The sequence below is a fragment of the Segatella cerevisiae genome, assembly GCF_024054555.1.
GTDB classification, from domain to species: domain Bacteria; phylum Bacteroidota; class Bacteroidia; order Bacteroidales; family Bacteroidaceae; genus Prevotella; species Prevotella cerevisiae.
Genome location: NZ_JAMXLY010000007.1, coordinates 1 through 57,671, shown reverse-complemented (window position 1 = coordinate 57,671; position 57,671 = coordinate 1). Strand labels below are relative to the sequence as shown.

Annotated in this window: 49 protein-coding genes and 2 tRNA genes (1 of these 51 running past the window's edge); 22 read left to right on the top strand and 29 right to left on the bottom strand. The window is 43.2% G+C overall.

Going from position 1 to position 57,671, the window contains the following annotated elements; all coding sequences use genetic code 11:
* The 5 genes from NG821_RS03160 to NG821_RS03140 form a co-directional block, all read right to left on the bottom strand.
* Positions 1-749, bottom strand: partial view of a PTS galactitol transporter subunit IIC gene (locus tag NG821_RS03160; protein WP_252760215.1) — the 5' portion only. It extends 670 nt beyond the left edge of the window; the window shows 749 of its 1,419 coding nt (coding positions 1-749); its start codon is at positions 747-749; its stop codon lies off the left edge, out of view.
* 340 nt (positions 750-1,089) lie between these two features.
* Positions 1,090-3,564 carry a bifunctional UDP-N-acetylmuramoyl-tripeptide:D-alanyl-D-alanine ligase/alanine racemase gene (locus NG821_RS03155; protein WP_252760214.1) on the bottom strand — a complete coding sequence of 825 codons (2,475 nt, stop codon included), beginning with the start codon at positions 3,562-3,564 and terminating at the stop codon, positions 1,090-1,092.
* Between the two features lie 15 nt (positions 3,565-3,579).
* Positions 3,580-4,485 (bottom strand): GSCFA domain-containing protein, encoded by a 906-nt coding sequence (locus tag NG821_RS03150; RefSeq protein ID WP_252760213.1) that lies wholly within the window; start codon positions 4,483-4,485, stop codon positions 3,580-3,582.
* Between the two features lie 113 nt (positions 4,486-4,598).
* On the bottom strand, positions 4,599-5,048 hold the full coding sequence (locus tag NG821_RS03145; protein ID WP_252760212.1) for an NUDIX domain-containing protein: 450 nt from the start codon (positions 5,046-5,048) through the stop codon (positions 4,599-4,601).
* Entirely contained in the window at positions 5,048-7,573 is a 2,526-nt protein-coding gene (locus NG821_RS03140; RefSeq protein ID WP_252760211.1) for a YfhO family protein, read from the bottom strand. The genes NG821_RS03145 and NG821_RS03140 overlap by 1 nt, the downstream gene beginning before the upstream one ends.
* Positions 7,574-7,786: 213 nt before the next feature.
* Here NG821_RS03140 and NG821_RS03135 point away from each other — a divergent pair, with 213 nt between their 5' ends.
* Positions 7,787-8,491 carry a 5'-methylthioadenosine/adenosylhomocysteine nucleosidase gene (locus NG821_RS03135; protein ID WP_252760210.1) on the top strand — a complete coding sequence of 235 codons (705 nt, stop codon included), beginning with the start codon at positions 7,787-7,789 and terminating at the stop codon, positions 8,489-8,491.
* Between the two features lie 73 nt (positions 8,492-8,564).
* Positions 8,565-9,053: an S-ribosylhomocysteine lyase gene (locus NG821_RS03130; RefSeq protein ID WP_252760209.1), complete on the top strand. Its 489-nt coding sequence runs from the start codon at positions 8,565-8,567 to the stop codon at positions 9,051-9,053.
* Between the two features lie 179 nt (positions 9,054-9,232).
* Here the strand turns inward: NG821_RS03130 and NG821_RS03125 are convergent, their stop codons facing one another.
* Both NG821_RS03125 and typA read right to left on the bottom strand, forming a co-directional pair.
* Entirely contained in the window at positions 9,233-9,970 is a 738-nt protein-coding gene (locus NG821_RS03125; RefSeq protein ID WP_252760208.1) for a porin family protein, read from the bottom strand.
* 209 nt (positions 9,971-10,179) lie between these two features.
* Positions 10,180-11,991, bottom strand: coding sequence for a translational GTPase TypA (gene typA, locus NG821_RS03120; RefSeq protein ID WP_252760207.1), 1,812 nt, complete (start codon positions 11,989-11,991; stop codon positions 10,180-10,182).
* Between the two features lie 265 nt (positions 11,992-12,256).
* Here typA and rpsO point away from each other — a divergent pair, with 265 nt between their 5' ends.
* On the top strand, positions 12,257-12,526 hold the full coding sequence (gene rpsO / locus NG821_RS03115) for a 30S ribosomal protein S15 (protein ID WP_252760206.1): 270 nt from the start codon (positions 12,257-12,259) through the stop codon (positions 12,524-12,526).
* A gap of 90 nt (positions 12,527-12,616) precedes the next feature.
* Here the strand turns inward: rpsO and folK are convergent, their stop codons facing one another.
* The 6 genes from folK to NG821_RS03085 all read right to left on the bottom strand — a co-directional run bounded on the left by folK (position 12,617) and on the right by NG821_RS03085 (position 17,220).
* Positions 12,617-13,045 (bottom strand): 2-amino-4-hydroxy-6-hydroxymethyldihydropteridine diphosphokinase, encoded by a 429-nt coding sequence (folK, locus tag NG821_RS03110; protein ID WP_252760205.1) that lies wholly within the window; start codon positions 13,043-13,045, stop codon positions 12,617-12,619.
* A 138-nt stretch (positions 13,046-13,183) separates the two neighbouring features.
* Positions 13,184-14,350: an S-adenosylmethionine:tRNA ribosyltransferase-isomerase gene (locus NG821_RS03105; RefSeq protein WP_252760204.1), complete on the bottom strand. Its 1,167-nt coding sequence runs from the start codon at positions 14,348-14,350 to the stop codon at positions 13,184-13,186.
* Entirely contained in the window at positions 14,347-15,099 is a 753-nt protein-coding gene (truB, locus tag NG821_RS03100; RefSeq protein ID WP_252760239.1) for a tRNA pseudouridine(55) synthase TruB, read from the bottom strand. The genes NG821_RS03105 and truB overlap by 4 nt, the downstream gene beginning before the upstream one ends.
* Before the next feature lie 44 nt (positions 15,100-15,143).
* On the bottom strand, positions 15,144-15,974 hold the full coding sequence (locus tag NG821_RS03095; protein ID WP_252760203.1) for an undecaprenyl-diphosphate phosphatase: 831 nt from the start codon (positions 15,972-15,974) through the stop codon (positions 15,144-15,146).
* Between the two features lie 21 nt (positions 15,975-15,995).
* On the bottom strand, positions 15,996-16,292 hold the full coding sequence (locus NG821_RS03090) for a DUF3098 domain-containing protein (RefSeq protein ID WP_252760202.1): 297 nt from the start codon (positions 16,290-16,292) through the stop codon (positions 15,996-15,998).
* A 49-nt stretch (positions 16,293-16,341) separates the two neighbouring features.
* Entirely contained in the window at positions 16,342-17,220 is an 879-nt protein-coding gene (locus tag NG821_RS03085) for a cell division protein FtsX (protein ID WP_252760201.1), read from the bottom strand.
* 251 nt (positions 17,221-17,471) lie between these two features.
* On the opposite strand from NG821_RS03085, the gene NG821_RS03080 reads away from it, so the two are divergent.
* Positions 17,472-18,251 carry a radical SAM protein gene (locus NG821_RS03080; RefSeq protein WP_252760200.1) on the top strand — a complete coding sequence of 260 codons (780 nt, stop codon included), beginning with the start codon at positions 17,472-17,474 and terminating at the stop codon, positions 18,249-18,251.
* A gap of 89 nt (positions 18,252-18,340) precedes the next feature.
* On the opposite strand, the gene NG821_RS03075 is transcribed toward NG821_RS03080, so the two are convergent.
* The 6 genes from NG821_RS03075 to NG821_RS03050 all read right to left on the bottom strand — a co-directional run bounded on the left by NG821_RS03075 (position 18,341) and on the right by NG821_RS03050 (position 28,807).
* Positions 18,341-19,180 carry an acyl-ACP--UDP-N-acetylglucosamine O-acyltransferase gene (locus NG821_RS03075; RefSeq protein ID WP_252760199.1) on the bottom strand — a complete coding sequence of 280 codons (840 nt, stop codon included), beginning with the start codon at positions 19,178-19,180 and terminating at the stop codon, positions 18,341-18,343.
* A 13-nt stretch (positions 19,181-19,193) separates the two neighbouring features.
* Positions 19,194-20,672: an efflux transporter outer membrane subunit gene (locus NG821_RS03070; protein ID WP_252760198.1), complete on the bottom strand. Its 1,479-nt coding sequence runs from the start codon at positions 20,670-20,672 to the stop codon at positions 19,194-19,196.
* A gap of 13 nt (positions 20,673-20,685) precedes the next feature.
* Complete coding sequence (locus NG821_RS03065; protein WP_252760197.1) at positions 20,686-23,952, bottom strand: efflux RND transporter permease subunit; 3,267 nt, start codon at positions 23,950-23,952, stop codon at positions 20,686-20,688.
* Between the two features lie 25 nt (positions 23,953-23,977).
* The gene (locus NG821_RS03060; protein WP_252760196.1) at positions 23,978-25,177 is read right to left on the bottom strand and encodes an efflux RND transporter periplasmic adaptor subunit; all 1,200 of its coding nucleotides are present in this window, start codon (positions 25,175-25,177) and stop codon (positions 23,978-23,980) included.
* A gap of 879 nt (positions 25,178-26,056) precedes the next feature.
* Complete coding sequence (locus NG821_RS03055) at positions 26,057-26,974, bottom strand: AraC family transcriptional regulator (RefSeq protein ID WP_252760195.1); 918 nt, start codon at positions 26,972-26,974, stop codon at positions 26,057-26,059.
* A 318-nt stretch (positions 26,975-27,292) separates the two neighbouring features.
* Positions 27,293-28,807, bottom strand: a complete 1,515-nt coding sequence (locus NG821_RS03050) for a CCA tRNA nucleotidyltransferase (protein ID WP_252760194.1) — start codon at positions 28,805-28,807, stop codon at positions 27,293-27,295.
* 283 nt (positions 28,808-29,090) lie between these two features.
* Here NG821_RS03050 and NG821_RS03045 point away from each other — a divergent pair, with 283 nt between their 5' ends.
* The 6 genes from NG821_RS03045 (at position 29,091) to NG821_RS03020 (ending at position 35,091) form a co-directional block, all read left to right on the top strand.
* On the top strand, positions 29,091-29,648 hold the full coding sequence (locus NG821_RS03045; protein WP_252760193.1) for a DUF1599 domain-containing protein: 558 nt from the start codon (positions 29,091-29,093) through the stop codon (positions 29,646-29,648).
* A 28-nt stretch (positions 29,649-29,676) separates the two neighbouring features.
* Positions 29,677-31,752: a BT_3928 family protein gene (locus NG821_RS03040; protein WP_252760192.1), complete on the top strand. Its 2,076-nt coding sequence runs from the start codon at positions 29,677-29,679 to the stop codon at positions 31,750-31,752.
* An 82-nt stretch (positions 31,753-31,834) separates the two neighbouring features.
* Positions 31,835-32,569: an SPOR domain-containing protein gene (locus tag NG821_RS03035; RefSeq protein ID WP_252760191.1), complete on the top strand. Its 735-nt coding sequence runs from the start codon at positions 31,835-31,837 to the stop codon at positions 32,567-32,569.
* A 136-nt stretch (positions 32,570-32,705) separates the two neighbouring features.
* Positions 32,706-33,299, top strand: a complete 594-nt coding sequence (gene folE, locus NG821_RS03030; protein WP_252760190.1) for a GTP cyclohydrolase I FolE — start codon at positions 32,706-32,708, stop codon at positions 33,297-33,299.
* 215 nt (positions 33,300-33,514) lie between these two features.
* The gene (locus tag NG821_RS03025) at positions 33,515-34,231 is read left to right on the top strand and encodes a DUF4840 domain-containing protein (protein ID WP_252760189.1); all 717 of its coding nucleotides are present in this window, start codon (positions 33,515-33,517) and stop codon (positions 34,229-34,231) included.
* A 107-nt stretch (positions 34,232-34,338) separates the two neighbouring features.
* On the top strand, positions 34,339-35,091 hold the full coding sequence (locus NG821_RS03020) for an exodeoxyribonuclease III (protein WP_252760188.1): 753 nt from the start codon (positions 34,339-34,341) through the stop codon (positions 35,089-35,091).
* 504 nt (positions 35,092-35,595) lie between these two features.
* On the opposite strand, the gene NG821_RS03015 is transcribed toward NG821_RS03020, so the two are convergent.
* Together NG821_RS03015 and NG821_RS03010 are read right to left on the bottom strand one after the other, a co-directional pair.
* Positions 35,596-36,729, bottom strand: coding sequence for an energy transducer TonB (locus tag NG821_RS03015; protein WP_252760187.1), 1,134 nt, complete (start codon positions 36,727-36,729; stop codon positions 35,596-35,598).
* A gap of 7 nt (positions 36,730-36,736) precedes the next feature.
* A complete protein-coding gene (locus NG821_RS03010) occupies positions 36,737-37,237 on the bottom strand; it encodes a DUF4251 domain-containing protein (RefSeq protein ID WP_252760186.1) in 501 nt (166 codons plus the stop codon).
* 369 nt (positions 37,238-37,606) lie between these two features.
* Between NG821_RS03010 and NG821_RS03005 the strand changes: the two genes are divergently transcribed.
* The 4 genes from NG821_RS03005 to tsaE all read left to right on the top strand — a co-directional run bounded on the left by NG821_RS03005 (position 37,607) and on the right by tsaE (position 41,806).
* Positions 37,607-38,770 carry a zinc-dependent metalloproteinase lipoprotein gene (locus tag NG821_RS03005; RefSeq protein ID WP_252760185.1) on the top strand — a complete coding sequence of 388 codons (1,164 nt, stop codon included), beginning with the start codon at positions 37,607-37,609 and terminating at the stop codon, positions 38,768-38,770.
* Positions 38,771-38,811: 41 nt separating this feature from the next.
* Positions 38,812-40,077: a 3-phosphoshikimate 1-carboxyvinyltransferase gene (locus tag NG821_RS03000; RefSeq protein WP_252760184.1), complete on the top strand. Its 1,266-nt coding sequence runs from the start codon at positions 38,812-38,814 to the stop codon at positions 40,075-40,077.
* A 317-nt stretch (positions 40,078-40,394) separates the two neighbouring features.
* Positions 40,395-41,240 (top strand): metal ABC transporter permease, encoded by an 846-nt coding sequence (locus tag NG821_RS02995; protein WP_252760183.1) that lies wholly within the window; start codon positions 40,395-40,397, stop codon positions 41,238-41,240.
* A 155-nt stretch (positions 41,241-41,395) separates the two neighbouring features.
* Complete coding sequence (tsaE, locus tag NG821_RS02990) at positions 41,396-41,806, top strand: tRNA (adenosine(37)-N6)-threonylcarbamoyltransferase complex ATPase subunit type 1 TsaE (RefSeq protein ID WP_252760182.1); 411 nt, start codon at positions 41,396-41,398, stop codon at positions 41,804-41,806.
* A gap of 127 nt (positions 41,807-41,933) precedes the next feature.
* Here the strand turns inward: tsaE and trxA are convergent, their stop codons facing one another.
* Positions 41,934-42,248 (bottom strand): thioredoxin, encoded by a 315-nt coding sequence (gene trxA / locus NG821_RS02985; protein WP_252760181.1) that lies wholly within the window; start codon positions 42,246-42,248, stop codon positions 41,934-41,936.
* A 78-nt stretch (positions 42,249-42,326) separates the two neighbouring features.
* Positions 42,327-46,046, bottom strand: coding sequence for a DNA polymerase III subunit alpha (gene dnaE / locus NG821_RS02980; protein WP_252760180.1), 3,720 nt, complete (start codon positions 46,044-46,046; stop codon positions 42,327-42,329).
* Between the two features lie 380 nt (positions 46,047-46,426).
* Between dnaE and NG821_RS02975 the strand changes: the two genes are divergently transcribed.
* Both NG821_RS02975 and pssA read left to right on the top strand, forming a co-directional pair.
* The gene (locus tag NG821_RS02975) at positions 46,427-47,119 is read left to right on the top strand and encodes a phosphatidylserine decarboxylase family protein (protein ID WP_252760179.1); all 693 of its coding nucleotides are present in this window, start codon (positions 46,427-46,429) and stop codon (positions 47,117-47,119) included.
* A 1-nt stretch (position 47,120) separates the two neighbouring features.
* On the top strand, positions 47,121-47,852 hold the full coding sequence (pssA, locus tag NG821_RS02970; RefSeq protein ID WP_252760178.1) for a CDP-diacylglycerol--serine O-phosphatidyltransferase: 732 nt from the start codon (positions 47,121-47,123) through the stop codon (positions 47,850-47,852).
* Between the two features lie 108 nt (positions 47,853-47,960).
* Here pssA and pyrH read toward each other — a convergent pair whose 3' ends face one another.
* The 3 genes from pyrH to NG821_RS02955 all read right to left on the bottom strand — a co-directional run bounded on the left by pyrH (position 47,961) and on the right by NG821_RS02955 (position 49,887).
* Positions 47,961-48,671 (bottom strand): UMP kinase, encoded by a 711-nt coding sequence (gene pyrH / locus NG821_RS02965; protein WP_252760177.1) that lies wholly within the window; start codon positions 48,669-48,671, stop codon positions 47,961-47,963.
* A gap of 72 nt (positions 48,672-48,743) precedes the next feature.
* The gene (locus NG821_RS02960; protein WP_252760176.1) at positions 48,744-49,475 is read right to left on the bottom strand and encodes a biotin--[acetyl-CoA-carboxylase] ligase; all 732 of its coding nucleotides are present in this window, start codon (positions 49,473-49,475) and stop codon (positions 48,744-48,746) included.
* Between the two features lie 4 nt (positions 49,476-49,479).
* Positions 49,480-49,887: a YraN family protein gene (locus tag NG821_RS02955; RefSeq protein WP_252760175.1), complete on the bottom strand. Its 408-nt coding sequence runs from the start codon at positions 49,885-49,887 to the stop codon at positions 49,480-49,482.
* Positions 49,888-50,078: 191 nt separating this feature from the next.
* Here NG821_RS02955 and NG821_RS02950 point away from each other — a divergent pair, with 191 nt between their 5' ends.
* Positions 50,079-50,564, top strand: coding sequence for a nucleoside deaminase (locus tag NG821_RS02950; RefSeq protein WP_252760174.1), 486 nt, complete (start codon positions 50,079-50,081; stop codon positions 50,562-50,564).
* A gap of 186 nt (positions 50,565-50,750) precedes the next feature.
* On the opposite strand, the gene NG821_RS02945 is transcribed toward NG821_RS02950, so the two are convergent.
* Both NG821_RS02945 and rsmI read right to left on the bottom strand, forming a co-directional pair.
* On the bottom strand, positions 50,751-51,620 hold the full coding sequence (locus tag NG821_RS02945) for a Cbp1 family collagen-binding glycoprotein adhesin (protein WP_252760173.1): 870 nt from the start codon (positions 51,618-51,620) through the stop codon (positions 50,751-50,753).
* A 148-nt stretch (positions 51,621-51,768) separates the two neighbouring features.
* Positions 51,769-52,539: a 16S rRNA (cytidine(1402)-2'-O)-methyltransferase gene (gene rsmI / locus NG821_RS02940; protein WP_252760172.1), complete on the bottom strand. Its 771-nt coding sequence runs from the start codon at positions 52,537-52,539 to the stop codon at positions 51,769-51,771.
* Positions 52,540-52,804: 265 nt separating this feature from the next.
* Between rsmI and NG821_RS02935 the strand changes: the two genes are divergently transcribed.
* The 5 genes from NG821_RS02935 to NG821_RS02915 all read left to right on the top strand — a co-directional run bounded on the left by NG821_RS02935 (position 52,805) and on the right by NG821_RS02915 (position 56,773).
* Positions 52,805-53,425, top strand: coding sequence for a thymidine kinase (locus NG821_RS02935; RefSeq protein WP_252760171.1), 621 nt, complete (start codon positions 52,805-52,807; stop codon positions 53,423-53,425).
* 56 nt (positions 53,426-53,481) lie between these two features.
* On the top strand, positions 53,482-54,645 hold the full coding sequence (locus NG821_RS02930) for an AI-2E family transporter (RefSeq protein ID WP_252760170.1): 1,164 nt from the start codon (positions 53,482-53,484) through the stop codon (positions 54,643-54,645).
* 186 nt (positions 54,646-54,831) lie between these two features.
* Positions 54,832-54,904, top strand: a tRNA-Lys gene (locus NG821_RS02925).
* Between the two features lie 41 nt (positions 54,905-54,945).
* Positions 54,946-55,018 (top strand) — tRNA-Pro (locus NG821_RS02920).
* A gap of 453 nt (positions 55,019-55,471) precedes the next feature.
* Positions 55,472-56,773 (top strand): uracil-xanthine permease family protein, encoded by a 1,302-nt coding sequence (locus NG821_RS02915; protein ID WP_252760169.1) that lies wholly within the window; start codon positions 55,472-55,474, stop codon positions 56,771-56,773.
* Positions 56,774-56,875: 102 nt separating this feature from the next.
* Here the strand turns inward: NG821_RS02915 and NG821_RS02910 are convergent, their stop codons facing one another.
* The gene (locus NG821_RS02910) at positions 56,876-57,286 is read right to left on the bottom strand and encodes a hypothetical protein (protein WP_252760168.1); all 411 of its coding nucleotides are present in this window, start codon (positions 57,284-57,286) and stop codon (positions 56,876-56,878) included.
* Between the last annotated feature and the right edge of the window lie 385 nt (positions 57,287-57,671).

Genomic DNA, 57,671 nt, shown 5'->3' with positions numbered 1-57,671 from the left:
CCCAGGAAGAGGATCTTCTTGATATCCATACGAGCGACGATCCCTATGAGCGCCCCGACAATAACACCAAGTACGAGCGGTTCTCCAAGGACTCCGAACTTTTTCTTCATACCTTCCGCATCAATATCGAGTTTGTCAAATCCCGGAATCTTATCCAACAACCAGTCAATAGCCAATGTGAAAGGCAGAAAACTCTGACAAAATGGTTGAGGAATGGAAATCCCCTCCAAGTGATAGTATTTCTGGAACCGGTCAGCAGTCAGATCAGCCATGACCAAAGTGATCATATAGCAGACGATAGCGGCAAAATAGCCCCATGCCAGACTCTCGTGCATGCAGAAATAAGCCACAGAACCGATAAAGGCAAAATGCCAGTAATTCCAAAGATCAATATTGACCGTCCGAGTTGTTTTAGTTATCAACATCAGAAAATTTATACCCAAGCAGATCGGGATAATCAGTGCTCCGACAGCAGTACTGTAGGCGACCGAAGCGGCAGCAGGCCATCCCATATCGAACACTTTCAGTTTAAGGTGATAAATTTGAGACATCAAAGTCAGGGGATCGCTGAAATTTTTTGTCAGCAAAGCGGTCACGATACCCAGTCCGACGAATCCAACGCCGACATATAGACCGGACAACAACGCTTTACTGAATTTCATGCCGATACACAGTCCGATAATCGTAAAGATGATAGGCATCATTACGCTCGCACCAAGACCAATAATATAACTAAATACTTGTTCCATAAATACTGTTTAAGATATAGTTGCTAATTTAGCAGGTTTTTAAGGGTAGTACACTGTATGCAAAGATACACTTTTTCTTATAATTAATACGTTTCATGGCAAACTTTTACGCAAAAGGTTAATAAAAACCCCGATATATTTTCTGTTCGTTACAAAGGCTACGCCTAAGGTAGATAAGATGAAAGAAGAATCTTCTCTCCGTGAAATTCAGGTAATTCAACAAAAAAGCAGCAAGAGCCATCAAAATCGACTCCCACCGCTTAAAGGTTAATTTTCCAGACATCAATCCATGCCCAAATCCTATTTACGACTCGGAACCTCTCAAATCCCGAAAGCCGACTCAGTCATGGAAATAGACTCTTTTGACACGACTGCTGATGGTCGTCATGACCTCATAGGGAATAGTATCCAAAGCATCGCTCAAAACAGTCACAGGAAGATCATCACCGAAGATCTCGACGCTGTCACCTTCCTTGCAAGGGATACCTGTCACGTCAATCATAGCCACATCCATACAGATATTTCCTACATACAAAGCTTTTTGTCCATTGACGAGACAATAGCAATGACGGTTGCCCAAATGACGGTTCAAGCCATCTGCATAACCGATAGGGATGGCAGCGATGACGCTGTCCCGATCCAGGATCGTCCGCCGGCTATACCCTACACTGTCACCTTTCGGAACATTCCTCAACTGCAGGATCGTCGTCTTCAATGTCGAAACGTTGTGGATAGTCTTATTAGTACGGGGATCAATGCCATAAAGTCCGAGTCCAAGGCGGCACATATCCAACTGTCGCTCAGGGAAATGCTCAATGCCGGCAGAATTATCAATATGGCGGATGATCTTATGACTGAAAGCAGACTGCAATTTCTTGCTTGCCTGGTCGAAGAGGGAGAACTGACGGGCACTGAAGGCATCGAATTCATCACTGTCCGAGCCCACGAAATGAGAGAACACCGAACGAGGAATGATCGCATTCTGATGCTTCAACCTACTGATCAACTCATCCATATCTGTCTGCGGATTAAATCCGAGACGATGCATCCCCGTATCGATTTTGATATGCACAGGGAAACCTGTAATCCCTTCCTTTTCGGCAGCTTTCACCAAAGCCTCAAGCAGTCTGAAACAGTAAACTTCCGGTTCCAGGTCATAATCGAACATGGTCTTGAACGCAGACATCTCCGGATTCATGATCATAATATTCGAAGTAATACCGTTCTTCCGCAGGATTACACCCTCATCAGCCACTGCCACTGCGAGGTAATCCACACGATGATCCTCCAGTGTTTTGGCTATCTCCACAGCTCCGGCGCCATAGGCATCAGCCTTGATCATACAGACCAGTTTGGTCTCCGGTTTCATGAGTGAGCGGTAATAATTGAGGTTCTTGACGACAGCATCCAGATTGACTTCCAAAACAGTCTCATGCACTTTTTTAGCCAAGAGTTCCGTAAGTTGGTCGAATCCGAATTTTCTGGCGCCCTTTATCAGGATCACCTCGTTTTGAAGAGAGGAAAAGACGACACTATGAAGGAACTGTGGAACTGTGGTAAAGAAGAATTTCTCGGGTACCTGTATCTCATCTGCCTGTTTGCACAAATCCGGTCCGATTCCGATGAATTTCTGGACACCGCGCTTCACAGCCAAGTCTGACACCTCACGATAAAGATCTTCTGGTGACATGCCGCTCTGATAGATGTCGCTGAGGATCAACGTACGGCGACGTCCTTTCTGGTCAGGACGACGGCTCATGAAATCCAGTGCGATATCCAGAGAATTGATATCCGAGTTATAACTATCATTGATCAGGGTACAACCGCGCTGACCTTCGACAACTTCCATACGCATGGCAACCGGTTCCAGTTTCTCCATCCGATTTTGGATCTCCTCTATCTTCAATCCCAGTTTGGCAGCAACTGCTGCACAGATAATGGAATTTGTTATGGAAGCCCCATCGAGGAAAGGCAGGTCATACTGTATTTTCTTACCTTTGTAATAACAAACGACTGAAGCCGACTTGGCATTTTTCTTCACAGACTCGACATACATCGGCGCATTCTTGTCCTTTCTGGACCAGTACAACTTCTCCCCTTTGAAATCACCTGCCTGAACGGTTTTTCGGATGATCTCGTCGTCCTCATTATAGACAATGACAGAGGCATCGTGGAACAAGATCATCTTTTCCCGGCATTTCTCCTCCATCGAAGAGAAATTCTCCTGATGAGCCGCTCCCAGATTCGTTAATACTGCGATTGTCGGTTGGATGATGTCGCGGAGTGCCAACATCTCTCCCGGTTTACTGATACCGGCTTCAAACACCCCTAACTGGGTATCCTCATTCATCAGCCAGATAGAGAGAGGTACGCCTATCTGAGAATTATAACTTCTCGGGCTGCGGGTAACAAACAGATCCGGGGACATCAATTGATAAAGCCATTCTTTCACCATCGTCTTTCCGTTGGAGCCTGTAATCCCGACAATAGGAATATTGAACTCATCCCGATGGCGTTCTGCCAAGCGCTGCAAAGCCTCAAGAGGCGAAAGGACTTTCAGGAAATTAGCATCCGGGTATTTTTTCTTATAGTCTTCCGGTACATTGGCAACGACAAAGTTCAATACCCCTCTGCGATACAAATCAGGGATATAGCGATGCCCGTCATTCCTGCCGGATTTCAATGCGAAAAAAAGCGTCTCTTCCGGAAAGCATAAAGAACGGCTATCCGTAAGAATAAATCCTATATTGGTATCCTTTTCCCCATAACGGCGTGCGCCAATAAGAGTGGTAACTTTTTCAATAGTATATGTCATTGTAACAATCAATTATTATTCAAAGGTTTTACAATCGAGCGCAAAGTTAGGATATTTTTTTGAAAGTGCGTTTACTTTTAACCTTGTTTTGTGTAAGAAATCCTGATAAGCTTTCGATTCGGGATGAAAAGGACGGTGATTCAACGCCAATTTGACAGGTTTCCAGTCTGCTAAGAACTCGAGTGTCTTCTTTCCGAAATAGCAGTCACTGAATCTCTCCCACATATAGTCGACAGTCTGGTCTGAGGGATGTAGCATGTCACTGTCATAGAAACGGTAATCCCGCAGTTCATCATTGAGGATTTCATAAGCGGGGAAATAACTGACGGTATCAGGATAGGACTGTTGGAGTTTTTCAGCTGCCAATAGCAGGACGGCTTTAGACAGTGAACTTTTATGATAGCCATATTTGGCATACCTGATCGGACTCACCGTCACGATCACTTTGATGCCGGCATAGTCCTCTTTCAAGCGCCCAACGGCCTTGTTCAAATATTCTTCACACTGTTCAATGGTCAAGGCTTTCTCTTCAAACCAGTTCTGGGGGCGCTTCCGGCAATTATCAACGATTTCTCCAGTCTCCTTTAAGATATAGACATGATTCGTGCCGAGTGTAAACACAGCCACATGAGGGACGCCTGTAACAGTTTGGGAGGTTTTCTCATTCTCTTCCTCCAGGCCAACCTCATCCGGCTGACCTTCATGGCTACAACGTATATGGGCAGACCAGCGCTCGACTGTATGCAGGATACTTGCAGGATTATACATCACTCCAAAGGGGTTGACGACGGCACGGAACTTTTCCTCCTGAAAACGCTTGCCAAGACGATCAGCGAAACAAGAACCGACAAACAGCATTGCTTCACACGGCGGTATCTCAAAATCTGCCTTCCCGATTTCTACAATCGTTCTAAAATCCATTATCCATCATGTTTGATAAGACCTCTTATCTACAATAGTCGCAGAGCGGAAGAAGAATATCTTCGGTAAATCCGACTCCCGAACGGTCAAGAGTCCCTTCCTGAGTTTTAAACTCAGATACCGGAATGGTCCTCTTTTCTGCGCTGAAGGGCAACTTTCAGGATGGCAGCATGGTCAAAAGCCAAATCCGGCAGTTTTTTCAAACTGAACCATGCTGCTTTTCCGGCATCATCCCCTCCTCTGACTTTTCCTGAAACATTGAGGACTGTATAATAAGCAATCGTAATGACGCGTTCCCGCGGATCGCGGTCGACCTGACTGAAAGCTCCTACCTGATGCAGATCGCTTTCCCGGATCTGCAGCCCTGTCTCTTCCTGTAATTCGCGAGATGCAGCGGTCTCTGCCGTCTCGTTGATTTCCATAAATCCCCCAGGGAACGCCCAGCATCCTTTATAAGGCGGATTCTTCCTTTCTACGAGGAGGATTTTCTCATCACCTCCGTCTTCAGCAAATATCAGACAATCAGCTGTGACGGAAGGGTGAGGATAACGATACGTATACATTATTTCAAATTTTCTTGTGACTGAACAGCATCTGTATCACTGTCCTTTCTCTTCCGGTATTCCAAGAAACCTCCCAAGGCTATGAAAAGAATCAAAAGGACATATCCGGCATATGCGACCGACTCTGTCTTAGGAACAGAAGCAGGATGGAAATCCAATACGATCTGATGATGTCCTGCAGGTACATTCAGTGCCCTGAGGACATAGTCTACACGCCCCAGGTCAGCCGTTTTACCATCTATGGTAGCCGTCCAACCCGGATAATATATTTCAGAGAAGACCAAGACACCACCCTTGTCCGACTTGACATCATACATCAAGTGATTCGGCTCATAAGAAGCCAGTTTGGCAATGGAAAGCGTATCTTGCGCCTTACTATCCTTGAGTTGTAACTTGAACTGACTGTCTGCTACAGCCTGATGACGAAGATTGATCTGACCCAACTGACTGATCTCCTGATTGGCATTATCCACATAGCCTATGTGATCTACAAACCATGCATTTCCATAAGCATAAGGGTTCTGGACTGGAACAGTCTGATTGTTCTGCAACGGAAGGATGAAATATTTGGCATTCAGCATATTGAGAATAGGGAAGACAGAATCTCCCGAGACCTTAGTCATATCTCCGTTAGCTGCCGCAATCGCCTTCATGCTCTTCTGCATTTCCGGACCGATATAAGCATCTATCAGATCCTGATAACGCCGGAGTTTAGCAGCATGATAACCGCCAATGCTCATATGGTAATAAGAGGTCTCGTTCTCGTTGAACGTGTTGGAAGCGAAATTCAGGACTCTGTAGTCAAGACTTTTATCCTGCAGGATCTGTTTATCTGTGGTTGTCATCGGTTGAGGCATGTCACGCTGAGTTTTCTCCACGAACATATTATCGTTGAGATAACGCTTATTGACCAGCCACATCTCTCCCAGACACAACACGGCGATGGTACCGATCATGTAAGCGGGTTTGATCTTCTTGGCTCTGAACAGGAACAAGATGACCGTACCGATCACAATGATCCAGAAAGAGCGCCAGCAATCTGAAGTAAAGATCGATTTACGGATGTCTGTCAGGTTGCTCAGCAATGGTCCGAGGTACTGTTGGGGAATCTGCTGCAAGGACTGCATCTCTTGGCCAGAGACGAAATTGAAGAAGGTCCCCGGCAACAAGGCGAACAACAGACAGAAGCCTGCCGTCAGTCCAAAACTGGTATATACGAATTTAACTTTTGTCTTGAGTATTTCAGGATGATCTACAATCTCCTTCAAAGCCATCATTGCCAGTAGTGGGATCGTAAATTCTGCAATCACCAGAATAGACGCCACCGTCCTGAACTTCGAATACATCGGCACGTAATCGAGGAAGAAATTGGTAAACGGCATCAGATTGTGCCCCCATGCCAACAGGACAGACAGGACTGTCGCCGCGAACAATGCCCATTTCATAGGTCCCTTGACAATAAACAGACCCAGAATGAACAACATCAGGACAAAGGCACCTACGTATACCGGCCCTGATGTCCCCGGCTGGTCTCCCCAATACTGCCCCATCTGCTGGTATATCTGCATAAACTGAGGATCAGCCTTCTCCATTGCTTTCTTATTCTGAGCCAATGGTACAGAAGCCCCGCCCTTAGCATTCGGAATCAAGAGGGTCCAGGTTTCCCCGACACCATAACTCCACTGCGTGATATAATCACGATCCAGACCGCTCTTGGTTTGGTTGGCAGTGTTCTTTTTCACCAGTTCGCTCTTCCCCCTCATACTCAACTGCCCATACTGATAAGTGTGATAGAGATTAGGGAGATTAAGACAAACGGCTATCAGAGCCCCAATCACGCAGACTCCCGTCGCTTTCCAGAATTGCTTCAACTTCTTCTCCTTGATGGCTTTGGCCAAGAAAGCAACGATCATGAAGAAGATGACAAAAAGGTAGTAATACGTCATCTGCACGTGGTTCGCCTTGATTTCAAACGCCGCGAAGATCGCGGTCAGTATCAGACCCCACAAATATTTTCCCCTGTAAGAAAGTACGATGCCGGCAATCATCGGAGGGAGATAAGCCAAAGCCATGACCTTCCACAGATGTCCCGCCGCGATGATAATGAAGAAATAACTGGAGAATGCCCAGACGACTGAGCCTAAGACGGACAGAGACCTTCGGAAATCAAAAGCCCTCAGTAAGATATAGAAGCCCACAAGATAGGCGAAAACATACCAGACATTGTCCGGAAGCCACAAATGATACAGGCGCATGGTCTGATCCAGCACGTTGTCCGATTTATAGGATGGGGCCATCTGATAAGTCGGCATTCCGCTGAAAATCGAGTTGGTCCAGCGGGTCGTCTCCCCCGTTTTATTCCTATAATGATTAATCTCCATGCCTGCTCCCCGTCCTGCCTGCGAATCCTCTCGATAAAGGATACGGCCGTCAAGGTCTGCAGGCATAAAATAAACAAAGGAGATGAGGGCAAAAACGACAACTACCAGAATATCAGGTAGGCATCTCTTCAAATAAGCATTCATTTACAAACAGGTTTACGTTCTAATTTAAGGAGGACAAGCCCTTCACGGACGTCAGTCCCATTGTGCAAAGTTAATAAAAGTTTATCGTTTAATGTTTAAGGATTAGTGATTTTTTCGTAACTTTGCTTCAAATTTACATAAATATAGAATCAAAGCGCAATCAAGGAAGAACGGCCTTGCTTTGCACTTCTAAATTCGGATCATCCTCAGAAAATGAAAATAGGCATTATCGTCGCGATGGATAAGGAGTTTACCCAGTTAGAGGCTCTTTTGGAAAACAAAGAAGTCAAGCAATACAACCATAAAGATTTTGTTACGGGAACACTCGGCAACCAGGATGTCATTCTCCAGCAATGCGGCATAGGTAAAGTCAATTCCGCCATAGGGACTGTAGAGATGATCGGGCATTACCACCCGGACTTGATTCTTTCTACAGGATGCGCAGGAGGGGCCGACATCCGTCTGTCCCCCCTAGACATTGTCGTAGCCTCAGAATGTACTTATCATGATGCCTATTGTGGCAAGGAAGTGGAATACGGTCAGATTCTCGGGATGCCTGCCAAATATAAGGCTCCCGGCAGTCTCGTAGAGAAAGCACTAAGCCTGAACAACTGCTCCAGCGATGAAGGAAAGAAATTCCATGTCCGAGCAGGACTGACGGTAAGCGGGGAATGGTTTGTGGATACGAAAGAGAAGATGAGGTCCATCCTCAGAAAATTTCCTGAAGCTCTCGCCGTAGACATGGAGAGTTGCAGCATCGCGCAGACCTGCCATATCTATCAGGTCCCCTTCCTGTCATTCAGGATCATCAGTGATGTCCCACTGAAAGATGAAAAGGCTGCACAGTACTATGATTTCTGGAACCAGATGGCAAACGGAAGTTTCCAAGCGACAAAAGCCTTCCTGAGTTTACTCTGACCATTCAACCGATACAACGGTCTGCACGTTGAGGTATTCCAAAAAAGATTGATTCAAGATAAAAGCAATAAATATGAAAAAGATCCCAAGTTTTACAGTTAATCACATCAAACTCCTCAGAGGTATTTATATCAGCAGGAAAGATGAGATAGGAGACAATACGATAACAACCTTCGATATCCGGATGAAAGAGCCCAACCGTGAGCCTGTGCTCCATGCAGGTGCCAGTCACACGATAGAGCATCTTGGCGCCACCTTCCTCCGCAATGATGCGGAATGGAAAGACAGGGTACTCTACTGGGGACCGATGGGCTGTCTCACCGGCTTCTATTGCCTGTTGAAAGGTGATTTGGAAAGCAAGGATATTGTGGATTTGATGAGAAGGACATTCAGGTTCATCGCTGACTTTGAAGGCGAAATTCCCGGAGCACGGCCGGAAGACTGCGGCAACTACCTGCTCCATGACTTACCTATGGCAAAATGGGAATCACGGAAATTTCTGAAGGAAGTCCTTGAAAACATCAAACCTGAAAACATGAATTATCCGAGTAAAGATAAATAAGGTATAACTTGGCCTGAATTCGGTAAATATTCTACCTTATCATACAAAATAAAAAACAGTTTTTCAGGAGTATGGGTGACCGTCTCGGAACACCTCTATTGACTTCCTGAAAAACTGTTTTTTCGAATCCGACTATCCTTCAACTGACGGATTTAGAGAAGGACCTGACGGATTTTGCATTAAAGATTAAACTTATAGCCGGCTGAGAAAAGGAAGACCTCATTACGGCGATGCCCGTCAGATTTGAAGACATTGAGCAGACCTACATTATACCTGGCATCCAAAACGACATTCATAGACTCGTAAGATATACCTATAGGGATGGAAAAATCTGTAGACTTAAACTGATTCTTCACGTCTGTCGTATATTTATGATCCTTCAGGAGATTACCGTCTGCATCTTTCGCATATGAACGCTCGATTTTACCCGTTTGGTCATCTTTCTTCTCAGTATATTCCGTGTAGGTATAATGTGACTTGGCATTCACGCGGAACCCAACCTGAACTCCACTTTCAAGAGACAAACCTTGGTAGACATACCAATGAATCAGCAAAGGGACATTCACATAACCCAAGTTGATATGGTTATCATGGGCGCCACTGAAATAAGTTGTACCCTGATCCGTTTTCAGACTTTCTATATCCTTGAACTTAGTACCCTGAAGCGCATAAAAGGCACCGGCTGAAGTAGCCAAGTCTTTGGTGAACTGATACTGGAAATCAAGGCCTGCCATATAACCAGGGTTAAACTGTGCCTTCCGGGTATCATTTGAAAAATCAAATTTCATCGTGTAACCGCTCAAACTCGTAACGCTTACACCTACACGGGGAATAATGGAGAAAGTTCCCGCATCCGGTTGAGCTTTCATCAAACCTGTCATGGCAATAAATGCCAACATAAATAAAAGTCGTTTCATAAGTAATTGTGATTAAATGCTACCTACCTCCACAAAACGTGACGATAAAAACATGAATTCATCGAATGATGAACCAGACTGTCCGGTCTGCCTGTTATAAAAAATCTGTTATAAAAAAAGGGAGAATTTAAACCCACATCTACACTCACGACATAAAGATGATTTAAATTCTCCCGTTATCGAAGCTTCTTTCAAAGCATCCTATTCTATTATTCTTCAGAACTCTTGCCTGCCCGCTTACGATCCAGTTGATTCAAGAGAATCTTGCGCATACGCATGTTCTTCGGAGTAACCTCCACATATTCATCCCCCTTGATATACTCAAGGCTTTCCTCCAGACTCATGACCGTCTTCGGGATGACACGGGCTTTCTCATCAGAACCGCTGGCACGTACGTTAGTCAACTGTTTTGCCTTGGTCACATTGATGACGAGGTCCTTTTCATGAACATGCTCTCCAACGACCTGACCAGCATAGACCTCTTCGCCCGGATCGATAAAGAATTTACCGCGGTCACGGAGTTTATCCAGTGCATAAGCATAGGCAGTACCTGTCTCCATAGCGATCATAGAGCCATTCGTACGGCGGACGATCTCGCCCTTATAAGGTTGATATTCCTTATACCGGTGAGCCATGATCGCTTCACCTTGAGAAGCAGTCAGCACATTCGTACGAAGACCGATGATACCACGTGACGGAATATTAAAAGTGATATTGACACGATTCCCTTCTGTGTCCATACTTGTCAGTTCACCTTTCCGGCGAGTGACCATATCGACCATCTTAGAAGAATACTCCTGAGGAACGTTAATGGTCAATTCCTCAATAGGTTCACACTTCTTACCGTTAATGGTCTTGAAGATAACCTGAGGCTGGCCGACCTGCAGTTCATAGCCTTCACGACGCATGGTCTCTATCAGGACAGACAAGTGCAGCACACCACGGCCACTGACGATCCATTTATCCCGAGAGCCTTCCACATCATGTACACGCAAGGCAAGATTCCTTTCCAGTTCGTGATGCAGACGATCTCCGATCTGACGGGAAGTACAGAACTTACCCTCTCTACCGAAGAATGGAGAATCATTGATGGTGAAAAGCATACTCATCGTAGGCTCATCAATAGCAATAGGAGGAAGGGGTTCAGGATTTTCATAATCGGCAATCGTATCGCCAATCTCAAAATGAGGGATACCGATCACGGCACAGATATCGCCACTATGGACTTCGTCCGTACGTTTGTGGGAAATTCCTTCAAAAGTATGAAGCTCTCCGATCTTGCATTTCTCCTGAGTACCGTCTCTATGGCAGACGGTTACATTCATACCGTCTTTCAAGACGCCACGACGAACGCGGCCTACAGCGATACGGCCAGTATAAGTACTGTAATCAAGAGAAGTAATCAACAGTTGAGGTGTACCTTCCAGGCGCTTTGGAGCCGGGATAACCTTGACGATTTCATCCAAAAGATAATCGATGTTCCCAGTAGGCTTCTTCCAGTCCTGTCCCATCCATCCTTGTTTGGCAGAACCATAAACAACAGGGAATTCCAATTGGTCTTCCGTTGCGTTCAGGTCGCACATCAAGTCAAAGACCATCTCTGCCACTTTTTCAGGGCGGCAATTAGGTTTATCAACTTTATTCACGACGACTATCGGTTTCAATCCAAGTTTGAGGGCCTTCTGAAGGACGAAGCGCGTCTGCGGCATAGGGCCTTCAAAAGCATCTACCAGAAGAAGACAGCCATCAGCCATATTGAGCACACGCTCTACCTCACCACCGAAATCAGAGTGACCCGGTGTATCTAGTATGTTGATTTTTACACCTTTCCATTTCATTGAGACGTTCTTGGAGAGAATCGTTATCCCTCGTTCGCGCTCCAGATCATTGGAGTCCAACACTTCACCGCTTTCATCCTGGCCGTCACGGAACAGTTTACCAGCGAGCAACATCTTGTCAACCAAAGTTGTCTTTCCATGATCGACATGTGCAATAACAGCAACATTTCTAATGTCTTGCATTTCTTTACTATACCTTAAAATTTCGAATGCAAAAATACAAAAAAAGATTGACACTAAAGTCATTAGTGTATAATAATATCAATAAATACAATGTTAAAAACACCATTTATCCTTAAATTCCTGATTGAAGAACGCCCCAATTCAAAAATAATTTGTAACTTTGCACCCAATTCGGAATTACCGATGCATTTGACAGCGTACTGTTCGGATTAAGGCAGAGAGCGCTCGAAGGATGTAATAAATTTTAATCATTAATCCATTTGACATGTATTTACAAAAAGAAAAGAAGCAGGAGATTTTCAAGAAGTACGGCAAAAGTGAGAACGACACCGGTTCTTCAGAAGCTCAGATTGCATTGTTCACTTATCGAATCAACCATTTGACAGAGCACATCAAGAAAAATCACAAGGATTTTGTGACAACCCGTTCTCTGACCCAATTGGTAGGCAAGCGTCGGGCTTTGCTCAAGTACTTGCACAAGAATGACATCGAGCGTTACCGTTCTATCATCAAGGTTCTTGGTCTTCGTAAATAATACGATTGCATAGAAATAAAAAGGTCCGGCATAGAAATATGTCGGACCTTTTTGTTTAAGTCTATTCTTCAATATCTAGATATCTAGTCATTAGAAATCAAAGTGGTCATCTTCTGAAAGTATTTCCTTCAAAGGCTGCATCACGAAATCCCGCTCCCCCATCAGAGGATGCGGAATCTTCAAATCCGGTTCATCAATTGTCAAGTGATCAAAAAGCAGGATGTCGATGTCGATGATCCGATCATGATAAACGCCATTTTCAGTTTTCTCACTTCGCCCCAAATCTTTCTCAATCTTTTGGGTCGCTCTCAACACTCCGTCAGGAGTAAGGGACGTCTGCACTCCGATGCAACAATTCAGGAAATTATGAGTCGAATGAAACCCCCAGGGCTTAGTCTCAACCAAAGAAGAGCGACGGCCAACCCGCCCCACCTGTCTGTCGATGAGAACGATGGCCTCATGAATATTCTGCCTGCGATCTCCCATATTGGAACCCAATCCAAGATATATCTGATGCATTTGTCTATCCTATAAATGAAAAAGACAGTCTTCCCGTGACATGCTTCAGCAAATCTCAGGAAGACTGATATCGTTAGTCTGTGAAAACACTAGAATCCTTTACCGGCGATAATCCTGCCATTGGTATCAGAGGGGTCCTCAGTCATTGACAATAAGTAGGGCATCACCGAAGCAACCGAACTTATAACCGTTCTTGACAGCCAGTTCATAAGCTTCCATCACAAGGTCATAGCCGCCGAAAGCCGCAGTACTCATCAACAGAGGAGATTCAGGATGATAGAAATTGACGACCATACTGTCGGCCAATCCAAAGTTGTAAGGCGGGAAGATAAACTTATTCGTCCACCCGTTGTACTCTTTCAGAAGTCCGTCTGTACCTACCGCTGTCTCAGTAGCTTTTGCAACACTGGCGCCAACGATACAAACATGATGGCCACCCTTTTTAGACTGATTGACCGTCTCGCACGCCTCTTTTCCGATGAACATCTCTTCAGAGTCCATCTTGTGTTTCGTCAGGTCTTCCACTTCAATCTCATGGAAATTCCCAAGTCCGCAATGCAGAGTAACGTAGGCAGAATGAATACCTTTGATCTCCATCATCTTCATCAGTTCGCGGCTGAAGTGCAGTCCCGTGGCAGGCGCCGTCACAGCCCCCTCATTCTTGGCAAACACACACTGGAAATTAACCAGATCATCAGCTGTGGCATGATGATTCTCCCGTTTGTCAATAATATATTTGGGCAATGGAGCTTCTCCTAAAGCGAAAAGATTTCGCTTGAATTCCTCATGAGGACTGTCATAGAGGAACCGGAGTGTACGTCCGCGACTGGTTGTATTGTCGATGACTTCAGCCACCATTGTCCCTGTATCATCAAAGAAAAGTTTATTGCCGATTCGTATTTTTCGGGCAGGTTCTACGAGAACATCCCACAACCGCATTTCCTCATTCAGTTCCCTGAGGAGAAACACTTCGATTTTTGCGTCCGTCTTCTCTTTAGTCCCATAAAGACGAGCGGGAAACACTTTCGTATCATTAAAGACAAAGGCATCGCCTTCTCCAAAATAATCAACCACATTCCAAAAAGTGAGGAAATTTCCCTTGACAGGTTTTCCCTTGGCACTTTTCTTCAACATCTCTATCTTACCGGATTTTTTATGAGCCACCATTAGCCGGCACTCATCGGCGCGGGTTACCGTAAAGGTTTCCTTCGCCCCATCCTTTTTGGTGATTGTATGCTGCGACTGATGCGGATACAATGCCACCAGATCTTCCGGTAATTTGAATTTAAATTGAGATAATTTCATATCAATTCATGTTCTCCTTTCTTTTCACATAAGAGGTTATTCGATTCGTTATCCTCAGGTCCCATCACGTCCTCTAGCCAACTCTTAAGATTCTCGAAATCTATGCAATCGTCCAGAGTAAAGCCACTTGATCGCGTACGGCGAAGTGAAGTCAGAAAAGCTCCACTATCAAGTTTTCTACCCAAGTCACGAGCCAATGCCCGAATATAAGTTCCCTTTCCGCAAGCTACCCGAATAGTCAGTTGCATGACTGTCGGATTAAAATCCAAGAGTTCGATCTTTTCGATATGAACGAGTTTCGGTTTCAACTTCACTTCCTGTCCCGAACGTCTCAAGGAATAAGCGCGGTCACCATTGATTTTGACAGCGCTATAAGAAGGCGGCGTCTGCAAGATGTCTCCCTCGAAGGAGTGCAAAGCCTCCCTGATTCTGTCTTCTGAGATCTGTCTCGTCGGGAAAGTATGATCCACCGTCTGTTCACGATCATAACTCGGCGTCGTAGCGCCGAACTGAAGAGATGCTATATATTCTTTCGGACCTTGTTGCAGCCGTTCTATTTGCTTTGTCATTTTGCCGGTACAAAGCACCAACACACCTGTAGCCAAAGGATCCAATGTCCCTGCATGCCCGATCTTTACATGTTGGTGTAGCGTTTTCCTCAACAAATAACGCACATGTGCCAAAGCACCGAAACTCGATATTCTGTAAGGTTTGTCTATGGCAAAGATCTCACCCTTCAGAAAATCCATTTTCTTATCATTCGCTGTCTTCTTCTCCATCAAATCCACGGATATCAGCCTGCAATAACGAGAGAATGGCCTGTAGCCAGAAGGATCAAGATAATAGCGCCAACAATTATACGATACCAACCAAAAAACCTGAAGCCATGCTTCGTCAGATATCCCACGAACCACTTCATAGCAGCTATTGCCACAATAAAAGCTATGACACAACCCAGTATCAAAAGCATAGTGTTATAGGGTGTAGCCCACGTCGTCCCGGATTTCAGCATATCCATCAAATCCAATAGCGTCGCTCCTGCCATTGTCGGAACAGCGAGGAAAAAAGAAAACTCTGCCGCACGCTTACGGGTCAGTTTCTGTGCCATACCCCCTACTATTGTCGCCATACTCCGACTAACCCCTGGAATGACAGAAATACATTGGAAGAGGCCGATCATGACAGCCCGTTTAGGTGTCACCTTGTTCTGATCATATCCTTTATTGAAGATCCGGTCTACAAACAACATGAAGACACCGCCGATGACCAGCATCACAGCCACTACCCTCACGCTGTCAAGCAGGAAATCGAGCAATCCGCTCTTTTTCGCGCACAATCCAACGATGACGGCTGGAATGACACCAACTATCAGCAACCCATAAAACTTCAATTTCTCTTGGAGTTCTTTCTTGTTGCGTATCTGAAAGAAATGTTTCCAATACAGGCAGACAACAGAAAGAATCGCGCCAAACTGGATAATAAAAGTAAAGGCATGCACAAAAGGATCACCTTGCTGAACGCCCAAAAGATTCTGAGCGATAATCATGTGTCCCGTTGAAGATACCGGCAAGAATTCTGTCAAGCCCTCGATGACAGAGATAATAATGGTCTGGAATAAAGTCATGAGAAAAATTCCGATTTTGAATTAATGTTTGTCCTGAGAAGAAGACTCCACTTGTTCGTTCTCTCTCAATTCTGATTCTCCATCTGAATTTTTTGTGTCGCGAGGTCTTCTGGCAACAGCATAGATCATCGACAAGAACCCTACCAAGCACACTACCGGAGCCACTTTGATTCTCCTGGCGTCAAAGATAGAAGGTTCAAAATGCGTTTCATTAGAGCCAGCTCCTGACATCAGAATAAAACCGATGATCACAATCAACATGCCGACAGCCAATAAGATAAAATTGACTTTATCGAATGCGTAATTTTTTTTATCCATAAAATGTTTCAATAATTTCCCGTTAAATTAAAAAGAGGATGTCCGCGCTTCAAATCTTATACAGTTCACTGGCTTTCATCTTCAAGAATTTATTCACCGATATATTTGCACAAAAAGCCGTGATGATCATTCCGAAGAGGAATACGGATGCACCCGTTATCGCCATTTCCCGCCAAGACAAGACCGTCAGGATTCCAGGTTCATAACGATACAATGCATAAATACCACATCCTAACACCAGACAAGCCAACAACGCTGCTACGAGTCCTATCAGGACAGCATCAGCAATAAAAGGTTTTCTGATAAATCCCCAAGAAGCTCCCACCAATTTCATCGTGTGAATGGAGAATCTCCGGGAATAGATTCCGAGACGGACTGTATTGCTGATCAAAGAGAAGGAGACGAAAGTCAACAAGACGGCGATGACAAGCAAAACGACACTTAACCGTGCTATATTCTGATTGACATCATTGATCAAGTCTTTTTGATAATCTATTTCACTGACTTTGGGATAGGCCTTCAATTCTCTGGATATCCACTTGAGAGAATCATCGTTGGCATAATTACTCTTCATTGTAATCTCAATAGAAGAAAGGAAAGGGTTCATACCTGCGAACTCGCTGGGATCAGTCCCCAGCTCCTTAGTTCCTTCTCTCAAAGCCTCTTCCTTACTGATATAATGGAAACTGTTGACATAAGGACGCGTCTTCAACTTGTTACAAATCTGTTGAGCTTCAGGAGCGGTCATATCCTGATCAAGCATCATCTGGACTACAAAATTCTCCTTTACATACGTTGACAGATTCCGTGCCAACAATGTAGAACAGACAACTAATCCTAGCAAAACGAGTACCATAGCGGTACTTATACATAGAGTAACAACCTGTAATCCATGACGATTACGGGAGTTTTGGCGATTCTTTCCCATCCTTACCAAGGGTATTTTAGAAATATCTTCTGCATGTCACTCACTCTATCCTCCAATGAAAGACAACTTCAAAAAAGAGCAACATTTACCTATTTGATTTGCAAATATACTATAAAAGCTTTTAAAACGCAACCGTTTAACGAGTATTAACATGGAAATTCCCAATCAGGAAGTTCCGTTCAAATTAATTTTCTACCTTTGCAGAATTACAACACATATTGCCGGTGGCAATATTTAATTCCAAAACGACAATGAGTACAACAATTTATCCATCCCCCATATATGGTCCCGTACATAGTCGCAGACTTGGTCTTTCTCTCGGTATTAATCTGATGCCGGCAGATGGAAAGATATGCAATTTTGACTGTATTTACTGCGAATGCGGGTTTAACAAAGACCGCAGAACGACGACACGGCGTCCAACCCGAGAAGAAGTCACTAAGGCCCTGGAGTCAAAACTAAGAGAGATGCATCAAAACGATGAACACCCCGACGTTCTTACTTTTGCAGGTAATGGTGAACCCACCGGGCATCCGGATTTTGCAGGAATCATAGATGATACCATCACTTTACGTAATCAGTTTTGTCCAAAAGCGAAAATATCCGTACTGAGCAACGCCACCCGGATTTTTCGAGGAGACGTACACGGAGCCCTGATGAAAGTAGATAACAATATCCTGAAGTTGGATACTGTCAATCCGGAATACATTCAATTAGTCAATCGTCCTACAAGCGCCAACTATCATGTACAAAGGATAATAGAAGGACTAAAAAGTTTTCATGGACGCCTGATTATACAAACGATGTTTATGAAAGGCACCATCAACGGGAAAAGTGTTGATAACACCGGCGACGAATATGTCAAGCCCTGGATAAAGGCACTCATAGATATATCCCCCAAAGAAGTGATGATCTATACCATTGACCGTGAGACGCCAGACCTGGATCTCAGGAAAGCCACTCACGATGAGTTGAATACCATACGAGACATGGTAAAACTGGAAGGCTTGATTTGTACTGCTTCCTATTGACAAGACACCTATTTACGAATATTCCTCACATCTGTATGTAGCAGACATGAGGAATATAGAGAATTTTACTTAAACCAAAGAGATTCCGGTCACCATATTTTCCCGATGATACCCAGTTGGGAAGCATCGATAAAATTGACGATATTGCGAATCTCTGGTCCATCCGGCACCTGGTCTTTGATCTGAAGTACAGCATCAAGCACGCTATTCTGGCTATGGAACACCAGTCTATAAGCATTAGCAACATGATTCTGGATTTTCTTTTCTACGCCGAATGAGGTCATCATCACAGAATTGATCCCATTAAATTTCACAGGGTTGCCACCGGCAACGATGTAAGGAGGGACATCCTTTGAGAAAGTCGTTCCCGCCTGGATCATAGCCCCCACACCTACTCGAGTGCTGCTATTCTCAATCACACTGGATGAAAATATTGCCCGGTCTGCGATCTCACAACTACCAGCTATCTTGGTGCCATATCCAAATACACAATTATCACCTACTTTCGTATCATGAGAGATATGAGTGCCTTCCATCAGGAAGTTATTATTACCGATAACCGTCTGCCCACCTGTATGAGAAGCACGGTTTATCACCGTATTTTCACGGATAATATTCTGATTGCCAATAATCAACTCTGTTTCCTCGCCATGGAAACTAAAGTCTTGAGGAAGAGCCCCAAGCACAGTATTCTGGCATACCATATTATCATCCCCCAGTCGGGTACCGTTCATGATGCTTACATTGGGGAAAAGTGTACAGCGATTGCCAATAACTATTTTTCCAGATATACTCACATTAGGATAGATAGTCACATCATCACCTATGACCACATCTCCGAAAATGGAAACAAAAGGACCAATAGTTACATGATCACCAACCTTCACATCAGGTCCGATAACAGCTTTATCACTTATTTTATTTGCCATATTGAACTATTTCTTAACGTTTCACACTAGAAGAATGGACAGACTTTGCAGTTTTAGCTGCTGCTGCACTCTGAGCCTCAGCCTGTTCATTGGCAGCATACAGTCCATTGGATCCTCCGCCCAAAGCAGAATAGAGATTCACTACTGCCTGCATCTTATAGAAATCATCAGCCACCTTAGAAAGTTCTACATTGAGAAGACTAGACTGTGCCTGAATCACTTCAAGATATGTCGTATTCGACTGTCCCATCAGAGCCCTTGTATCCTCGACATTTTTCTTCAGCACATCAATTTGCTTCGTTTCGATAGCACTCTTTTCTGCAGAAGAATTATACAAGACCAGAGCATTGCTGACTTCACTCCCAGCTTTAAGGATAGAGTTCTGCCAATCGTTGTAAGCCACCTGATACTGATCCTTTGCAACTTTCAGTCCGGCTACCAGTTGTCCCTTCATAAAGATGGGTTGAGTCAAGGCCCCAACAGCAGAAAGCAGCAATTTTCCAGGATTCGTAATACCCAAGCCGCCATTATTGGTAAAAGCCCCACTGGCAGAAATGTTCAATGCAGGATAGAAACGACTCCGAGCCTCTTCTATATTATAGAAACATCCTGCAAGGGCCATCTCGTTTGCATGAACATCAGCACGATTACGCAGCAGCTGGATACCAACGCCCATAGAGAACTCAGATGGCAGGCTCTCCTGATCAAGTTTGCCACGAGGAATGGAGTGAGCAGGTTCACCGAGAAGAATAGACAGAGAATTCTCAGTTTCCCTAATCTGACGCAGCAAATCCGTCTTCTGAGTCAGTACGGAATAGTAGTTAGCTTCAGCACTCTCTACGCCAGTAGAACGGACACGTCCCAATTCCTTTTCAGACTTCATGATATCCCAGGTACTTTTAGTCAGTCCGGCCATATCATCGACCATCTTCACCTGCTTATCAAGCATCTCAAGGGTATAATACAGATTCGCAATATTCTCAATCAATTGAGTCTGTACGCCCACCTGATAATCTTTCCTCTGCAGAAGAGCCATCTGTGCACTACGTTTAGAAGCTGTAAGTGTTCCGAAGATATCAGCATCCCAACTTGCATTTACGGGCAAAGAATAAATCTTATTAGCTCTATTGCCATCCCAGGAAGAGATTGTACCTTTAGGAGTAAAAGAGAACCCCGGTAAAAAGGCCAACTTCGCAGACTTCAGTTGAGTTTCTGCTACCTGTACATTAATTGCAGCATTCAGTAAATTCGGATTATTTCTTAATCCTTTCTCTATCAGATCCTGCAACAGCGGATCGGTAAAGACAGAACGCCACGGTAGATTGCCAAAGTTAGAAGTATCCTTCACCGCTAGAGTATCGGCAACAGAGGCACTATCCCGAAAGAGGCTTTTTGTGTTCACGCCCGGGCGTTCATAAGTTCCGTAAAGGCTTTTGCAACCGGTAAGAGCCAGAGCTGCAAAGCCTATAACGATTATATTTGGTTTCTTCATAAATTTACCTTCCTTATTTAACTTCACCCTGAGTAGGGAAATTAGCATACTGTTTCAACTCCTGAGTTACTTCTTCAGAAACCTTCTCATCATCAAACCTTAACGGTTTGAATTTTTCCTGTAGCCATTCAAAGACAGCAAACAAAGCCGGAACAATGAAAATCTGGATTGAAGTACCAATCAACATACCACCTACGGCAGCAGCACCCAAAGTTTCATTACCGTTCTTACCTACTCCACTGGCAAACATCAATGGCAGCAAACCGATAATCATAGCCAGAGAAGTCATCAAGATCGGGCGTAGTCGAGCACCGGCACCCAGGATAGCACTATACTTAATAGCCATACCTGTCTTACGCCGTTCAAGAGCAAACTGCACAATCAAAATCGCATTCTTGGACAACAAACCAATCAGCATAATCAACGAGATCTGCATATAGATATCATTAGAATGCCCGAAGATATTGGTAAACAAGAATGCTCCCGCTAGACCGAACGGCACAGAAAGCACTACCGACAAAGGCAAGATATAACTCTCATATTGTGCACTCAGAATCAGATAGACAAAGACAATACAAAGGAGGAAGATGAGCCCCGTCGTATTAGAAGACTGAGCCTCTGACCGAGTCAATCCTGAATAGTCAATCGTATAACCTGCCGGCAAAGTCTGTTTAGCAACTTCCTGTACTGCTTTCAAAGCCTGACCTGAGGAATAACCTGTAGAAGGGCTAGCATTAATATCGATACTAGTAAACATATTGAAGCGGCCGATATTAGCAGGTCCGTATACCCGTTGTAACGTTATGAATGAACTGATAGGAGCCATTCCATTGGTTGTCCGGACATAAATCTTAGAGAGTCCGTCTGGACGCATTCTGCTTGCCACTTCTCCCTGAATCATCACACGATACAATTTACCATAGAGGTTGAAGTTAGACGCATACATTCCCCCATAATAACCCTGAAGAGTAGCCAGAACAGCAGCCGGTGAAGTACCACCTTCCTTACATTTTGCAACATCCACATTAACCATATATTGTGGATAATTAGGATTATAAGATGTCATGGCGTTGCTGATCTCCGGGCGACTATTCAACGTCTTTAAATATTGCTGAGTAATCGTAAAGAATTTATTCAAATCCCCACCCGTTCTGTCTTGAACGACAAAGGTCAATCCGTTGGAATTACCGAAGCCAGGTACCATAGGCGGAGCAAAGGCAAGTACTTGCGCACCTTTTATACTAGCCGTCTGCTTATAAATCATCCCCAATACGGAAGTATTGGACATCGGATTGACAAAGAAGCGCATCAGTCCATCACCATGCCAAAGTCCTTCAAGATTATAAAAGAAACCACTCGGACGATCTTTATATGGTTTTAGTTTAACCACGAAAGTTGCCTGATTAGAACCCTGGCCGGCTATAAAACTGTATCCCACGATTTTCTCTTGTGTTTCTATTGCCGGATTGTCAGCCAGCATATTGTCAATCTGACCACATACTTCTTTGGTACGTTCCATAGATGTACCTGGAGGTAAAGAAGTCGTAACATACAGAGTACCAGTATCCTCGTCAGGGACAAGTCCAGTCTTCGTAACAGACATCAGAACAACCAGAGCAACTATACCGACGATAACAATGATGCCAGTAATAACATGATGGTTGATCACACGTTCTACGCCCCTCTTATATTTCACCAGTACTTTATCATAGGTAGCATTGAACCCTGCATGAAAACGATCAATCCATGACATCTTCTTCTCTTTATCCCCATCCGCCTTAGGTTTCAGGAATATCGCACAAAGTGCAGGTGATAGCGTCAAGGCATTCAACGCAGAAATGACGATACTGATAGCCATCGTGATTCCGAACTCCTTATAGAAAGTTCCGGATATTCCACCGACAAATGACACCGGGATAAACACCGCAGCCATTACCAGGGTAATTGAGATAATAGCTCCAGAAATTTCATTCATGGCATCAATAGCCGCAGTCAAAGAACTCTTGTATCCCTGATCCAGTTTCGCATGGACCGCCTCAACCACCACAATGGCATCGTCAACCACAATAGCGATAGCAAGAAGCAACGCCGATAGCGTCAACAAGTTGAGGGAGAAACCGAACAAGAGCAGGAAGAAGAATGTACCTACCAGTGCTACAGGTACGGCAATCAATGGAATGAGCGTCGACCTGAAGTCCTGAAGAAAGATATACACCACAATAAATACCAGGAACAAAGTGATGAAAAGCGTCTTGACGACCTCATGAATAGAAGCATTCAAGTACTCCGTTACATCATACTCTATCTTGTAAGTCATCCCCGAAGGAAATGATTTAGCCTGATTTTTCAGTTCAGCCTTTACATTCTTGGCTATCTGAGTAGCATTAGACCCGGCTAACTGCTGTACCATACCCATAGAAGACGGCTGGCCGTTGTTCTGCATGGAAACAGAATACATCAAACTTCCGAGTTCTATGTTGGCTACATCACGCAGATGTAAGGTTTGTCCATTGGTATTGGATGAAATAATGATATTCCCATACTCCTCAGGAGTTTTCAGACGTCCTTTGTATCGCATGGTATATTCATAAGCCATATTACTATTTTCACCGAATGATCCCGGAGCAGCCTCAATATTTTGTTCGGACAGTGCATTTGTAATATCAGTAGGCATCAGTCCATATTGCTTCATCTTCTCCGGTTTCAACCAGATTCTTATAGAATAAGTCTTCATACCCATACCGGGGGTCTGGACATCTCCTACACCAGAGATACGCTTAATAGCCGGAATGACATTGATATAATTATAGTTAGTCAGGAATTGATCATCATATTTTCCTCCTTTACTAGTCAAAGTATACATGATGACCTGAGAAGTCTGACGTTTAATGACCTGGACGCCCATACGAGTAACCTCTGCAGGAAGCAAAGCCTGAGCCTGCTGAACACGGTTCTGGACATTTACAGCTGCCATATCAGGATTAGTCCCGTGCTTAAACAACACGGTTATAATAGCAGACCCCTGATTAGTAGCAGTAGATGTCATGTAGGTCATATTCTCCACTCCATTAATAGATTCCTCAAGTGGAGTAATCACAGAATTCATCACCGTCTCTGCATCAGCTCCCTGATAAGTGGTATAGACGACAATCGTAGGCGGAGCTATATCCGGATATTGTTCAACAGGCAAGCTGATGAGCCCAATAATTCCCAACAAAACCAAGGTAATAGAGATTACCGTTGATAATACCGGGCGTTTTATAAAGTTGGTAAATGACATATATGAAACTTAAAACTTTTAACGATTATTTACCACTCATGGCATTGATGAAACCTTTGGCAGAGTTCTGCTTAGCAGCCAATTTAGCTGCCTTGTCAAGGTTCACCTGATATTGTGCCTCAGTAATTGGTACAATCTCCATGCCATCAGTCAACGAAGAGATGCCCTTAGTTACGATACGATCTCCGACATGCAGACCATTGGTAACAATATAATTAACACCATCATTCTGAGAGTTTACTTTTATTTCTGTAAGCTTCACCTTATTATTTTGACCTAAGACATAAACAAATATCTTATCCTGAACCTGATTGCAGGCTTCCTGTGGAATAATGATGGCACGGTTATTATCATTCGGAATCACAATCTGTCCGGATCCACCACTTCTTAATAATCCTTGAGGGTTAGAAAAATGAGCAATCAGTGATACCGCACCCGTTGCCGGATCGATAATACCACTCATTTTAACGACCTTGCCAGGAAGATTATAGGTAGAACCATCAGAAAGCAATAGTTTCACAAGAGGGAAAGAAGCAAGGGCTGCCTGCAAACTTCCTGAAGACTGGCTCAATCTCATAATTTCACTTTCCGAGATAGAGAAGAATGCTTCAATCTTACTGATATCACTGACCGTAGTAAAAGGAACCTGAATAGAAGGTGAAATCAGTGTCCCTATTTTATAGGGCAGACTACCGATAACTCCTGACACAGGAGCCTTAACGGTGCAATAGCCCAGGTTTTGCCGGGCCGAAATCACGGCTGCACGGACCTGAGATACTTGAGCAGCAGAAGAACGGTAAGAATCATAGGCTGTCTGCAACTCATATTTACCAATGATATTCTTTGCAAAAAGTTTTTTACTATTCAGATAGGTAAGACGAGTCGTATTCATCTGTGCAATAGCAGTCCCTACAGCAGCACGAGCCTGAAGGACAGCAGCACGATAAGTTTGGCTGTCAATCGTGAAAAGCACTTGTCCTGCACGAACAGCCTGACCTTCATGAACAAATACACCCGTGATGAACCCTGATACCATCGGACGTATCTCCACATCCTTTATACCCTTGAAGGTAGCAGGATAGGTGGTTTGCAAAGAAGCGCTAGAGGCCTCTACCGTACGTACGGGATACTCGTTGTTGCCCAACTGCATACCTTTCTTCTTCCCACCACAGGCGGCAAGAGTGACTGCAAGAACTGCAACGAACAAACAATCTTTTATTTTCATACTTATTTAAACATTAAATTATTCACCTTAAATACACATATACCTCATACCACTTTTAAACCTAACAGTAGTATACAAAAACTTTTCGACGAGATTAAGTTTTCACACAGCAAAGGTATAGAATATTCCTTAACATTGTACCACATCAATTTCACTTTTAACAAATTTTATTTCTAAAACAAGTTCATCCGTGAACCGCAGGAGGGACACAGAACAATTACGACCTCAAATATTCGTAAAATGACCAATTTACCAATTAGTTAACCAGATAAAAAGGATGCAGTCACCTTGGAAATTATCAAGAACCGGTTCATTATTATGGCCATGTATCTGTTTTCATAATCATATAGTCATCGGATCAAAGCCAATCATCAGATTGATTAGTTTGCAGCAAATAATCTGACCGTGACCAAAATGCACCATTTTGGTCAGCCTGCCATACAGGCGTCACGATGAACTATGGTCCCAGAAGAGACCTCTCAAACCATTTTTTCTCATTTTATTTCATTCATTAATTAAGAAACAATCACAGTAAATCGAATCTGTGTTTTATAAGAACTGTACAAAGTTAGTAATTCAAAACCAACTTTACAACCCTATTTCGGTAAACCTACCTGTTATTATCGGTAAAGTGAAAACCAAGTAATTATGATTGTGACTTAATTCCGTAGTTCTTCTTCAATTAAAGAAGAGCCGACTCACTTGACAGATTTATTTTTCTCTTTCCGATTCCGCATACAGAAAGAAAACAATTAACATTCCAGTGTCTGATGTTTTACTCCTGTTGTGTCTATTCTCAGACTAGCCAGTGAAACATATCAAACTCCCAACAATAATCTTATGGGATTGCTACCATAAAGATCGCAATCCCAAGTATACTTATATAATAGGTATATGAATCTCTGTCAGAAGTTTGTCAGGAGGAGTACATTCCGGATCATTAGGATAGACCTCAAACAAAGGTCTCTCGTCTAACTTGTAATTTCCATCAGGAATATATTTACCGAAAATGGTATCATAGACCTTATCCAGTTGGTTATAGGATCCCTGATAATGGTATACCACATATCGGCCACCAGCAATTTCCTTAATGACTATCTCACCCTTCGCCTCAATCTTAAACGGCAAAACAAGACAGATATCGGCTCTTCTCTTGTCGCAGTCAGTCAACTTAGGATCATCATGATAAATCACAGCATGAGCAATTCTGCCATCCGCAAGCATCTGATGCACCTTATCTGAATCGACACCTTTTCCATTCCCCATCTCTTCAGAGAACTTACCAGACATACGGACATGGTTCCACAGTTTCTTCCATGCTAAACAATAATCCAGTTTCTTATAGTCACCTATCAGAGAGATATAAATTGCCTGTTGAGGTTCCAGATTGACAACATTGCTACATAACTCCATATTAGAATTGATTTTTAACGGTTTCATAATTGTGTACTTTTTATTATTTCTATACTCTGTTGGTGTGATATCATAAAACTGCTTGAAAACCTTAGACAAAGAAGAAGGCATATCATATCCTACCTTATAAGCAATATCACAGACAGGCATATCACTGTAACGCAGTAGTCGAGCTGCAGTCTCAACTCGCATCCGTGTGATGAAAGCCCCGATCGGTTCGCCTGTAAAAGCCTTAAAGATACGATGAAAATGATAAGGAGAAAAATTAGAGACAGAGGCTAGCACATCCAAGTCAATATCATTGGTCAAATTATTGTTTATATATTCGATAATAATATTTATTTTTCTCGAATAATCATCCCTGGTTGATTGTCTTTGTTGCATAGCTTTTTTGTTATATCACAACTGCAAAGGTAGCCTAAACAAATCTACCCTACTTTTCCAATCTTGCTAACTTTAACAGGATACGACAAAAGCAAGAAAGGAAGCAGGCAGAAGAGACATAGGATCACAAAGAAACACCTTATATATATAATAAAAAGAATAAAAGACAGTTACGTACTTAAAAGAAATACAGTAGCACCTGTTCAGAAAGACAAGAATACCTGATAAAGATCACCTGAAGAGTCATAAAGTAATCTCGTCCCAAAAGAGAAAATAATCAGAGGTGTCATTTTCTCTCCATCCATTCATCCATTCCGGCTAATCATCCAAGCCCATCTCATGAGCTTTGCTCTTGAGCAGCTCCATCAAAGGCTCCCGCTGATTAGGAACTTTATTGTCCAATACAGCATCCTTGAGCGTCTGTTTCAACGTACCAACCTCCCGACTTGGACGAAGATGAAACATTTCCATAATCTCATTTCCATCAATGCAAGGCTGGAGCAGCCGTTTATAATCACGTTCCTTCAGGTCCTTCAGTTTTTCACGAACGATATGGAAATTCTCAAGGAAATGTTTTTTACGTACCTGATTTTTACTGGTAATATCAGCTTCGCAAAGCATCATCAAATCATCAATATCCTCGCCGGCATCATTGATTAGACGGCGGACAGCACTATCTGTAACTTCATCATCGGCAATTGCTATCGGACGCATGTGAAGATAGACCAACTTCTGTACATATTTCATCTTTGCATCCATCGGCAACTTTAATCTGCGAAAGATCTGCGGAACCATCTTCGCACCCACAAGATTATGATTATGAAAACTCCATCCCTGTGTCGGATCCCAGCGTTTACACTTCGCCTTTCCTACATCATGCAGAAGAGCCGACCACCGAAGATATAAATGTCTGTCCTTCACGGTTAAAGATCTGTCAGAAGGAGTCTGATCATTTTCCGAACTCTCAGAAGAATCCGTTTCAGAATATTCCGCTGCATTTTGAGCTTTGCACAGATTTTCCAGAACCTCTAAAGTATGAAGATAATTATTCTTATGGGATTTTCCATTGCGTGTTTCCACTAGATCGAGGGAACAAAGTTCAGGTAAAATCAATTTCAGAAGTCCTGTATCATGCATATAATAGAAGCCGATACTAGGATGAGAGGCGAGCATGATCTTGTTCAACTCATCAGCCACACGCTCTCCACTGATAATTTTCAACCGATCAGCATTACGAGAAAGAGCCGCATAAGTTTTCTCCTCTATCTGAAAGTTTAACTGTGTAGCAAAGCGGACACAACGCATCATACGAAGAGGATCGTCCGAGAAAGTTATATCAGGATCAAGAGGTGTAGCCAGAACGCCATCACGCATATCATCCATTCCATCAAAAGGATCTATAAATTCACCGAATCTATGATAATTCAGGCAAACAGCTAAAGCATTAATGGTAAAATCACGCCGGTTCAAATCATCCTTGAGTGTACCATCTTCCACATGTGGTTTACGGGAATCATGATTATAACTTTCCTTGCGGGCTCCAACGAACTCCACCTCCAATCCATGATATTTTACCTGGGCAGTACCAAAATTACGAAATACCGACAAACAAGCCTTTTTCCCCAAACGGCTTTTCAAGGCTCGCGCTACATCTATTCCACTCCCCACGACTACAACATCAATATCGTTTGACGGCCTTTCCAGAAAAAGATCCCTGACATAGCCTCCTACGACATAACATTCCAGATGAAGAGAATCAGCGACCTCGGATATTTCATGAAAGATGTCTTTATTTAGTAACTGCACAAAATCAGATTCTGTGAGATTTCGCATAATTATAATCTATTAAATGCTCCTAATAATAACGGAATTTGTGTGCGCAAAGATACAAAAAACTTTTGAATCTTTCAAATTCATCCGACCATTCCAGGCTCAATGGCACGAGTATCAAAAAAGATGGAAGCAATAAACAGACTGTTCCTATACCATAAAACCAGCCAATCCTCTTTCTTACAGATTATAACAAAAAAATCCTTAGGCTCATTTTTTTTGGTCATTTCATTGGAATTGATTAAATTTGCAAATGAGATATGGTTTAAAATCATAGATAATCATTATGGGACAAGAATCATCAGATACAAAAGATACACAGCAGGAGTTTAAGGACGTAATGGAAGAAGCCCGTGATACTTTCGCAGATAAACTGAAAGACTATGGAGCATCCTGGAGAATTCTCAGACCGTCTTCACTCACTGACCAACTATTCATAAAAGCCAAACGCATCCGCTCTTTGGGAATCGCAAAGAAAAGTTGGGTAGGAGAAGGTATCCGACCTGAATTCTTGGCGCTGATCAACTACGGAATCATCGGAGTCATCCAGTTAGAGAAAGGATTCTCCGATACGGTAGATATCAGTGCAGAAAACGCTCTGAGCCTATATGACAAACACGCTCAGGAATGTCTGGAACTGATGCAACTAAAAAACCATGACTACGGAGAAGCATGGCGCTCAATGAGAATAAGCAGTTATACAGATTTTATCCTCACAAAAATAGAACGCATCAAGGAAATAGAGGACCACGACGGGACAGCAAAAGTCTCCGAAGGCATCGCATCCAACTATATGGATATTATCAACTATGCCGTATTCGGAGCAATACGATTGCAGAAATAAAGCTTCAAGTTTGAAAAGATGAAGAATTGTGGGAAAATCAAAGACTATACTGACTAACCTGTGTCGGTTGATACTTGGCATTACATTCATCTTTTCCGGATATGTAAAAGCCATTGACCCTCTTGGCACTCAGTATAAGATACAGGACTACCTCGAGGCAATAGGTCTACAAGGTATGTTTCCAGATTGGTCTACACTGACTGTTTCCGTACTGCTCTCTACGTTGGAATTCTGTCTGGGCTTCTTCATTCTACTGGCAATCCGAAGGAGATTATGCTCCAGGATCATCTTCATATTCATGATTGCCATGACCCTGATTACGCTCTGGCTGGTTGTCAAAGATCCCATACAAGACTGCGGATGCTTCGGTGATGCAATACATCTGACAAATGCACAGACTTTCGGGAAAAACATCGTACTCCTGGCATGTGCTGCAGTCCTCCTCAGATGGCCTTTGCGCATGGTCCGGTTCATCTCGAGAACGAATCAGTGGATCGCCATCAACTGGACCATTCTATTTATACTTTCCTCAAGTATTTTGAGTTTATGGTATCTGCCTATATTTGATTTCCGGCCCTATCACATAGGCGCAAACATCAAAGAGGGAATGTCAATTCCAAAAGGAGCACCTCAACCGAAGTTCAAGACAACTTTCATTCTGGAGAAAAACGGGCAACGCAAGGAATTTAACATCAACAACTATCCCGATTCTTCGTGGAAGTTCATTGACAGTAAAACTACACAAATCTCAGCAGGTTATATTCCTCCCATTCATGATTTCAGTATAGAAACGAGACTAACGGGAAAAAATATTACCCCACAGGTACTTGACCATAAAGGTTATACTTTCCTTCTGATTGCTCCCTATCTGGAACACGCTAATGATGAAGACTTCGGGCCGATCAATATACTCTATGAGTATGCACAGTCTCATGACTATCCTTTCTATTGTCTGACGGCAAGTAATGAAAAAGGGATAAAACGCTGGATAGATCTGACCGGAGCAGAATATCCGTTCTGTACGACTGATGGCACAACACTGAAAACCATCATCCGCAGCAATCCGGGACTGATCCTTCTCAAGAACGGTACTATCATCCGCAAATGGAGTCATAATGAACTTCCTAATGAAGGAGAATTGACACAACCACTTGAGCTATCAAAAATCGGCCAAACACCGGGAAACTCCATTGCGAAGAAAATCACAAAGATTCTTCTTTGGTTTTTAATTCCGCTTTTCCTGTTTGTACTTGCTGATCGTTTATGGGCCTGGGGCAAATGGGTAAGAAACAAAGAAAAAAAAGATACAGATAAGATAAATCAACTTTTTAAACAAAAAAGAAAAATGAGAAAGAAAATTGTAGCAGGTAACTGGAAAATGAACATGAACCTGCAAGACGGTATCACATTAGCAAAAGCCATCAACAGTGAACTGAAGGCAGACAAGCCTAACTGTGATGTTATCATCTGCACACCTTTCATTCACCTGGCTAGTATTGCACAATTCCTCGACCAGAACATTGTAGGACTTGGTGCCGAAAACTGCGCAGATAAGGAAAAGGGAGCCTTCACAGGTGAGGTAAGTGCAGAGATGGTGAAGAGCACAGGAGCACAATATGTCATCCTGGGTCACTCTGAACGCCGTCAGTATTACAAGGAAACTCCTGAAACCCTGAAGGACAAAGTTCAACTCGCATTGAAGAACGGACTGAAAGTGATCTTCTGCTGTGGAGAAACACTTACTGACCGTGAAGCCAACAAACAGGAAGACGTCGTAAAAGCAGAATTGGAAGGTTCTGTATTCAATCTTTCAGCAGATGAATGGAAGAACATCATTCTCGCTTACGAACCTATCTGGGCTATCGGTACAGGTAAGACCGCTACATCTGACCAGGCTGAAGAAATGCTGGCTTACATCCGCTCTACTGTTGCCAAGAAATATGGTAAACAAGCAGCAGAAGATACGACCATTCTCTATGGCGGCAGCTGCAAACCATCCAACGCACCTGAACTCTTCTCCAAGCCTGATATCGACGGAGGTCTGATTGGCGGTGCTTCTTTGAAAGCAGACAGTTTCAAAGGAATCATCGACGCGTGGAAATAATCTCCACCCTCTCTTATTCGGTAGTCGTACCTGACATTTCAGTGTAGGTACGACTACAATTTGATTTATAAATTCTTAAACAATGAAACAATTCGTCACATTCGTTTTCATAATCCTCTTCTCTTTCATTTCTGCAAATGCCCAGAGTTTCACAGACCACTTGCAGAAAAGTACACAGGGAAAGGGAGTTGTGACTGTTAACCAGAGCAAAGAAATAGACGAATTGGTTAACGGTAAGACTAATCAGACAGTGACCCGGTCTCCTCAAAATGAAAAGGACAAGAAGACCATAGAGAACCGTCTAAGCACTCCCAAAAAAGAAAAGGGCAATTCATCTGCCAGCGGAAACGGACGCCCTGTCATAAAAGATTCCAACAGAGAGCGTGAATTCAATCAGGACGCAGAAATCAGGCAACGGATACAAGAGAATAAAGAGACTCCTGAAAAGAGAGAAATCCGTCGCGAATCGCACAAGAGAGACACGACAGTAAATGCCGACGAGAACTTTGATATTCCGGTGATAGACATGCGGAAGAAGGTCATGCGTCACAGTTATAAAGTCACGGGATATCGTGTTCAGGCTTTTGCCGGAGGCAATTCCAGAAAAGACCGTATCACAGCTCAAAAAACCGGCAATGCCATCAAGATGAAGTATCCCGACCAACCTGTCTATGTCCATTTTTATTCTCCAAGATGGATCTGTAGAGTAGGCAATTTCAAAAGTTTAAACGAAGCCAACAAGATGTTACGGCAAATCCGGGCAATGGGATATCGTTCTGCCTGTCTGGTAAAAGGGAAAATTACCGTTCAAAAATAAAATAACTTCCGGCTTCCGATACAGATAAACCGGATTGTCCAAGTCATCAATTGTCCAAGTTATCATATATCAAGTAACCCCATCCCATATCTTGATTTCAAAATCACTATATCGAATTAAATTTTAGAGGAGAACTATGAATCCAGAAACAGATTTCAGACCAGGACTTCAAGAGTTAGCCGACCATTATAAAGCCATTTTACAACTTCTAGGAGAAGATTCTGAGAGGGAAGGGTTAGTAAAGACCCCTATGCGTGTGGCCAAAGCAATGCAGATTCTCACTCGTGGGTATTCACAAGATCCGCATAAAGTTTTAACAGATGCCCTTTTTGAAGAGAAGTACAACCAAATGGTCATCATCAAGGATATCGATTTCTTCTCATTGTGTGAACATCACATGCTGCCATTTTACGGTAAGGTACATGTCGCCTACATTCCCAACAAATACATTACGGGACTCAGTAAGATCGCACGTGTCGTAGATATTTTCAGTCATCGCCTACAGGTACAGGAGCGGCTCACTGAGCAAATCAAGGACTGCATTCAAGAAACCCTGCAACCTATGGGGACAATGGTTGTGATAGAGGCTCGGCACATGTGCATGCAGATGCGGGGAGTAGAGAAGCAGAACTCCATGACAGTAACCAGTGCCATCAGCGGCGCATTCAATCAAGCAAAGACCCGACAGGAATTTATGGATTTGATGCAAGGCGACTCTAAAAAGATCTAAAAATTATAGTCTATATGTTAAAGTAGCTGCTTTGAGCGTTAAATATTACAAGATTCCCCATCTCTCAATATTTATTAAGCAATTATAAAGACTGTCAATTACAGATTGTCGAAAACCCGAATAACTAAGGCTGCGAGACTGTGATTAGAAGATAAAATCTAAGATATTTCAGTATGTTCAAATAACAAAGCAATTACAATTAAAAAATGAATACAATGAAAAAGTTAAAAGCTACTTTATTCCTGATCTGCGGTCTCGGCACTGCAATGTTCTTATCCTCCTGCCTTGGAGACAACGACAATAGTTCTAACACTATCAACCTATCACAAGGACAAAGGACTGAATTATATTATCATATTGCCAAAGAATACTCCGGAAAACTTATTCGGCTTTATCAAGCGAACGAAATGGATCCCACAGATCCCACATCTAGAAACGACACTTTAGCCTCAATAAATTGGGTAGTCAAGGAGAATGAAAAGGATACAACAATTAATATTGATTTTCCAATTGCCAAATTAGCAAAATATATATCTGATTCTGGTGACAAACAAATTGTTGCCAGTACACCGAGTTTACCACTAGTAGTTCAATACCGAGCACCATATATTATCAATGAAGACTATTATAATAAAGGCTATTATGTTTTTGGCAGTTTCATTAAAGATAAAAAGGTCGATACAAAGAATGGTAACACTGATATCGAAATTAATTTTAGTGTCATGGACCAAACAGGTACGGATGAAGAGGGTGAAACAATTTATTTCTTCTCTTCAAATAACCCTGTTATCTGGTTTAATGAGCAATATGCTCAAGTTATCGATATAGAAAGTATAAAGGTGGGAGATAAGATCTATCCATTAAGGGATGATGTAACTAACGATAATGCTGCCCACTTTGAAATCATCTATAGTACAGGGGATAATAACTAAAGAATTATTGATTTATTTTGAATCCAGATGACAGTCTCTAATCAGATCTGTTTTCTGGATTCAAAGTTTTATATTAAAAATAAGGATTAAAAGGAAGGATACAAGCAATGAAATTTATTTCATGGAATGTTAATGGACTCAGAGCTTGTGTGAAGAAAGGATTCGAAGACAGCTTCAAGAAACTTGAGGCTGATTTTTTTTGTCTCCAGGAGACGAAACTTCAGGAGGGACAATTGGATCTGAAATTCGACGGTTATGAATCCTACTGGAACTATGCCGACAAGAAAGGTTATTCCGGTACCGCGATTTTCACCAAGCACACGCCGCTTCATGTAAGCTATGGGATGAACATCGATGAGTTCGATCACGAAGGGCGTGTTATCACGCTTGAATATGACAAGTTCTATCTTGTGACGGTATATACCCCCAATTCCCAACAAGAACTGCGCAGACTGGACTACAGGATGCTTTGGGAAGAACATTTTCTCGGCTACCTCAAAAGTCTGGATGCCAAGAAACCGGTGATCGTCTGTGGGGATATGAATGTCGCACATGAGGAAATAGATATCAAGAACCCCAAGACCAATCATAAGAATGCAGGATTCACTGATGAAGAACGTGAAAAGATGACTACCCTACTCTCAAATGGGTTCATTGACACCTTCAGATTCAAATACCCCGATAAAGTGACCTACTCTTGGTGGTCCTATCGCTTTCACGCAAGGGAGAAGAATGCTGGTTGGCGCATAGATTATTTCCTCATCTCTGACCGTTTGAAAGAGAAATTGGAAGATGCTGACATCCATACTGAAATCGAAGGCAGCGACCACTGCCCGGTAGAAGTGACATTAGATCTCTGATACCTTTTCTCTAACTAACAAGTATATAAAAAGGAAGAAGGATATTTCCTCACGGAGACATCCTTCTAATAAAATATAATGCTCAACAAAATTTGATATATAAGAGAGATTTAATTCTTCTAAAAGATTAATGGTAACACATCTATTATCTTTGTTTCTGATACAAATATAATGTATAAATTCGGAAGGTCCACTATTTTTTAACAATAATTTATCTAATATTTATACCGAAAAAATTCCTATAATTTAAACTCGGACTTTCAATTTAAAACAAAAGAAAAGTAGGCCTAAAACTTTCAGTTTGCTAACTCAGTATCTTTAAATGACCTGCATTAAGGCTTCAAACTTTCTTTTTGTCATTTTAAGCCTTTTTAATCGTCAATAACACAAAACTGCAATCTATATCATTCGATGCATCACTTTCATTTTGAAGGCAATTTTTCAATCCTGTGATAGGCTTCTATCACCTTCAAAATATTCAAAATTATGCTGAAGTAACAGACATCAACTGTTGGCCCTGATCGTAACAGGGATAAGGACCAAAGTCCTCACAGGTTTTCCATCCTTGATACCAGGTTTCCAACGTGGTAACTGCCGCAAGGCATTCACGATTTCCCGATCAAAAGAGGGTTCTCCTGGAGCTAACACGCGGATATTAGAAAGATTCCCTGATGGCTCGACGATGAAACGTACCAGAATCCGATGGCTCACCAGATTGTTCACAATATCGGGAGTCACTGTGATCCATTTTGTCAGGTCTTGAGTTATCGTCCCTTGCCCATGAACATAACGGGGCACAGAATCTACCGTTTCATAAACTGGACCGGAGCCCAAATAGGCTTCCGATCTCCCTACTTCAGGATTATTGGGTGAGGCCTTGGAACTCAGCAATGTTTTTAAACCTTTAGTTGCGAAAGGCATCAGTTGCTTGTAAGACACCTCTGAGGTACGTTCTAGAAAGTCATGATCAGGATTTGCAACTCCCACCTTAAAGAACATACCGTTTTTCTTCAGACACGACTCGAATATCAAAGCACTAGTCCCAAAATCATCAGGGATAGGTGAATTCATGCTTGAAAACAAAAGATATTGGAAGAGTTGTGTCGGTCCTGAGCCAAAAGACAAGCGAGACGTACGAATCAGATCTGATGTTCTCAATATATGATGTCCGACCAAGTCATAAGTAAACAACTCCGTGGTATCTTTTTTATTCTGGGTGGAATTTGGCATCGGATCAACCTTCCTCGATATTTCAAATGAGATGAAACGCCCAGGATCATACCCGATAATATGGAGGCGACAAGTGATATAGCAAAATTTACTGTCATCCGGCACCGAGTTTAAATGCCCTGACACTGGTTGTCCATACTGGTTCAGGAAATTCGTATATCCATCTGTAAAGTGATCTGCTTCAAGACCGAAGACCTGATGTTCCAAATAACGCTGCAAGACAGGCTCCTCAGAAAAATTCAAGTATTCCGGCCATTCCAAATCCACATCTATGACATTCATCTCGTCACCGGCACGGTAGAGGAGGTGATCCTGTTGATAAAATACACTGTAAGACTGAGAACTGTTCTGTGCACAGACCGGCAGAAGGATGAATAAGATTATCGCTAAAAAGAATTGACGTTTCATTATATTTTTATTTTCGATCAAGATTCAACTTACCCGTGAAATCAATCTGCTCTCGTTCATCAGCACGAATGTTCAGATCAAAATTCCCATTATTATAGATTTTGAAAGAATAGATATACCTGTCCTCCTCATTCCTTATGACAAAGACCGCTCTGATTCTCCCCTTGCTTTCTTTTTGAATCTTCGAAGTTTGGATAGGACAAGAAAAATTAAGTCCTTTTCCTCCTCCATAAGGGAGTTGATAGGCTCTTCCGAAATAAGGAAGATAAGAATAAATGGAATCTCCCTTTATCCGTACGTTCCAGCCATAATCCAAAACTCTTCCAGAGCCTCTGGCAGGATACATATAAGTCACTTCCGCATCGAAATTAAGACTGTTCACCTGGTTCTGCACTCTTTGGGCAACAGCCTCATCAGCTTTAGCTTTCCCTTCGGCTGTCAAATGGGAAGTAGAGCATGCTGCCAGTAAGACGGCTAACAAGCCACATATAATCAATATCTTTTTCATACTGATGGTATTTCATTTAACCGCTAAATTAGTGCTTTTTTATGAGGTGCAGAAATATATTAGCATAAATTTGTCTTTTTAAATCCCATTATTTGCCTGAGGATTTCTTCGATATAAACAGAAAAGATAAGACCATATAGACAGATCATCTTTCATCTGCAAGAAACTCTCCGATCCATGCTTCCTAAAAAAATCTGTCTCAAACTACTACCTTTCATTTTTTATGCTTAACTTTGCATAGGCTGGATATCATCTTCGTTCTTAAACAAGAGAACATCGGCCACCTGATAAGAGAAAGGACCAACTTTTGAGGCGGGGACCCTCAAAAACTTATTGTCAATCACGTTATGTCCTCAAAAAACACGAAGAATGAAACACCTGATTAGGATAATGGGAATAATAGCCGTATGCTTTTCTATAACGGCTTGTAGCACAAGTGACGATATCAAAGACAGTAGCACCAATTCTCTCAATTCCAGCTATGACCAAGATCGAGACAGTGATGCAAACAAGATAACAGACAGTTACCGCTACCAACTACCGGTTATTTTCCATATTTTCCACACGAATGACCCTGAGGACCTTACATTGAGCACAATTACACCTGAACGTATTGCCTTTATTCTCAAAAATGTGAATGATCTCTGGAGAGGTGTATATAATAACAGTAGTGTAGATGTAGGCGTTGATTTTGTACTCGCAAAAAACGATGAGAAAGGAAATCTTTTAGATCATCCGGGCATAGTATATGAACTTTGGAACAACAAATCTCTTGATGTAGAATCATTCATGAATGACAATACTGGGCAGTATACAAAATATCTATGGGACCCTAACAATTACATCAATGTGATGATTTTCCCATTCAAAGATGATGAGTCTGACGGCAGTGTTACCTTAGGGATCACGCATCTTCCCTTTACTACAAGCGGACCCAATATGCTGGAAGGCCTGAATGTCACCAAATATACAACTATGGCAAAAGACAATCTCAAATTTCCTTATTGTTCTGCCATTAATGCAATATACGCCTCGAAGGAATATGATTCCAGTCGATATACCGCGACTACAGAACAAGACCGTTTCAATTCCAGCATGGTCGATGTCAGCGCGACCCTTGCCCACGAATTGGGGCATTACTTGGGGCTTCATCATGTATTTACGGAAAACACTGCAGGAGACATTGTCGACTCCTGTGGTGATACCGATTACTGTGGAGACACTCCGAGTTATAATAAGACAGAGTATGATACCTGGCTGACCAGTTATATCAATCAGCATCAGATTTTTTATCTCGATGAGATGGATATCCGGCACAGTTGCGCAGGAACGACTTACACTGCAAGTAACTTTATGGACTACTCTGTCTGCACGAGTGATCTGTTCACGAATGACCAACGAGACAGGATAAGGCACGTGCTCTACTACAGTCCTTTGATCCCCGGTCCTAAGAAGACAGGAGCGTCAAGAGCTGGAGGATATCAGTCTGCAGGTAACGAGCCTTTGGATCTGCCTATCATGACTAGAAAGTAAACAGATGTTTAATTCCTATCACACCTCTTCTACAAAAGAAAATGGATTCAGTATTACAATATATTCTAACAGCACCGGCACACGTCAATGCAAAAATCAAACTCCCCGCATCAAAAAGTATCAGTAACAGGTCGCTGATCATCTACGCCCTATCCGGCAGAAAGACGCTACCGGAAAACCTCAGTGATTGTGATGACACACAAGTCCTCATCACTGCTCTGCGTGATCTCCCTGAGACCATCAATATCCATGCAGCAGGTACAGCGATGAGGTTTCTCACCGCATATCTATCCGTTACCCCAGGCAAGCATATCCTGACGGGGACGGATCGGATGAAGCAGCGTCCAATAGGTATTCTTGTGGATTCCTTACGCTATCTTGGAGCCGATATTACTTATACGGAAAAGGAAGGATATCCCCCTCTTTGCATCCAAGGTCATCAGTTGGAAGGAGGAGCACTGGAAATTCCGGGAAACTTAAGTTCACAATTCATTTCAGCATTGCTGCTGATTGGACCAGTTCTCAAGAACGGTCTGATACTCAAGTTGACCGGAACAATCATTTCCCGCCCCTACATTGATCTCACGCTATGCACTATGCGAGAGTTTGGCGCCCAAGCAGACTGGACAGATATTGATACCATCACGGTTACAGGGAAGCCTTATCAAGACAGACCTTTTTCCATAGAGAATGACTGGAGTTCTGCCTCATACTGGTATGAAGCTATGGCTTTAAGCAAGAATTCCCAGTCAATGGTCCAACTCGAAGGACTGACGGATGGATCTAAACAAGGTGACTCTGTCGTCAAATACATCTTTAATCTGTTAGGCATCAAGACGAGTTTTGCTTCCACTCAACCGGGAAAAGCTACGACAGTTACACTAAGACGACATCCTTGCCTGCTCTCCAGACTTGAATACGACTTCAAAGGTTCACCCGATTTGGCACAGACATTGGTCACCTGTTGTTGTGGGCTGAAAATCCCGTTCAAATTCACCGGTCTCTCTAATCTCAGAATTAAGGAGACAGACCGGATAGCAGCTTTAGAAACAGAACTGAGGAAACTCGGATTCATCATAAAAGACGAAAACGGCGATACCCTTTATTGGGACGGTGAACAATGTGAGGCAAGTCTTGCACCTATCGACACCTATGAGGATCATCGTATGGCACTCTCCTTCGCTCCCCTCTCATCAATCTTCCCTCATCTGAGGATCAATCACCCTGAAGTTGTCAGCAAGTCTTATCCGAATTATTGGAATGATCTCAGGACAGCCGGCTATCGTGTAGAAGAATCCGGCGAATGAAGATCCCTGCCCGATTATCCTCGCCGATGTCTGAATTATTTATCAGGCAATCGACTCTCTGGTAGGATGACCAAAAGTAAAGACAGAACAGAATAACGATGCAAAGACTCGCAAGGGACAGAGACCGACTACTGTTGACAGGAAGAAAAGAAAACAACTTTTAGAACCAGTCAATGACTGAATGAGCAAATCCTATCCCCCAATTAAGATGTTTCAGGAAAGAGCGGACAGAACAATTTAGGGAAAGCAGAGGTATCAACCACCGGTCACGAACATGAAAAAGGCAGTTATAAGTTAAACGGAGGAAACAGAACAATATGGAAATTCTTCAATATTCTTTTTTTCAGAATGCTATTTTAGGTTCACTCTTAGCCAGCATCGTCTGTGGATTCATAGGCACCTATATTGTCACCCGACGCCTTGTTTTTATCAGCGGCGGCATCACCCATGCCTCTTTCGGAGGAATAGGAATCGGAGTATTTACAGGCATCAACCCGATACTTTCAGCAATGGTATTCTCGATTCTGAGCGCACTCGGAATACAATGGATGTCACATAGAGGGGATGTCAGAGAGGACTCAGCCATCGCACTTTTCTGGACTTTTGGTATGAGTGTAGGCATTATCTGTTGCTTTCTCACACCCGGTTTTATGCCCAACCTGCCGTCTTACTTGTTCGGGAGTATCCTCACCATCAACAGGACCGATCTATGGCTATTAGGAGGTATGACCCTTTTAGTGGCATTACTGTTTATCTTCTTCCTGCACCCTATTCAGAGTGTCGCCTTTGACAGCACCTTCGCCAGATCACAGCATCTGCCGGTCAACTTCATAGAGAACCTCATGATGGCATTGATTGCGATGACCATTGTTTCAACATTACGGTTGATCGGAGTTGTCCTTGCGATTAGTCTGTTGACGATACCGCAGATGTCAGCCAATCTATTCTCCTACAGTTGGAAGAAGATCATTCTCCTCAGTATCTTCATCGGGTGGGCTGACTGCCTGATCGGTTTATGCTTCAGCTATTGGTTCGACGTGCCTTCAGGGGCTGCTATCATTTTTACCAGCATCATCGTATATTGCCTCCTAAAGATGATCAAAATCATTCAAAAGAGAGAAGACATTCAGCAAACTGAAGAATTGCAAGAAGGTCAGATATAGACATGAAAGGAAATGCTCAATCAGGAAATCACGAAAAAATAAAGGTCAACTTTCAGAAATCGGGAGATATTTCATTGTATTTTTCAATAAATAGATTAATTTTGCATCTAAATACAAAGGCAAGCAATAGAGAATTCTAAAGACAAAAGATAATTATGAAAATTACTATCAATTCACTTGACGACATCCATGAAGCTGCAAAGCAGTTTATCAAGAACATGGGTAAAGGAAACATTTTTGCCTTCTATGGCAAAATGGGAGCCGGGAAGACCACTTTCATCAAAGCGATCTGTGAGGAACTTGGCGTAGAAGATGTCATCACTTCTCCTACATTCGCCATTGTCAATGAATATACGACTAAAACCGGTGAGCCAATCTATCACTTCGACTTCTACCGCATCAAGAAGATAGAAGAGGTGTACGACCTGGGATATGAAGACTATTTCGACAGCGGGCATCTCTGTTTTCTGGAATGGCCAGAACTGATCGATGACCTCCTTCCGGAGAATGCGACGAAGGTGACGATAAGTGTTGAGGATGACGGCAGCCGCGTGGTGGAATTCTAATTTCAGATATATTCTCACAACAAAAACAGAGGTTGAAATAAAGCGAACTTTATATCAACCTCTGTTTTTATATTTAAGAAGGTCTCACCGAAGCACTTTCATCACTTTCAGATGAAAGCGAATCCAATCATAAGAGAGCCTTGAACATTCCGTCTAATTTAGATTTGGAAGTAGCGCCGACAAACTTGTCAACGAGTTTTCCGCCTTTAAAAAACAATATTGTAGGGATATTACGAACGCCAAATTCCATAGCAACATCATTATTATCCTCTACGTCACATTTACCTACTACGATCTTTCCATCGTAATCTTTAGCAAGTTCAGCAATAGTTGGAGCCAAAGCGCGGCACGGGCCACACCAAGTTGCCCACAAGTCCACGACTAATGGTTTGTCACCATTTTTATAACTGTTAAAGTTGTCATTTGTAATTGTAACTTCCATCTTTTTTCCTTTCTCTTGTTAGTCCTGCAAAGTTACGCAATGATTTGATGCCATACAAATATCTAGGTTTAATAAATTTTAATTAATATGGTAACTTATCTCCGGATGGCTCCTTAGGAAATTGACCAGATTCTTGCTTACAGTAACAGCCTTCTTCCTGGACCTCAAAGTCACCGCATTATGAGTTTTGATGTCACGTATATTGATAAACAGAGGCGTTTTCCCCGAATTATCATCGATCAGCGTTGCGATATCATTTGCCGTAGTGTTGTCTATCGCATCACTGTCAAAGGAGATGGTAAACGACTGTATGTGGTGTTCTTTCACATCCTGGAGATGCTCTACACTCTGTATTCTCAACTCATACAAATCACTGTTACGGAAGCGGGCAACACTCTTAGCCACGATAAAGACAGGACTACCCTTAAGGAGTTTGCCTTGCCAGCGTCCCCATTCATCACCAAACAGAGCCAGTTCTCCAGGGCCCTGATAATCCTCAATCGTCACAAAACCAAAAGGTTTGTTAGTTTTTGCCGAAACCCTGGAGTTTACATTCGTAACGAGTCCTCCGAAAGTCAATTCGCCCCGTTCAGACAAAGCCTTCTTGTCCGCATCCCGGCCTATCTCCGAGCAGTGTGTATTGCACATATCCTCCAAGATCACCCGATAATCATCGAGAGGATGAGCCGAAAGGTAGATACCGACAAGATCACGCTCCTTATTGAGTTTTTCTATTGTGCTCCATTCCTCAACGGCAGGGACGGCAGGTTTGTTAATATCCACGTCATTCAGACCTCCGAAGAGCGAGTTCTGCTGCTCTTTTTGATCCTGTTGATATTTCTGGCCATAGCGAACAAGTTGGTCCAAAAAGACTTCCCCTTTCGCATTAGTCCCGAAGTACTGTTCCCTCTGGAGCCCGAAACTGTCGAAACCTCCGCTCAGAGCCAGACTCTCAAAAGCCTTCCGGTTGACGGAAGTATAATCCACCCGTTGGGCAAAATCGAAGATATCCTTATAAGGACCATCCTTCTCACGTTCCGCTACAATTTCATTAGACGCAGCAGATCCCATGCCCTTGATAGCAGACATACCGAAACGGATCTCACCTTTTTTATTTACGGCAAACTCACTCCGACTTTCATTGACATCAGGCCCCAAAGTAGCAATGCCCATCGACTTGCACTCCTCCATCAGTTTCGTGATCTCCGTAATCTGACTGAAGCGCCTGGTCATCAAGGCAGCCATATACTCAGCGGGATAATGCGCCTTGAGATAAGCTGTCTGATAAGCCACCCAACTATAACACGTTGCATGGGACTTATTGAAAGCATAGGAAGCGAATTTCTCCCAGTCTGACCAGATCTTGGCAAGGATCTTCGGATCATGTCCTTTTTCTTCTCCTTGTTTCAGGAATTTAGGTCTCATGGCATCTACGATAGCCTTCTTCTTCTTACCCATTGCCTTCCGCAAAGCATCACTCTCACCTCGAGTGAAACCAGCCAACTGCCGGGAGAGAAGCATGACCTGTTCCTGATACACGGTGATGCCATACGTATCCTTCAAGTACTTTTCCATACAAGGTATATCGTACTTGATCAGAGAAGGATCCTTCTTCCTCTTGATAAATTCAGGAATATAGTCCATTGGTCCCGGGCGATAAAGCGCATTCATGGCTATCAAGTCTTCGAAGACCGTCGGGTGCAACTCCCGCAAATACTTCTGCATACCGGCAGACTCAAATTGGAAAGTACCTATAGTCCTGCCCTCCTGATAGAGTTTATAGGTCTTGGGATCATCAATAGGAATATGATCGAGGTCAATGACATCCCCGGTAGTCTGCTTGATGACTTTACAAGCCTCTTTCAATTCTGAAAGGGTCTTCAAACCCAAGAAGTCCATCTTGATCAGTCCTGTAGACTCAATGACATGACCGTCATACTGTGTCACCGCCGTCTTCAATCCCGGGAAATCAGGGTCATCAGCAGTAGAGACAGGAACCCAGTCACTGATCGGGTCACGACAGATGATAAAGCCACAGGCATGAAGGCCGGTCCCGCGAATCGTCCCCTCCAGCATCTTGGCATACTTGATCGTATTGTTTTCACGCGGATCGCTGGAAGCCTCAGCCTCCTGAAGTTCAGGCGTGCATTGGATGGCATTCTTCAGATTCATCTTCATGCCGTCAGGGAGTCGGTCAGGAATAGCCTTGCACAGAGCATTCGCCTTATCCAAAGGAAGTTTCTCTACACGAGCGACATCCTTAATGGAATTCTTTGTGGCCATACTACTATAAGTAATGATATGCGCACAATTCTCATGACCATATTTGTCCATCACCCAACGAAGGACTTTTCCTCTCCCGTCATCATCGAAGTCGGTATCAATATCAGGGAGGTTGACACGGTCAGGGTTCAGGAAACGTTCAAACAGCAGATCGTACTTCAAAGGATCGATCTTGGTGATGCCCAAACAATAAGCGACGACAGAACCTGCGGCAGACCCTCGACCAGGCCCGACCATAACCCCCAGTTTATTCCGGGCTGCGTTGATGAAATCCTGCACGATAAGGAAATAACCAGGGAAACCCATCGTCTTCATCACGTGCAATTCGAATTTGATATGCTCGGCGACCTCTTCAGGCAGAGGATCACCGTAACGGCCCTTCGCCCCGTCATAAGTCAGTTTGGACAAATATTCAGCCTCAAACTTGATTCTATAGACCTTATCCCAGCCACCGAGTTTCTCTATCTTCTTCATTCCTTCGTCTTGAGGAAGCGTGTTCTCACCGTTTTCATCAGAAGAAAACTCTTTCAGCAGGTCTTCGTGGGAATATTTTGTACGGACGTCATCCTCTGTTCCGAATTCCTTTGGGATCGGGAAGTTAGGCATGATCGGGCCATGCTCTATACTATAGAATTCCACCTTATTATATATCTCCATCGTATTCGAGAGTGCCTCAGGAATATCAGAAAATATTTCATTCATCTCCTCACGGGTCTTGAACCACTCCTGCTTCGTATACCTCATACGATTAGGGTCATCCAGATCCTTGCCCGTCGCCAGGCAAAGCAGATGGTCATGAGCCTCAGCAGTCTCCTCGTCCTCGAAGTGGCAGTCGTTCGTGCAGATCAGTTTGATTCCGTATTCCCGTGCAAACTGGATCAGTACTTTATTGACTTTCTGTTGTAGAGGGAAAGTCTCTCTGTTAGCCAGAATATTCGGATTCTTGACCTCATGGCGCTGGAGTTCCAGATAATAATCCTCCCCGAAAAGGTGATGATACCATTCACAAGCTGCACGTGCACCGGCTATATCACCCTTCAATATCCTTGAAGGCACTTCGCCTCCAAGGCAGGCAGAACTGACGATCAGTCCCTCGTGATATTTTTCCAAATCAAAGCGGTCTGTACGAGGACGATAATAGTATCCGTCCACCCAGGAACGAGAGACCAACTTGATCAGGTTCTTGTATCCTTGATAGTTTTTAGCCAGCACGATCAGATGATAGCCGCTATTATCCCCGTTCTCCTTCACCTTGTCTTCCTTGCGATGATGAGCGACATACATCTCGCATCCAAAAATAGGTTTGAACGGTTCCTTACCTTCTGCTTTCCTGCCCTTATTGATCTTATTACAGTAATCGGCAAATTCTTTAATGCCGTACATGACACCATGGTCAGTAAGAGCCATTCCCTTCATGCCATCCTTGACAGCCTTGTCCACGAGATAAGGGACCTTCGACTGACCATCAAGAATAGAATAATGGGTATGAACGTGTAAATGAATAAAGTCTTGCATTGATTTGAAATTTCGAAATTCAAAGTTACTGTTAATCTACGAGATAACCAAAAGAATGACACCAAAATTTGTTGTTATCTAAAAAAAGAATTAACTTTGCAGTCGAATAAAAACCATTTGAACAAAAAGTCAAAGCCATTCATGAAGTGAACATCAACAGAATTTTTTAATCTGCATTATACAGTTCTACCGACAGGAAGACATAGAAGTCGATTATCCTTTTCCAATGAGATAAGTACAGAGCCATGTCAATCCTATAGCGTCATCCACCAAATTGTTTGACAATCGATTAAATATTCCGGGAAGATCTCATGCGCTTCATTTGATCTGTTAAACCAGACTTGTTATGGCCAAAAGCATTCAATGTAATTCCAATCCTAATGAAACGTAGATTAAGGAAACTCAGAAAAATCAGAATACACCGTGAAGGTACGAACCAACTCCTATATGGGGGGATAGCCTTTGTGGTGATAGCCATTATCCTTTGGAGTTGCTTCGGAACGAGAATTCCTTTTTGGTGCTTCGTAGTCATTTTCGGAATATGCTATGCCATTATCCTGAACTTTTACCGGAGTCCGGCAAGGTTCCTCAATGTAGAAGATACAGGGGATCTTGTCGTCGCACCTGCTGACGGCCGTATTGTTGTCATTGAAGAAGTTGAGGAAAATGAATACTTCCATGACCGGCGGCTTCTCATTTCCATTTTCATGAGTTTATGGAACGTCCATGTGAATTGGTTTCCAGTAGACGGCAGAGTAAAATTCATACGCCACGAGGACGGCAATTATCATAAAGCGTGGCTGCCAAAGGCTAGTGAGGAAAACGAGCATGCAGATACGATGATCACGGCTTTGAACGGTCAGGATATCCTCTGCAGGCAGATCGCAGGCGCCGTTGCCCGGCGTATCGTCACCTATGCGAAAGCCGATGAAGAGTGCTATATTGACGAGCATCTGGGGTTCATCAAGTTCGGCTCTCGTGTCGATGTCTATCTTCCAATAGGTACTGAAGTATGTGTAAAGATGGGTCAGGCAACTACAGGAGACCAGACCATCATTGCAAAATTAAAATAATATGGCAAATTTTATCAGGAAGAATATGCCCAACACACTGACATGTGGCAACCTGTTCTCAGGTTGTGTGGCAATCACATTCGCTTTAGGCGGGAATCCGGAGTGGGCCTTGACGTGGATCATTATCGGCGCTATATTTGACTTCTTCGACGGGATGAGTGCAAGGTTGCTGAAAGTGTCTTCTCCCATAGGAAAAGAACTCGATTCCCTTGCCGATGACGTCACTTTCGGCGTAGCGCCTTCTTGCATGATCTTCTGGCAACTGGGCGTCGTAGAATATCCTGATTTTCTCAGTGCCGTAAAGAGTCTCATCCCATTTTTGGCATTCATCATGGCAGCCTTCTCAGGTCTGCGATTGGCGAAGTTCAACCTCGATCAACGACAGACCACTTCCTTTATCGGACTCCCGGTCCCTGCCAATGCACTGTTCTGGGGCGCGCTCATTTATTCGAACCCAGGTTGGATGAACTCTGCATTTTCATGGTTCATGATCCTGGTCATGGCATTCGTATCAAGTTGGCTGATGGTCAGCGAAATACCGATGTTCGCCCTGAAGTTCAAGCACTGGGGATGGAAAGGCAATGAGATAAGGTATGGCTTTATTATCTTGGCCGTTGTACTGATGGCTTGTATGGGAATGCTGAAAGCCTGGTGGCTGATCATCCTATGCTATTTCCTCATTTCTCTCTATACCGATTTCAGGAAAAAGGTCTCCGTAACGAAAGAACCATAATCCTTAAAGAAAAAGACCCGTTGCGACGAATTGCCACGAGTCTGTTTCCAACTGATCCTTCTCTTTGCGAAGACCAAAGTAATTAAAGAAGTAATCTGTTACACTCCTCTAATTATGGACTAATGTCCCTATTTCTTCACCATCCAAGACCTTCTTCAAGTTACCATAGCAATCCATGTCAAAGACATAGATAGGAAGGTGGTTCTCTTTGCACATCGTCGTAGCGGTCAAGTCCATCACTTTCAAGCCACGGGTATAGATTTCGTCATACGTAATATCCTTGAATTTCTTTGCTTGAGGATCCTTTTCCGGATCAGCCGTATAAACGCCATCTACGCGAGTTCCTTTCAGCATCACGTCCGCTCCGATTTCAATACCTCTCAAGGAGGCGCCTGTGTCAGTTGTAAAGTAAGGATTCCCCGTACCCGCAGAGAAGATGCAGATATAGCCAGCCTCCATAGCTTCAATAGCTTTCCATTTGCTATAGAATTCTCCGATAGGCTCCATCCTGATAGCTGTCAGAACCTTTGTCTTTGCACCGACAGAATCCAAGGCACTACTCAGGGCCAGGGAATTGATGACCGTCGCGCACATCCCCATTTGGTCACCTTTCACACGGTCAAAACCTTTCTGACTGCCACTCAAGCCACGGAAGATATTTCCTCCCCCGATGACGATTCCTATCTGTACGTGCATATCATAGATTTCCTTGATCTGACGTGCATAATCGGAAAGCCGGTTCTGATCGATCCCATAACCCTGTTGACCCATCAAACTCTCACCGCTCAACTTCAATAATATTCGCTTAAACTTTGCCATATCAATATCTTCTATTAAAATTTATAATCCTGATTAATTCCTGAAAAGAATATCCCACAAACATGAAGGATATCATAAGAATTTCACTTCCTTGACAGCATATTCACGGATTACGCCTTCACGATCATGCAGGACCAGATGCCCGTCATCCTCTACTTCTACAATACCGGCCTCAAAGACTCCATTCTCGTCTTCAAAGCGATGAAAACCTTTACCGTAGTAGAGCGATTGATGATAAAGAGCAGCTATATCCGTATAGTCGCCGTCCTCTATCATCTCAAGCACATCTTGAAAAGCCTCTACCACCTCTTTCAGAAGGTGCTTGAGAGAGACCTCTTTTCCTGTAATCTGACAGAGAGATACCGGGTTGGGGACTGTATCCGGAAATTCCGTCTGATTGACATCTATCCCGATTCCGAAAATGCAATTCTGGATATGGTGCCGGGCGATCGTCGTCTCTATCAGAGTCCCGCTGATCTTCTTATCCTGCCAATAAATATCATTGGGCCATTTCATCATGAATCCGCCGTCATACTTATCCAAAGCATGTTTCAGGGCTACAGCCCCGGCCATGGAAAGCAAGAACTGGCGGTTGACAGGCACACATACAGGATGTACCAGAATACTGAACAAAAGATTTTTACCGGGTTCACTCTCCCAAGTATTCTTGCCCTGACCACGCCCAGCAGACTGATAATCTGCCACGACGACCGTCATGTCTTCAGCCTTGTCAGGGGTATAATTCTTCAGATACGAATTAGTCGAATCCGTTTCCTTTAATTTGATGATTTTAGTTTTCTTCATTTCATCAGAAATGTCTTGTTCTGTTGCGTCTGCCCAAAGTCAGCAAAGGATTGAAGGCATCTTCTATATGATCGATCTTAATGCCATCGGCGCCTTGGCTTATAATGGAAATGATGTCAAAGCGGATATAGCGGAAAAGCACTTTCGTGTTCTGGAGATACGAATTGGCGGCATAGGCAAGATTGCGGATCTTCCGGTCATCGACAGCCTCCTCAGGCAACAGATAATCGGCATTCCGGCGTGTCTTGACCTCCACAAAGACAAGCGTCTCACCATCTTCAGCCATGGCAACGATATCCAGATCACGCTTTCCCTGATGCCAGTCCCGGTCAAGAATGGTGTAACCTTTATCCCGGAGGAAAGCCGAAGCTAGTTCCTCACCCCATATACCTCTTTCATTATGCTCTGACATTCAGTTTTGGATCTTAGGCAGAATCTGGTGCAAAAATAAGAATTTTATCCTTGATTGTCAAGCAAAAATAATTAAATTTGCAATAATAATGAGAAAAGGTTCTATCAGGAAGCAGATCAAAAATCCACATCAGACAAAGCAGTTTGATCGGACTCCACATAGAATTCCATCAAACCATAAAACTTGAAGTCATGAGTTCAGAAGATCAGTTCAATAAAGACGAGCACAAGGCAGATGAGCAGCATAACACAGACGAGATGTACATGCGAAAGGCCCTTCTCGAAGCCCACGAGGCTGCAGCGAAAGGTGAGATTCCGATTGGCGCTGTCATTGTATGCCACAACCGCATCATCAGTCGGGCACATAACCTCACGGAAACGCTCCATGACGTGACAGCCCATGCCGAGATGCAGGCGATAACAGCTGCTGCCGACACCCTGAATGGGAAATATCTGACCGACTGCACGCTTTATGTCACCATCGAACCTTGTGCCATGTGCGCTACCGCCATTGGATGGGCACAAATTCCGCGTCTGGTATTCGGAGCTACCGACGAGAAACGGGGTTACCGGAAATACGCGCCATTGGTCCTGCATCCGAAGACAACGGTGACCACCGGTATCTTGGAAAACGAATGTCGACAACTTCTGCAAGACTTCTTCCGGGAACGCCGATAAGTCAGGACCGCCACAACAAGAGCAGACCGTTGTCTGCCTCAAACACACGAAAAGCCACACCGCCTATCAGCAGTGGCGTACCGGTAGCGGCAAATCCATCCGGACACATTCAAGAAAAGTCAAACCCCATAAAAACGAAAAAAGGTTTCCCCTAGAGGAAACCCCTTTCATTAATCATCTCAAAAGTTATTTTACAAGAATAACCAGATATTTACTAGTACTCCAGAAAATCTGGGGGTTCGTTATCTTCAAGACATATTGCTTGTTGGCATCTTTAGCCAGCGTATAACTCCCTGAAGGATGGATGGTCAGTATTTTCGCGCTCTTGGAATAGAGTTTGATTTCCCGATTGTTCCGGATATCAACTTTCGTGAAATAGTTCTTGTTGAAATTAGCCTGCAGCACCTTACCGCTTTCGATGATATGCTGTTCCTTCAATTCCTTTTTCGTACCGAATACGAACCAAGCCGTGTTCAATTGTTTGTCTTGTGCTGAGATCGTCTCAGTACTCTGCGTATTCTTGGTCTGCAAGTCACTGACATTCGTATTCAGATTATTGATGGTCTCATCCAATGCAGAGATATGAATATCCTTGGCATCCAGTTCCACGCGCAGTTGCTGCAATTGCTGATCCTTCTCATTCAACTGTTTCATCAGATTGCGGACAGTTTTGCTCATGGTAGCTCTCAGGCGTTCATTCTTGAAAGAACTGTTAGCCAACTGATTTTGCAATTTAGTGATAAGGGCACGGTTCTGCCTCATCCGATGAGCAATAAATTGTATATTCTCCTTGAGTTGCTGAGACTTGTCAGCTCCTTCACCAGCTTTTTCCAAATTCACCCGATCCTCTGCATCATTGATCTGCTGAAACCCGTCATCGATTAGATTCAGAGTACTCATCATATCGTTGATCTCATTGTTTTTCTGAGCAATGGTCTTATTCAAAGAATCATTTTGTTCCACCTTATTTAAATTAGGAACCTTCTTTTTCTCTTGCTTACATCCCGTTAACAATACAGCAGTAGTAAGACAAGCTACTAACATAAATTTTCTCATCGTTAAATTTATTTTAAGTCCTCATTCCGTTATTTATTATCAATACTGATTACGTTCTGAGTGTTCTATTAAAAATGATATTCTTCTTTTATAAATGATTTTAAACAACTCTCTTACAAGGCACTTGATTAAGATTCTGAGACTGGCGTCAGTTTTCTTCAGATATTTCCGCCTTCAATTTCTTCAGTTCCCGGTTTTTCATCTTCTCTTCCCGCTCTTCTTTTTTCAGTTCCTCCTTGACTAGAGAAGGATCTTTTCCAGAAACGACAAGGACAAATTCGCCCCGCGGTTCAGTTTCGGAAAAGTGCAGTATCAAATCCTTTAATGCCCCTCTTATCGTTTCTTCAAACACTTTGGATATCTCGCGGCTGATACTTGCTTGTCTGTCAAGTCCGAAAATCTCTCCAAATTGTTGCAGCGTCTTCAACACACGATAAGGCGATTCATAAAAAACCATTGTCCTCGTTTCGTTCTTCAAAGTTTCCAACCGACTCTGACGACCTTTTTTCTGAGGCAGAAAGCCTTCAAAACAAAATCGGTCACAAGGTAACCCGGAAGAAACGAGTGCCGGTATGCAAGCGGTTGCCCCGGGCAGTGTCTGTACCGTAATACCCGCTTTTATTGCTTCACGTGCCAGGAAAAAACCGGGATCGCTAATACCGGGAGTTCCGGCGTCACTGATCTGTGCTATGGTTTCTCCGGCTTTCAAGCGGTCAATGATACTTGCAGTCGTCCCATGCTCATTGAACTTATGATGAGCTATTAATTGATTCTTGATACCATAATGCTTCAATAAGACACTCGAGGTTCGTGTATCTTCAGCTAATACAACATCCGCCTCTTTAAGAATACGAACAGCACGAAATGTCATATCTTCCAAATTACCCACCGGAGTAGGGACAATATATAATATACCCATCACTCATGCAAAAATAGGAATTAAATCGATACAAAACAAAAAAAGGTACCATTTCTTCACAATTTTTAGAAAGTTTCATAACAATTCATATTATTTCTATCTAAAAAAAGCGATATAAAAATAAAAAATCTTTCTAAAAACAAGATTGTCCCAAGTTCTATAAATAAAGAGAGGTATCTCCATGAAGTCAGAATACTTTCAGACGAGATAATAAGGACAGATTTTTTTTGCAATTTCTCTAAATAGCATTATCTTTGCAATCATCATGGTTGAAAATTTAGCAGGGGAGACACGCCATCCTGGCAGAATAGAAGTGGTGTGTGGTTCTATGTTCTCGGGGAAGACCGAAGAACTGATCCGACGGATGAAAAGAGCAAAATTCGCGAGACAGAAGGTTGGCATTTTCAAACCCTCTATGGATACACGCTACTCTGATCACGATGTCGTGAGCCATGACCACAACTCCATTATTTCTACCCCTGTCGACACTTCAGCCAGCATCCTGCTCCTCTCTTCCGACTTACAAGTGGTCGGCATAGATGAAGCTCAATTTTTCGATGAAGGCCTGATAACCGTTTGCAACCAACTGGCATACCATGGAGTCCGTGTCATTGTGGCAGGACTGGACATGGATTACAAAGGCAGGCCTTTCGGACCTATTCCCGGACTCTGTGCCATTGCTGATGAAGTGACGAAAGTACATGCCATTTGTGTACGTTGTGGGGCATTGGCATACGTCAGCCACCGCCTTGTGCACAATGACAAACGCGTACTCTTAGGTGAAAGGGAAGAGTATGAACCTTTATGCCGTGAATGTTATCGCAAGGTACTGGAGGAAGAACAGTGCCGGAAAGATTCAGAGAACGATCTAACAGGAAAACTTTAGCAATTTGTCTCGTCAAAGAGATTACATATAAAACCGGAAACATAATAAAATATGATATGCCACAACAAAAGATTACTTTTGACAAATTCATTCGCTGGGCAGGGATCGTCTTAATCATACTGGCTGTCCTCTATTTCACGAATTATCTGAAGACGGTGTTAATCCCTTTCTTCATAGCCTGGGTCTTAGCCTATCTCCTCTACCCCATTGTCCACTTCGTCCAATATAAACTCCATGTGCACGTACGGGTGCTGGCGATTGTCATCACCCTCATCCTCGTTATTGCCGTTGTTGCAGGACTCGTGTATGCCATCGTACCGCCGATGATCGAGCAATTCGGAAAATTAGGCGATATCTTGAGTAAATGGCTGAACAGTTCCACTCATACCAATAACCTGACCGCAGGCATCAAAAACTGGTTCATCAACAACCAAAGTATGCTGGAACGCATTTTCAAGAGCAAAGACTTCTCTGACGGGGTAAAAGTGGTCATGCCCAAACTGTTCACCATTCTCGGTCAGACTGCCAATATTGTTTTCAGCATTATCGCGGCTTTGTTCTCGTTGGTCTATCTCTTTTTCATCCTTCTCGATTACGAATACCTTACAAGTTCATGGATCAAGATCTTCCCGAAAAAGAACCGGCCTTTCTGGCATGAACTGGCGAGTGATGTGGCCATAGAATTAGACCATTATGTCAGAGGTCAAGGACTGGTTGCCTTCATCATGGCCATCATGTTCTGCATCGGATTCACGATCATCGGATTCCCGATGGCAATAGGTATGGGAATCCTCATCGGACTTCTTGACCTTATTCCTTATATGCACGCCTTTGCCCTTATCCCTACAGCCTTCCTCGCCATGCTGAAAGCGGCAGATACCGGACAGAGTTATTTTCTCATCTTCGGTGAAGCACTTATCGTATTCGCTGTCGCTCAGGTCATTTCAGATATGGTAGTCACACCTAAGGTGATGGGGAAAGCCATGGGCCTCAACCCTGCCATCCTGTTGTTGAGCCTTTCTGTCTGGGGAGAACTCCTCGGTTTCATCGGTCTGATCATTGCCCTGCCGCTCACGACGATACTCATCGCTTATTGGCAGCGTTATGTGACCAAAGACCGCACAGATATCGATCTCAACAGGAAAGAGCATGTACCGATAGTTCCACCGAAAGAAGAAAGAGTGGAAGTGCCTCCCAAAGATCATCTGACGACAGACTAGGTCCGGTGAAAGTGTGTCACACCGTTTCTGGAAGGGGAAAGAGGGATTTGTAGTGCCACTTTCTCTGAACAGAATTTCCAAGACTGAAAGGGGAGAAGGTATAAAAAAATTCAGAATATTTTTGGCATTTTAAAAAAAACATTGTACCTTTGCACTCGCTTTCGTTAATGAGCATTAATTCGTAGAGATCCGCTAGCTCAGTTGGTAGAGCACAACACTTTTAATGTTGGGGTCATGGGTTCGAACCCCATGCGGATCACAGTTGATAAAGCTGCTCTAAGAGCGCTACTTTAAAGGTTTCGGGATGTAGCGCAGTTGGTAGCGCACACGTCTGGGGGGCGCGAGGTCGCCAGTTCAAGTCTGGTCATCCCGACAATATTTATAAGTCTTGATAGGCAATCATCATGGTTGCATTCAAGGCTTTATTTTTGCCCTTTTGTGAAGGCAAGAATATCCTAGGTTCGCATTCACCACAAGAGACAGAGACCTGTGTGGACAAGTCCTAAAGCCTGACAGAAAATCGAAAGTCTTCGGGGGAAATGAAAGATGAATATACCCTAATCTAACTTAGTAAGTTTCGGGCAAAAGGTTCATTACAAGACAGAATACATCCACTTCCTTCATCAACTTCTCTTATCCTGAACGACCGGTGATTCAGTATAGAGGCATTTCGTCATACTCCATTTTTAAAAGGAGAGTAGATGCCAAATGTTAAAATTATATAATTCCACAAGAAATTGTCTCGAAAACCGATTCAATAATAATTTTATAACCACGTCAAGCGTTATAAACAACGGATTCGTCATACGTTTAATTATATATTGTTATGAGTTTTAAGTTGTCTGGTCTCAAGTACCAGAATGATGATAAGCCGCCTTTGCTTCCGCTGATATTGTACGGTCTGCAATGGTTTTTGATTGCCATTCCAAACATCATTATTACCAGTGTGGTAGTCGGTGGCATAGAGAACTTAAGTCCGGCAGAAGTGATCCTTTACAATCAAAAACTGTTTGCTGTGGCAGGAATAGGATTCATCCTGCAAATTCTGTTCGGACACAAACTGCCTTTGGTCTTAGGTCCTGCAACAGTGCTGCTTATAGGACTGATCACGTCTCAGACCTCTGATGCCTCAGAAATACAAACGGCAATGATCGTAGGAAGTGTCCTGATATTCTTGTTGTCCTACACCAAACTGATGTTCTATCTTCAGAAATTGTTTACAAGCAGGGTAATTATCGTCATCCTGGCTTTGATCGCCGTGACGATCATGCCGAGTATTCTGCAACTCATTTTCGACGGCAGCAAAGGCAATCTTTTTCCCTTGGCTTTCACACCGATTCTGGTTTTGGCATTGCTCATTGCCAACAAATTCTTGAGAGGGATATGGAAATCCACCGTGGTCCTATGGGGGATCCTGATCGGCTCAATTTGCTACGACATCGTTCTGGGGATAGCGCCTACACTGCCCAGCATCAACTCCGTATCCGGACAGTCACTGTTCATCAGTAAGTTCCAATTGAATCCCGGTATCATCCTGTCTTTCTTGTTCTGTTATATCGCCCTTTTCATCAATGAGATAGGATCTATCCAAGCTGTAGGAGCGACCATCAATGAGAAAAATCTGGAGGCAAGGAGCAAGAAAGGATTGAGATTTACTGGATTGCTGAATGCCCTTTCAGGAGCTTTAGGAGTTGTCGGACCAGTGGATTATTCGCTGAGTCCCGGAGTGATCATGAGTACCGGTTGTGCTTCCCGATATACTTTACTTCCTACCGGGATAGCCTTGATCCTCTGCGCATTCTTTCCCAGTGCCATCGAATTTCTGACGTTGATTCCGAAGCCGATCATGGGAATGGTCCTCCTCTACCTGATGATGACACAACTCGCCTCGGCTTTCCAATTGATGAGTCAGAAAAAGGCTGCTATGGATTTCGATAGTTGCATGATCATATCAGTCCCCTTGATGATTGCCATGGTTGCCGTCTTCATGCCAGCCCAACTTACCGCTGCCATCCCGCCAATACTCCGACCTCTATTGGCAAATGGGTTCGTGATCGGTATTGTCGCTGTACTTATCATGGAACATATTATCTACAGGAAGAAGCGCCACAGTAACCAACAGGCATAGGGCATAAGTGACTGAGTTCTAAAATACCTGACAAGCAGAAGAACTTCACGGGAAACAGAAGTTTGGAAATCCAGGACATACAGCACTTCAGAGAGTGAGGTGCTATTCTATTTTCCGATAAAGGTATTGGTCAATTTCTTTAGGAGAATCAAATTGCAGGAATAATCTTCCGTCTGACCTGATTTTCCATGTGAGCCCCAGTTGATCAAACCGTATTTGTTCATTATTTCCTGAATAGTTGTAAGTGCCGGAGACTTCATCCTTATCCGTAAATCCGAAATAGGCACGGTCCAGCGAGAATACGATGGTATCGGGTTCAGTATTTATCCAAGTCGACCATTCCGATTTTTCGCTATCCTCCGTAAACCTCAAAGAGTCAGCGATCCAAGTTCCCCAAATGTTCCTAACTGCCAAAGAACTGCTACGCACTTCCATTTTCTCATCTTCGTTATCGCTGCTACAAGCGGCCAGCAAAACAATCAAAACACACAATACTAATTTTACACTTTTCATGGTTATATTATTTAAGGTAAATTCGACAAATATCGTTATCCAATGATTTGTGACCTGCAAAAGGTATTGCAACTTTAAGGTATTGGAAATCAAAGTTTCTCAAACAAGAATTGCTATAATCGACGAATACAAAGTTACTGATTTTTTTGTATTGCAGATAATTTCTGCAAGTTTTTTAACGCTCTAGTTAAAAGACAGACACTGCTAACCTTGAAAAATAGCCGTTGCTACCGTAATTTCATGATGTCAAAGTCAGAGATGATCTGACCTTGATACTGACTTATCCTCCTACAGACAGACACTTTTACGAACAATCGATGTGTAAAACTTATATCAGGATCAGTTGCCTGCCAGCGAAATCAGCATAGCTTGACCAACTGCGATT

Coding starts and splice junctions, on each gene's coding strand:
- NG821_RS03155 (WP_252760214.1), bottom strand. CDS start 3,564: ATGACATATACTATTGAAAAAGTTACCACTCTTATTGGCGCACGCCGT.
- NG821_RS03150 (WP_252760213.1), bottom strand. CDS start 4,485: ATGGATTTTAGAACGATTGTAGAAATCGGGAAGGCAGATTTTGAGATA.
- NG821_RS03145 (WP_252760212.1), bottom strand. CDS start 5,048: ATGTATACGTATCGTTATCCTCACCCTTCCGTCACAGCTGATTGTCTG.
- NG821_RS03140 (WP_252760211.1), bottom strand. CDS start 7,573: ATGAATGCTTATTTGAAGAGATGCCTACCTGATATTCTGGTAGTTGTC.
- NG821_RS03135 (WP_252760210.1), top strand. CDS start 7,787: ATGAAAATAGGCATTATCGTCGCGATGGATAAGGAGTTTACCCAGTTA.
- NG821_RS03130 (WP_252760209.1), top strand. CDS start 8,565: ATGAAAAAGATCCCAAGTTTTACAGTTAATCACATCAAACTCCTCAGA.
- NG821_RS03125 (WP_252760208.1), bottom strand. CDS start 9,970: ATGAAACGACTTTTATTTATGTTGGCATTTATTGCCATGACAGGTTTG.
- typA (WP_252760207.1), bottom strand. CDS start 11,991: ATGCAAGACATTAGAAATGTTGCTGTTATTGCACATGTCGATCATGGA.
- rpsO (WP_252760206.1), top strand. CDS start 12,257: ATGTATTTACAAAAAGAAAAGAAGCAGGAGATTTTCAAGAAGTACGGC.
- folK (WP_252760205.1), bottom strand. CDS start 13,045: ATGCATCAGATATATCTTGGATTGGGTTCCAATATGGGAGATCGCAGG.
- NG821_RS03105 (WP_252760204.1), bottom strand. CDS start 14,350: ATGAAATTATCTCAATTTAAATTCAAATTACCGGAAGATCTGGTGGCA.
- truB (WP_252760239.1), bottom strand. CDS start 15,099: ATGGATTTTCTGAAGGGTGAGATCTTTGCCATAGACAAACCTTACAGA.
- NG821_RS03095 (WP_252760203.1), bottom strand. CDS start 15,974: ATGACTTTATTCCAGACCATTATTATCTCTGTCATCGAGGGCTTGACA.
- NG821_RS03090 (WP_252760202.1), bottom strand. CDS start 16,292: ATGGATAAAAAAAATTACGCATTCGATAAAGTCAATTTTATCTTATTG.
- NG821_RS03085 (WP_252760201.1), bottom strand. CDS start 17,220: ATGGGAAAGAATCGCCAAAACTCCCGTAATCGTCATGGATTACAGGTT.
- NG821_RS03080 (WP_252760200.1), top strand. CDS start 17,472: ATGAGTACAACAATTTATCCATCCCCCATATATGGTCCCGTACATAGT.
- NG821_RS03075 (WP_252760199.1), bottom strand. CDS start 19,180: ATGGCAAATAAAATAAGTGATAAAGCTGTTATCGGACCTGATGTGAAG.
- NG821_RS03070 (WP_252760198.1), bottom strand. CDS start 20,672: ATGAAGAAACCAAATATAATCGTTATAGGCTTTGCAGCTCTGGCTCTT.
- NG821_RS03065 (WP_252760197.1), bottom strand. CDS start 23,952: ATGTCATTTACCAACTTTATAAAACGCCCGGTATTATCAACGGTAATC.
- NG821_RS03060 (WP_252760196.1), bottom strand. CDS start 25,177: ATGAAAATAAAAGATTGTTTGTTCGTTGCAGTTCTTGCAGTCACTCTT.
- NG821_RS03055 (WP_252760195.1), bottom strand. CDS start 26,974: ATGCAACAAAGACAATCAACCAGGGATGATTATTCGAGAAAAATAAAT.
- NG821_RS03050 (WP_252760194.1), bottom strand. CDS start 28,807: ATGCGAAATCTCACAGAATCTGATTTTGTGCAGTTACTAAATAAAGAC.
- NG821_RS03045 (WP_252760193.1), top strand. CDS start 29,091: ATGGGACAAGAATCATCAGATACAAAAGATACACAGCAGGAGTTTAAG.
- NG821_RS03035 (WP_252760191.1), top strand. CDS start 31,835: ATGAAACAATTCGTCACATTCGTTTTCATAATCCTCTTCTCTTTCATT.
- folE (WP_252760190.1), top strand. CDS start 32,706: ATGAATCCAGAAACAGATTTCAGACCAGGACTTCAAGAGTTAGCCGAC.
- NG821_RS03025 (WP_252760189.1), top strand. CDS start 33,515: ATGAAAAAGTTAAAAGCTACTTTATTCCTGATCTGCGGTCTCGGCACT.
- NG821_RS03020 (WP_252760188.1), top strand. CDS start 34,339: ATGAAATTTATTTCATGGAATGTTAATGGACTCAGAGCTTGTGTGAAG.
- NG821_RS03015 (WP_252760187.1), bottom strand. CDS start 36,729: ATGAAACGTCAATTCTTTTTAGCGATAATCTTATTCATCCTTCTGCCG.
- NG821_RS03010 (WP_252760186.1), bottom strand. CDS start 37,237: ATGAAAAAGATATTGATTATATGTGGCTTGTTAGCCGTCTTACTGGCA.
- NG821_RS03005 (WP_252760185.1), top strand. CDS start 37,607: ATGAAACACCTGATTAGGATAATGGGAATAATAGCCGTATGCTTTTCT.
- NG821_RS03000 (WP_252760184.1), top strand. CDS start 38,812: ATGGATTCAGTATTACAATATATTCTAACAGCACCGGCACACGTCAAT.
- NG821_RS02995 (WP_252760183.1), top strand. CDS start 40,395: ATGGAAATTCTTCAATATTCTTTTTTTCAGAATGCTATTTTAGGTTCA.
- tsaE (WP_252760182.1), top strand. CDS start 41,396: ATGAAAATTACTATCAATTCACTTGACGACATCCATGAAGCTGCAAAG.
- trxA (WP_252760181.1), bottom strand. CDS start 42,248: ATGGAAGTTACAATTACAAATGACAACTTTAACAGTTATAAAAATGGT.
- dnaE (WP_252760180.1), bottom strand. CDS start 46,046: ATGCAAGACTTTATTCATTTACACGTTCATACCCATTATTCTATTCTT.
- NG821_RS02975 (WP_252760179.1), top strand. CDS start 46,427: ATGAAACGTAGATTAAGGAAACTCAGAAAAATCAGAATACACCGTGAA.
- pssA (WP_252760178.1), top strand. CDS start 47,121: ATGGCAAATTTTATCAGGAAGAATATGCCCAACACACTGACATGTGGC.
- pyrH (WP_252760177.1), bottom strand. CDS start 48,671: ATGGCAAAGTTTAAGCGAATATTATTGAAGTTGAGCGGTGAGAGTTTG.
- NG821_RS02960 (WP_252760176.1), bottom strand. CDS start 49,475: ATGAAGAAAACTAAAATCATCAAATTAAAGGAAACGGATTCGACTAAT.
- NG821_RS02955 (WP_252760175.1), bottom strand. CDS start 49,887: ATGTCAGAGCATAATGAAAGAGGTATATGGGGTGAGGAACTAGCTTCG.
- NG821_RS02950 (WP_252760174.1), top strand. CDS start 50,079: ATGAGTTCAGAAGATCAGTTCAATAAAGACGAGCACAAGGCAGATGAG.
- NG821_RS02945 (WP_252760173.1), bottom strand. CDS start 51,620: ATGAGAAAATTTATGTTAGTAGCTTGTCTTACTACTGCTGTATTGTTA.
- rsmI (WP_252760172.1), bottom strand. CDS start 52,539: ATGGGTATATTATATATTGTCCCTACTCCGGTGGGTAATTTGGAAGAT.
- NG821_RS02935 (WP_252760171.1), top strand. CDS start 52,805: ATGGTTGAAAATTTAGCAGGGGAGACACGCCATCCTGGCAGAATAGAA.
- NG821_RS02930 (WP_252760170.1), top strand. CDS start 53,482: ATGCCACAACAAAAGATTACTTTTGACAAATTCATTCGCTGGGCAGGG.
- NG821_RS02915 (WP_252760169.1), top strand. CDS start 55,472: ATGAGTTTTAAGTTGTCTGGTCTCAAGTACCAGAATGATGATAAGCCG.
- NG821_RS02910 (WP_252760168.1), bottom strand. CDS start 57,286: ATGAAAAGTGTAAAATTAGTATTGTGTGTTTTGATTGTTTTGCTGGCC.